The organism is Stenotrophomonas sp. AN71 (assembly GCF_050435725.1).
GTDB lineage: Bacteria > Pseudomonadota > Gammaproteobacteria > Xanthomonadales > Xanthomonadaceae > Stenotrophomonas.
In genome coordinates this window covers 1-42,949 of the sequence record NZ_JBNDKU010000018.1, presented here as the reverse complement: position 1 = coordinate 42,949, position 42,949 = coordinate 1, and the positions used below count along the sequence as shown (strand labels likewise).

The following is a 42,949-nucleotide window of genomic DNA, read 5'->3' as shown; positions in this document are numbered from 1 at the left end:
CGCTGCAATTGGACAGGGGGGGGGGGGGGTGGGCGGGGGGGGTGTCAGCCGCATGGATGCGGCTGCCAAGCCCCCAGGGACGGGTTCACGGCGTCCCCGCACTCCGACACCGCCCCGCCATCCCACGCCATGCCAGCTGTTGCTGTTGCTGTTGCTCCGGCCGTTGCTTCGGCAGGTGCAGGGCGTAGCCCTGCCAAAAAAACACACATAAAAAAACAGCAGGCCGAGGCCTGCTGTTTCGGTGTAATGGTGCGCCCGGAGAGATTCGAACTCCCGACCGCCTGGTTCGTAGCCAGGTACTCTATCCAACTGAGCTACGGGCGCCAATTACATAAACTTGTTGTGCTGATTGTGTATGGTGCGCCCGGAGAGATTCGAACTCCCGACCGCCTGGTTCGTAGCCAGGTACTCTATCCAACTGAGCTACGGGCGCGCGGTACACAATCAAATTTTAAAGCATTTCCAGCGGCGGATGCTGAAAACCTGTCGAGTGGTGCGCCCGGAGAGATTCGAACTCCCGACCGCCTGGTTCGTAGCCAGGTACTCTATCCAACTGAGCTACGGGCGCCCTGCGACAGGAGCGGAATTATGCGGATGTCGGCGCATACCGTCAACAGTTTTGTGAAAATTTTCACCCAACTGAATGAAAAAGCTGTCAGCCACGGCCTGCGGGGCCTTCAGCCAGGCGAAATGATCGGCGCGCGTGCCCAGTTCCTGCGCAGAAAGCACGCGCAGCTGTGCGGCCACATTCGGCAGTTTCGCCAGCAGCGTCTGCATCGATCCGGTCGGTGCCAGCCAGTCGTGTTCCATCACCACCGCTTGTGCGCTGCCATGCACGCGCGCCATCTGCGCGTCGAGGTCCTCGTCCATGCCGGCCGCGGCGTAGTGATTGTTCAGCCCCACGCGCGCCCAGTCGGCAATCAGTCCGCGCGCCTCCGTGCCACCGAAACCGAGGCGGCGACCATGCAGCACGCCCTGACGCTGCGCGATCCACGGCAGGAAGCGGTAGACCAGTGGCAGCAGCCAGCCACGCGGCGGCGGGAAGCCGCGCCAGAACGGTGATCCGCTGGCGGCCAGCCACAGCCGGTTGAAGCGCTGCGGGTTGCGGCCGGCATGCACGCAGGCCAGCTGCCCGCCCAGACTGTGGCCGCCGATGATCCAGGGCAGGGCGCCTGCTTCCTCGTCTGCCGTGGCCAGCACGGCCTGGCTGCCCGGCAGATCCTGTTCCAGTACTTCGCGATAGCCCCAGTCCTGCGTGCGCGACGGCCGCAGTGAACTGCTGCCGTTGCCGCGCCACTCATGCAGGTACACCGCGATCCCCTTCGCCGCCAGCGCCTGTGCCAACGGCAGGTAATGGCGTGCGGCCACGCCCAGTGCCGGCAACCACAGCAGGCGCGCGATGGGCTGTGCGGGCACGCAGGCGATCACTTCGTAGTGGTGGCCATCGTCGCACTGCACGGCAACGGTGCTGGGTGTCAGCGTCATGCGTGCGGTGCCGCGCCGAAATGGTCGAGCACCAGCACCTCGCTGCGGCCCGGCGCGTAGCCTTGCTGCAGCCCGCGTGCAACGTAGTCGATGCCGGCTTCGCAGGCGTTGGCCAGGCTCAGGCCGTTGCACAGCTGCGCGGCGATGGCCGAGGCCAGCGTGCAGCCGGTGCCGTGCGCATCCAGCGGCAGGCGGGCGTGGATGAATTCTTCGCTGCTGACGCCGTCGAAGTAACGGTCGATCACGCGAGTGCCCTCATGCAGATGTCCGCCCTTGAGCAGCACCGCGCCGGCACCGAGGTCGAGCAGGGCGGAGGCGGCCCGTTCTGCGTCTTCGCCGTCGCCGATGTTCCGGCCCACCAGCAGTTCCGCTTCAGGAGTGTTCGGGGTGATCAGCGTGGCCAGCGGGATCAAGCGCTCGCGCATCGCCTGCAGTGCGCTGTCTTCAAGCAGGCGTGCGCCACTGGTGGCAACCATCACCGGGTCCAGCACCACATGCGGCGGCCGATGGCGCTCCAGCGCGTCTGCGACAGCGTTGATGACCTCGGCGTTGGCCAGCATGCCAAGCTTCACGGCATGGATGTCGAAGTCGTCGAAGCAGGCCTCCAGCTGTGCACGCAGGAAGTCGATCGGTGGGACATGCACGGCGATGACGCCGCGGGTGTTCTGTGCGGTCAGCGCGGCGATCGCCGAAAGACCATGCACGCGATGCGCGGCGAAGGCTTTCAGGTCGGCCTGGATGCCTGCGCCACCACCGGAGTCGGAGCCGGCGATGGTGAGGGCGGAAACGGGAGTGGTCGGGCTCATCCTGCGATTGTGCCGTGGTCCCGCATGCGCGGGTAGATCCACGCCATGCGTGGATGCCTTTGATCCGTTAGACGGGGTCAGATCCCTCCTTCTGCGGAAAAGGGATCTGACCCCGGAGCACGACCCTCATCGCCGCCAACGTGCCCACAGCTGGTACACCACATAGCCCAGCCCGGTCAGACCGGTCAGCAGGGCGGGGGCGAGCAGGGCGTCGTACTGCCAGCGCACGAACAGCCAGGCGCCGATGACGCCGCCGGCGAGGAAGCCGCTGATGATCAGTCCGCTGAGGGTCAATCGCCGTACCTGCAGCGGCAATCCGCGCAGCAGGTGGCCCAGGCCGATGCCCAGGTCGGTGAACATGCCGCTGAGATGGGTGGTGCGCACCACCGCGCCGCTGAAGGTGGTGGCCATGGCGTTCTGCAGGCCGCAGGCCATCGCGGCGGCCAGCGCGCCCCAGATCTGCTGCTGTTCGAACAGCGGAATGGCCACCAGCAGCAGTGCCGACTCCAGCGCCAGCGCCACGCCGTAGCGACGCCCCAGTTGCAGGGTGCTGTCCTGGATCAGCAGGCCACTGAGCATTGCCCCCAGCGAGAAGGCGATCAGCAGCCCCCACAGATGGCCGACCGCGCGCCAGTCACCCTGCGCCAGCGCCATGCCCAGCTGGCTGGTGCTGCCGGTCATGTGGCTGACCGCCTGGTGCTCGAAGCCGAGGAACCCGACCACGTTCACCATGCCAGCCACGCAGGACAGCGCCACCGCGCCGATCCAGACCCAGGTGGGCAGACGGATTCCCATCGACGGGCCCCTCAGGGCCCGCCGAGGCCGCCGTTGAACTGCAGCTCGCTGAAGGTGTTGCTGGACGGATCGAACACCGCGCCCCAGAACTGCGCGCCGCCATCGCAGACGCGGATCGCTTCACGGGCCGGGTTGATGCCGCTGTCGTCGGGCAGGTGGAAGGCATTGATGTAGATCAGTCGCTTGCCGGCGCTTTCGATGCCGACGTACTGGCGGTCGAAGTCCAGCACCTTCGGTACCTGTGTTTCCAGCGACGACAGCTTCGCCTCCAGCTGGTCGACCTGCTGCCGGCTGGGTGCCCAGTAACCCGAGACCCGCCCGGCCTCGCGGCCGGGACTGGCGCGCGAGCAGGTGTCGAGCACCTGCGCGGCGATGATCGGACGGGTGACCACCCAGGACTGGCCCGTGCGTTCGGTGGTCGGCACGCTGGCCGGGCCACGCGTGGTGGTGCAGGCGCCGAGCACGACGGCGAGGGCAATCGCCGTCGTCGGCAGCAACAGGCGGGTGCGGCGGTTCACAACACCTCCGAAGCGTAATCGGCCAGGCGCGAGCGTTCGCCACGGCGCAGGGTGATGTGCGCGCTGTGCGGCCAGTTCTTGAAGCGATCCACCGCGTAGGTCAGGCCCGAGGTGGTCTCGGTCAGGTAGGGGGTGTCGATCTGCTCGACGTTGCCCAGGCAGACGATCTTGGTGCCGGGGCCGGCACGGGTGATCAGCGTTTTCATCTGCTTGGGCGTGAGGTTCTGCGCCTCGTCCAGGATCAGGTAGCGCGACAGGAAGGTGCGCCCGCGCATGAAGTTCATCGAGCGGATCTTGATGCGGCTGGCGAGCAGGTCGTTGGTGGCCTGGCGGCCCCAGGTGCCGCCTTCCTGGTTGTGCGTCAGCACTTCCAGGTTGTCGGTCAGCGCGCCCATCCACGGCGTCATCTTTTCCTCCTCGGTGCCGGGCAGGAAACCGATGTCCTCGCCGACGCTGACCGTGGCGCGGGTCATGATGATCTCGCGGTAGCGCTGCTGGTCCATCGTCTGTGCCAGGCCGGCGGCCAGCGCCAGCAGGGTCTTGCCGGTACCGGCGGTGCCGAGCAGGGTGACGAAGTCGATCTCCGGGTCCATCAGCGCGTTGAGTGCGAAGTTCTGCTCGCGGTTGCGCGCGCTGATGCCCCACACGGCATGGCTGCCATGGCGGAAGTCATCGACCAGCGACAGCACCACCTTGCCATCGCCGACCACGCGGCTGACCCGCAGCTCGACTTCGTCTTCGCCGGGCAGGTAGACGTACTGGTTCGGGTACCACTCCTCGCCGTCCAGCGCCCGGATTTCGTAATGGGTGCGGCCCTTGTCGCTCCAGCTGCGCAGGTCGTCGCCATGGCGCTTCCAGAAGTCTTCCGGCAGTTCGGTGGCGCCGGTGTAGAGCAGGCTGAAATCGTCCAGTGCGCGGTCATTCTCGTAGTCCTCGGACACGATGCCGGCGATGGCGGCCTTGATGCGCAGGTTGATGTCCTTGGAAACGAACACCACCGGCACCTCCGGCGTCTCTTCCTTCAGGGCCAGGATCGCGCCGAGGATGGCGTTGTCCGGGATCACCTGGCCGAAGCTCTTGCCGGCGTCGAAATGACTGGTCTGGAAGCGCAGCTTGCCGGCGCTGTGCTTGCCGCGCAGCTGCAGGCCCTGCGGCCGCTGCAGCGGAATGCCGTCGGCCAGGTTGTCCAGGCCCGAGGCCTGCACCAGCTCGTTGAGGAAGCGGCTCACCTGGCGGGCGTTGCGGCTCGCCTCGGAGGTGCCCTTCTTGCCGTTGTCCAGCTCCTCGATCACCTGCATGGGCAGGTAGACGTCGTGCTCTTCGAATTTGAACAGCGCGGTGGGATCGTGCATCAGCACGTTGGTATCCAGCACGTAGATGCGCTTGCCTCGGGTCATCGTCGATTCCTGGTTACGGACAGGGAAAAACCATCACGTCCTGCTGCAGGGCAGGGTGATGGCGGACACAGTGGGCAATGGGACTCACTTGGACTGGGAGGCCTTCAGCTCTTCGAGAACGGCATCGGCATGGCCGGCGACCTTGACCTTGCGCCAGGACTGCACGATGCGGCTGTCGGGGGAAATCAGGAAGGTGCTGCGTTCGATGCCACGGACCTGCTTGCCGTACATGTTCTTCATCCTGATCACGTCGAAGGCGCTGCACAGCGCCTCGTCGCCATCGCTGACCAGCGGGAACCTGAAGCCCTGCTTGGCGCAGAAGTTGTCGTGCGACTTCACCGAGTCGCGCGAGACGCCCAGCACGACGGCGCCCGCCTTCCTGAACTTCGGCAGCAGCGCGTTGAAGTCGATGCCTTCGGTGGTGCAGCCCGGGGTGCTGTCCTTGGGGTAGAAGTACAGCACCAGCCACTGGCCGGCGTAGTCGCCGAGGGTGGCCTGGTCGCCGCCGGACAGGGCCAGCGGCAGGGAGAGGGTGGTGCTGTCCAGGGTATCGCCGTTGTTCATGAGGTCCTTCTGTCGAGCCTGGGTTCTTTCTACGACAATTGCATGAAACGCCACGCGCCCGTGAGGGACGCGCGAAAAATCAGGAATTCATTCAGAACTTCATCGGGTCCATGATCGCGTCCAGATTCAGATGGTCGCAGAACTCAAGGAAGTCGTCGCGCAGCGCGGCGATGTGCATGTTGGCTGGCACGCCGATGGTGACCTGCGCACTGAACATCTCCGCGCCGGTCTGCATCGCGCGGTAGCGCGTGCTCTGCAGCGTCTCGATGGTGATGCCCTGGCGGTCGAAGAAGTCAGCCAGCTGGAACAGGATCCCCGGCTTGTCGGCGGCGATCACCTCGACGATGTAGGGCAGCAGGTTGGACTGTGCCTGCTTGGCCGCCGTGCGGTACCAGACCAGCTTCAAGCCTTCCTCGCGCTCCAGCCGGGTCAGCATCGCCTCCAGCTTGGCGACCGAGTCCCACGAGCCGGTGGCCAGGGCGGTGACCGAGACATCGCGGCCGACCGTGGCCAGGCGCGCGTCCACCAGATTGCAGCCGCTGTCGGCGATGCGGCGGGTGACGGACAGCAGGGGGGACTCCGGATGCGTCGTATAGGCGTTGATCAGGAGGTGGTTTTCGCTCGGCGCGGGGCGCGGGGTGGTGTCGGTCAAGGCGATTCCGGGTAATGCATGCGTGAGTCTGAATGCCCGCCAGAGGCGGGGATCCACCGGTGTCCAGCATACTTGCCCGTGCTTTCGCGCCGCAAGTAACATTCAGGTCGCCCCCGGCCTTTCGTGGCGGGCGTTTCCCTTCACAGCCAAGAGCAGCACGTCCTTGTCCCTTTCCGGCCTCATCACCGCGCTGGCGACCCCGTTCCGGGCCGACGGCGCCCTCGATCCCGATGGTTGGCAGCGCTTGCTGCACCTGCAACTGGAGGGTGGCGTCCATGGCGTTGTCGTGGCCGGCTCGACCGGCGAAGCGGCGACCCTGACCGATGCCGAGTACGACCAGCTGCTGGCCAGCGCGGTCGAGCGCATCGGCGGCCGCATCCCGGTCATGGCCGGCACCGGCCTGTCGGGTACCGCCAAAACCATCGAGCAGACCCGACGCGCTGCCGCGCTTGGCGCCAGCCACGCGCTGGTGGTCACCCCGCCTTACGTGCGACCCACCCAGGCCGGCCTGATCGCGCACTATCGTGCCGTCGCCGACCAGGGCGGGTTGCCGGTCGTGCTGTACAACGTGCCTGGCCGTACCGGCTGCGACATGCAGCCGGAGACCGTGGCCGAACTGGCCCTCCATCCCAACATCGTCGGCATCAAGGAGGCGGTGGGCGACACCGGCCGTGTGCAGGCGCTGCTGGCGCTGCGCAGCCCGCAGTTCGCTGTGCTGAGTGGCGATGACGGCACCGCCGCACGCTCGATCCAGGCCGGTGTCGACGGCCTGATCTCCGTCGGTTCCAACGTGCTGCCGGGCGCCTATCGCCGGATGTGCGAGCTGGCGGCCGCGCACGACCACGAAGCCACCGGGTCCTGGGATGCACGCCTGCACCCGTTCCACGATTTCTGCGGTGTCGAACCGAACCCGATTCCGGTCAAGGCGCTGCTGCGCCGTATCGGCATCGGCCATGACCTGCGACTGCCGCTGCTGCCGCTGTCGGCGGCGCATCATCCGGCCGCTGATCACCTTGCCGGCGATATCGCCGCCCTCGAAGCCCTTTCCAGCCACTGACCTTCCGTCTTGGTCTGACCCAGGAGATTCACATGCGTCAATCTGTTTCCGCCGTCCGCGTGCTGTCCTACACCCTGCTTGCCGTGGCCGTCGCCGCCGGCACCACCGGTTGCTTCAAGCGTGGCGTCAAGGGCGATTACGCTCTGGCCCCGGAAATGCGTCCGCTGGAAGTGCCGCCGGACCTGAACCTGCCCAACGCGACGGGTGACAACAAGGTGCCGACGCTGGCTTCGGCCACCAAGCCGGCAGCGCCGGCCGCCGCCGCCCCGGCGGTGGGCAACACCGGCTTCACCATTGCCGGTGGCAAGGATGAAGCCTTTGCCAAGGTCGGCACCGCGCTGGAAGGCGTGCAGGGCGTGACGATCGCCAGCCGCGCACAGCTGCTGGGCTCGTACGACGTGGCCTACGAAGGCAGCAACTTCCTGGTCCGGGTGGTGGCTGTGGATGCTGGCGCCTACATCTCCGCCGTCGATCCGCGTGGCCTGCCGGCCACTGCCGAAGCGCCGGTGAAGCTGATCGCCGCGCTGAAGGCGAAGCTGGCGCAGTAATCGCCGGTCGGGTGGGTGCGGGCCCTGGTCCGCGCCCGCTTTGGTAGAGGCCGATCTTGGTTGGCACCTACCGAAAATGGAAAAGGGCGCCCCGGGCGCCCTTTTCTGTTGCCGCAGCGCGCGCTTCTCAGCGCTCCAGCAGCTTCAGCTTGTCCGGCTTGCCGTCCCATTCGCCGGCGTCAGCTGGCGGGTCCTTGCGCACGGTCAGCACCGGCCACGCACGTGACAGCTCGGCATTGAGGGCGACGAAGCCTTCCTGGCCGGCGGGGACATCGTCCTCCGGGAAGATCGCATTGACCGGGCACTCCGGCTCGCAGAGGGTGCAGTCGATGCACTCATCCGGGTCGATCACCAGGAAGTTCGGGCCTTCGTGGAAGCAATCCACGGGGCACACTTCCACGCAATCGGTGTGTTTGCACTTGATGCAGTTTTCGGTGACGACAAAGGGCATGGGCTTGGGGGTGGATCGATTCCTGAACCCGACAATTCTAGAACAGGTTGGCCCCCGGTGTCGGCGCTGGGCGGAAAACGGGCACCTGGCAGGCGCGACCGTGGCCCCCATTGGCGGCGTGGCGGGCCTGTGCGACGCTGCCGGGCGCGCTGGCCCCCTCGGATGGCCGCGCTCCCTTCCCAGCAGGATCGTCCATGTCCCACGCCCAGCCCGGCACTGCCTCCCGCAGCGGTGAGAACACCGCGTTCATCGTCCTGATCAGCTGCGTGGCCACCCTCGGTGGATTCCTGTTCGGGTTTGACAGTGGTGTGATCAACGGCACGGTCGATGGTCTGCGTCAGGCCTTCAACTCCAGCGAGGCCGCACTGGGTTTCGAAGTAGCTTCGATGCTGCTGGGCTGCGCCATCGGCGCTTTCCTGGCCGGCTGGCTCGGCGATCGCCTGGGCCGTCGCGGCGTATTGATCGCCTCGGCGCTGATGTTCCTGGTCTCGGCGCTGGGTGCAGGCGCCGCCCACGCCTCCTGGCTGTTCATCGCGGCCCGCGTGCTGGGCGGCTTCGCGGTGGGCGCAGCCAGTGTGATGTCGCCGGCCTACATCGCTGAAGTCGCTTCGGCGCGCTACCGCGGCCGCCTGGCCACGGTGCAGCAGATGGCGATCATCTGCGGCCTGTTTGCCGCCTTCCTCAGCAACTACCTGCTGGCCCGGGCTGCCGGCGCCTCGACCGAACCGCTGTGGCTGGGCCACGAAGCCTGGCGCTGGATGTTCTGGATGCAGGCGCTGCCCTCGGCCCTGTTCCTGTTGTTGTTGCTGGTGATTCCGGAAAGTCCGCGTTTCCTGGTGCTGAAGGGGCGCCAGGCGCAGGCGAGGGCGGTGTTGTCGCGGCTGTACGGCGAGGGCGCGGCCGCGGCCAAGCAGGCCGAGATCGAAGCCAGCCTGGCCCAGGACCAGCACAAGCCGCGCTTCAGTGATCTGCTCAACAAGGCCACCGGCCGGCTGCGGCCGATCCTCTGGGTGGGCATCGGCCTGGCCATGTTCCAGCAGCTGGTCGGCATCAACGTGGTGTTCTATTACGGCGCGGTGCTGTGGCAGGCGGTGGGCTTCTCGGAGAGCGATGCGCTGCTGATCAATGTGCTGTCCGGTGCGCTGAGCATCGGCGCCTGCCTGTTGACGGTCGTGTTGATCGACCGCATCGGCCGCAGGCCGCTGTTGTGGATCGGCTCGGTCGGCATGTCGGTGGCGCTGGTGCTGATGGTGGTGGCCTTCGCCAGTGGCAGCCTGGCCGACGGTCGCCTGCAGCTGTCCGATGGCATGGGGCGGCTGGCGCTGGTGGCGGCCAACGCCTACGTGGTGTTCTTCAACATGTCCTGGGGACCGGTGATGTGGGTGATGCTGGGCGAGATGTTCCCCAACCAGATCCGGGGCCCGGCGCTGGCGGTGGCCGGTGCGGCGCAGTGGACCTCGAACTTCGCGATTACCGTGACCTTCCCGATGCTGCTGGCCGGCATCGGCCTGGCCGGTGCCTACGGCATCTATACAGTGGCGGCCATCCTCTCGATCTTCTTCGTGGTCCGCTACGTGCGCGAGACCAAGGGCAAGGAGTTGGAGCAGATGGAAGGCTGACGTTGCTCACCTTTTCAGCGCCTCCCTGTTCTGCGGGGAGGTGGCAGGCCCGCCGATCCAGGACACGCCGTAAACCCATCCATGGGGGCTCGATGGCGCCTTGCTCGTGTCCGCTGTCCTGCGCACACGGCAAGACCGGGGCTGGGCATCCTGCCCAGCCCGTCCGGCGCATGCGCCGAACCCATGGCGCCAACGGTCCCGGCTTGAGCTGCCCCGCCTTCGCGTCAGGCATTGCGGTTCCGGCGGATTTTCCGAAGCGCGTCGTCTGGGTGGCTGCGGCCGCCGTCGCGGGAAACTGTCAGGAGGGGGCGGGCCACCCTTGACTGGACCGTTGGCGCCAAGGATGGCGCCATCGAGCACCATGGATGGGCTTTTGCGTGTCCAGGCAAGGGTGGCCCGCCCCCTCCCGCGCAGGAACAGGGAGGCGCCAAAGCGACCAAGCCGATCGATGCTATTGCAAACCCCGGAAAACAAAAAAGCCCGCACGGGGCGGGCTTTTTCGGTTCCTGCGGTGGCGACTGGTGCTCCCTAGGGGACTCGAACCCCTGTTTTAGCCTTGAGAGGGCCACGTCCTAACCTCTAGACGAAGGGAGCATAACTGTGTCGCTGCCGGGGCAGGAGCGCTAGTATATGCACCTCGATGCCATTGGGCAATCCCGAAACTTCAACCGGAAGCGCCAACATCATTTCCTCTGCTACATCACCGATCAGCCTGCGCGTCATCCCGCGCGACCAGCACACCATCTCCCGCAAGGACATCAGCCCGAACGCCCTGCGCGTGCTTTATCGCCTGCGCGATGCCGGCTTCGGCGCCTACCTTGTCGGCGGCGCGGTGCGTGACCTGCTGGTCAATGGCCAACCCAAGGATTTCGACGTGGCCACCGACGCCACGCCCGAACAGGTCAAGCAGCTGTTCCGCAACTGCCGACTGATCGGTCGCCGATTCCGCCTGGCCCACGTTGTATTCGGCCGCGAGATCATCGAAGTCGCCACGTTCCGTGCCAACAGCGATGACGGCAGCGGCGACCGCGAGATGGAGAACGGCATGCTCGTGCGCGACAACGTGTACGGCTCCATCGAAGACGACGCCGTCCGCCGCGACTTCACCTGCAACGCCCTGTACTACGCCATCGAGGACTTCTCGGTGCGGGACTACACCGGCGGCTTCGAAGACGTGCAGGCGCGCCTGATGAAGCTGATCGGCGATCCCGAACAGCGTTATCGCGAAGACCCGGTGCGCATGCTGCGCGCGGTGCGGCTGGCGGCCAAGCTCGGCTTCCAGATCGAAGCGGGTACCGCCGCGCCGATCCCGCAGCTGGCGGGCCTGCTCAACGAGGCCGCGCCGGCGCGCCTGTTCGAGGAAGTGCTCAAGCTGTTCCTGTCCGGGCACGGCGTGGCCAGCTTCGAAGGCCTGGAGCGCTACGGTCTGCTCGACGTGCTGTTCCCGGAAAGCGCCAAGGCGCTGAAGGCCAACCGTACCGGTGCACTGCGCCGCATGTTGGTTGAGGGCCTGGCCAACACCGATGCCCGCGTGGCCAATGACGAGCCGGTCTCACCGGCGTTCCTGTTCGCGTTGCTGCTGTGGCCGGCGTTCTGCCGCGCCCAGGCCACGCTGCTGAAACAGGGGGTGGCACCGGAGGAGGCGCAGCGTCGTGCCGCCGACCGCGTCACCGTGCAGCAGCTGAGCACCATCGCACTGCCGCGCCGCTTCTCGCTGCCGATGCAGGAAATCTGGCTGCTGCAGTCGCGCTTCGGCTCGCGCCAGCGCAAGCGCGTGTTCCGCACCCTGACCCATCCGCGCTTCCGTGCCGCCTTCGACTTCCTCAGCCTGCGCCAGGTGGCCTCGGCCGAGCACGAAGCCGATGTCGCGTTCTGGCGCGAGGCACAGGCGCAGTCCGGTCGCGAGCTGGAGTCGTCGCTGGAGACGATGCACAGCGAAGACGGTGATGACGAAAGTGGGGCACCGCGCAAGCGCCGCCGCCGCCGTCGTCGTCCGGGCGCCCCGGCTGGTGCGGCTGGCGAGTAAGCGATGACCCTTGCCTGGATCGGCCTCGGCGCCAACCTCGGCGACGCGGCCGCCACCGTCGGCGCGGCGATGACCGCGCTGGACGGGCTGCCCGCAACGCGCCTGTGCCAGGCCTCGCGCCTGTACGCGACGCCGGCCTGGGGCAATGAAGACCAGCCGCCGTTCGTCAACGCGGTGGCCGCGGTCGAAACCCTGCTGTCGGCCGACGAGCTGCTGCAGGCGATGCTGGCACTGGAGCAGCGCTTCGGCCGCGTGCGTGATCCGGCACTGCACTGGGGCCCGCGTGCGCTCGACCTGGACCTGTTGCTGTATGGCGCGCAGGTGATCGACCAGCCCGGCCTGCAGGTGCCACATCCATACCTGCATGAGCGCGCCTTCGTGCTGGTGCCGTTGGCCGAAATCGCGCCGGAACTGACAATTCCTGGCCAGGGTCGCGTGCGGGATGCTGTAATGCGGGTGGATACCTGCGGGATCGCGCCGATCGGGTGATAATGCTGAGGTTATCTCCCCCGGTTATCAGCACATGAGCACCCACGCAGACAGCAAGCCCTGGACCGTTCCCGCCCTGGCCGAGGCCAAGCGCAATGGCCAGAAGCTGGTCATGTTGACCGCCTACGACGCTGGCTTTGCCCGCACTTTCGACGCAAACGGCGTTGACCTGATCCTGATCGGCGATTCGCTGGGCATGGTCGTGCAGGGCCATGAATCGACCCTGCCGGTGACCGTGGCCGACATGGTCTATCACACCCGCGCGGTGGCCCGCGTGCTGCAGCGTGCGTTGTTGGTGGCGGACCTGCCGTTCGGCGCCGATGCCACCCCGGAACGTGCGCTGGATGCCTCGCTGCAGCTGCTGCAGGCTGGCGCCGAGATGGTCAAGATCGAAGGGGCCGGTTTCAAGGTCGACATCATCCGTTACCTGGTGGAACGTGAGATTCCGGTCTGCTCGCACCTGGGCCTGACGCCGCAGTCGGTGCTGCGCCTGGGCGGATTCAAGGTCCAGGGCCGTGGCGATGCCGCGCGCCAGTTGATGGAGGATGCCAAGGCGGTGGCCGCCGCTGGCGCCACCCTGATCGTGCTGGAATGCCTGCCGAGTCCGGTTGCTGCCGATGTCACCGCTGCGGTGGATGTGCCGACCATCGGCATCGGTGCCGGCCCGCAGTGCGATGGCCAGGTGCTGGTGCTGCATGATTTCCTCGGTCTGGACAGCGGCCACCGGCGCCCGAAGTTCGTCAAGGACTTCCTGGCCGAAGGCGGTTCAGTGGCCGGTGCCACCCGCGCCTTCGCCGACGCCGTGCGCGACGGCAGCTTCCCCGACGAACAGCACGCCTACGCCCAATGATCCAGACCTTCAACGAGCTCGGCGCGCTGCGCGAGCAGATTGCCCAATGGAAGCGCGAGGGCCTGCGCGTGGCGCTGGTGCCGACCATGGGCAACCTGCATGGTGGTCACCATTCGCTGGTGACCCTGGCCCGCCAGTACGCCGACAAGGTGGTGGCGAGCATCTTCGTCAACCCGACCCAGTTCGGGCCGAATGAAGACTTCAGCCGCTACCCGCGCACGCCCGAGGCCGACGTGGCTGGGCTGGAGCAGGCCGGCTGCGATGCGGTGTGGCTGCCCAGCGTGGAGGCGATGTACCCGTTGGGCGTGGACAAGACCACGCGCATGCACGCACCGGGTGTCAGTGAGGTGCTGGAGGGTGCCAGCCGACCGGGTCACTTCGATGGCGTCTGCACGGTGGTGGCACGCCTGTTCCTGCAGGTGCAGCCGGACGTGGCCGTGTTCGGTCGCAAGGACTACCAGCAGCTGGCGGTGATCCGGCAGATGGTGGCCGAGCTTTCGTTCCCGATCCAGATTGTCGGTGCGGAGATCGTGCGCGAAGAGGATGGCCTGGCCAAGAGTTCGCGCAACCAGTACCTGAGTGCTGAACAGCGACCGCTTGCAACCACGATCCACCGCTCCCTGTTGGGCATGCGCGAGGGGTATGTGGCCGGCCAGCCGCGCGCGCAGATCGAGGCCGACGCCACCGCCGCGCTGCAGGCCGCCGGTTTCCAGGTGGACTACGCCGTGCTGCGTACCCCGGAGCTGGCCGAGCCGACCTTCGATGGCGGTGGCCGGGTGGCACTGATCGCTGCCCGCCTGGGTACGACACGCCTGATCGACAACCTGGAGTTCTGAGCCGCTTGCGGCTCCAGGGCGCCCGCAACGGGCGCCTCTCACCATCCCACGGAGGGGAGGCCGGAAATGAATACCCCCACGACTGGCGCCGGCCGCCTTGCCCAGGCATCGATCCTCGCCGTGCTGGCCGCCGGCATGCTGCCGGCCCAGTTGTTCGGCGGCCTGCTGTTCGCATTGGACCTCGGGCGTACGCCGGTGCCGGCACTGATCGGTGGCGGCTTGATGTTCGTGCTGGCGATCTGCAACGCCATCGCCGTGCTGCTGCCAATGGCCCTCATCCAGCAGTCTCAGCAGCGACTGCGCCGGATCGGTTTCGTGCTGCTGGGTTTCGGCCTGGGCGCGCTGGCGATGGCCACCTGCGCCTGGCCGGGGGAAACCCAAGGGCCTCTGCTGCAGCGCCTGCGCTATGTCGATACGTTCGATGTGATCAGTTACGGCATGACGGTGCTGGCCGCCGGTGGCTTCGGCGCGGTCGCCGGATGGGCCTTCCATGCGGCGTTCCGCCTGTCGCTGGACGGCACGTCAAGCACGGCCTCGCCGGCGCGGTCGGGCGAGGACGGCTGAACGGCCTTCAGCATCCTGCCGAAGGCCCCTGACGACGGCCGAGCGGGTGCTAGAATCCGCTCTTTCCTTTGCCGTTGCAGCGCCCCCATGCACCTGTCCCTGCTCAAGACCAAGATTCACCGCGCCACCGTCACCCATTCCGAGCTGAACTACGAAGGCTCGATCGCCATCGATGACAACCTGCTGGCTGCCACCGGCATCCGCGAGTTCGAGCAGGTGCACATCTGGGACGTGACCAACGGCGCGCGCTTCTCGACCTATGCCATCCGCGCCGAAGCCGGCAGCGGCGTTGTCTCGCTCAACGGTGGCGCCGCGCGCCACGTGCAGGTCGGTGACATCATCATCATCGCCGCGTTCGCCAGCATGACCGAGCAGGAAGCCGACAGCTTCAAGCCGAAGCTGGTGTACGTTGATGGCAGCAACCAGATCACCCACACCAACGACACGATCCCGACCCAGGCCGCATGACAACGAACAACGGATTCGACTCGCTGCATTCCCACGCCCAGCGCCTGAAGGGCGCAAGCATTCCCAGCCTGCTCGCCGCCGAACCTGGCCGCGTGCAGGACCTGGCGCTGCGGGTCGGTCCGTTGTATGTCAACTTCGCCCGGCAGAAATACGATGCCGCGGCGCTGCAGGCGTTGCTGGCGCTGGCCGCCGACCGTGATGTCGGCGGCGCCATCACCCGCCTGTTCCGGGGTGAGCAGGTCAACCTGACCGAAGGCCGCGCTGCGCTGCACACCGCGCTGCGTGGTGATGTGGTCGATGCGCCGGTGGCGGCCGAGGCCTATGCCACCGCGCGCGAAATCCGCCAGCGCATGGGCGTGCTGGTGCGCGCGCTGGAAGACAGCGGCGTGACCGATGTGGTCAGCGTCGGCATCGGTGGTTCCGATCTTGGCCCGCGCCTGGTCGCCGATGCGCTGCGCCCGGTCACCGGTGCGCGCCTGCGCGTGCATTTCGTGTCGAACGTGGACGGCGCCGCCATGCAGCGCACGCTGGCCACGCTGGATCCGGCCAGCACTGCCGGCATCCTGATCTCCAAGACCTTCGGCACCCAGGAAACGCTGCTCAATGGGCAGATCCTGCATGACTGGCTGGGCGGCAGCGATCGTCTGTACGCGGTCAGTGCCAATCCGGAACGTGCCGCCAAGGCTTTTGCCATCGCCGCCGAGCGCGTGCTGCCGATGTGGGACTGGGTGGGCGGGCGCTATTCGCTGTGGTCCGCGGTCGGTTTCCCGATCGCGCTGGCGATCGGTTTCGAGCGTTTCGAGCAGTTGCTTGAAGGTGCCGCGCAGATGGACGCGCATGCGCTGGATGCACCGCTGGAGCGCAACCTGCCGGTGCTGCACGCCTTGACCGACATCTGGAACCGCAATCTGCTCGGCTATGCCACGCATGCGGTGATGACCTACGACCAGCGTCTGGCACTGCTGCCGGCCTACCTGCAGCAGCTGGTGATGGAGAGCCTGGGCAAGCGCGTGCAGCGCGATGGCCAGCCAGTCACCACCGATACCGTGCCGGTGTGGTGGGGCGGGGCGGGCACCGACGTGCAGCACAGTTTCTTCCAGGCGCTGCACCAGGGCACCAGCATCATTCCGGCCGATTTCATCGGCTGCGTGCGCAACGATGATCCGTATACGGTCAACCACCAGGCATTGCTGGCCAACCTGCTGGCGCAGACCGAGGCGCTGGCCAACGGCCAGCGCAGCGATGACCCGCACCGCGACTACCCGGGTGGTCGCCCGAGCACGCTGATCCTGCTCGATGCGCTGACGCCGCAGGCACTGGGTGCGTTGATCGCGATGTACGAGCATGCTGTGTACGTGCAGTCGGTGGTCTGGAACATCAACGCCTTCGACCAGTTCGGTGTCGAGCTGGGCAAGCAGCTGGCCAGCGGTCTGCTGCCGGCGCTGCAGGGCGAGGACGTGGCGATTGCCGATCCGATGACCCGCGAGATCCTGGCGCAGCTGAAGCGCTGAGGCCCTGGTAGTGCCGGCCGCTGGCCGGCATTCCGGCGATGCACCCACGGTTCATGAGGTTGCCGGCCAGCGGCCGGCACCACCGCTGAACGGCATGGCGTCTCACCGGCTCGGATCGCGTTCCGGGCTTGGGCGCTTGGCCAGCTTGCGCTGCAGCGAGCGCCGGTGCATGCCGAGCAGGCGCGCGGCGGCCGAGACGTTGCCGCCGGTTTCATGCATCGCCTGCTGGATGTGTTCCCACTGCAGGCGACTGATCGGCGTCATCGCGTCGGGCACTTCCATTTCGCCCTCATCGGCCGGGCCGTCGTCTTCCTCGCCCAGTGCACGCAGGATCATCGGCACCGTAGCCGGTTTCGGCAGGTAGTCATCCGCACCCAGCTTGATCGCCTCCACTGCGGTGGCGATGCTGGCATAGCCGGTCACCAGCAGGATCCGCATGTCCGCGCGCAATGCACGCAGCGGCTGGATCAGTGCCAGTCCAGAGTCGCTGCCCAGCTTCAGGTCGATCAGTGCGAACGCGGGTGGCTGCTGACGTGCCAGTGCCAGCGCGCTGGCGGCATCCTGGGCGGTCTGTGTTTCCAGCCCCTTGCGGGCCAGGCTGCGTTGCAGGGTGCGCAGGTACAGCTCGTCGTCGTCGACCAGCAGGCCGAGGGGGGAGGGGTGAAGGCTCATGGGGTGTCCTCGCGTGGGGCCAGCGGCAGGCGGAAGCCGACGCGGCTGCCGGCCCCTTGGGCCGGGCGCATCCACATCTCGCCGTCGAGGCGTTCGATGGTGGCATGGGACAGGGCCAGGCCGACGCCCATGCCCTCGCTCTTGCTGCTGCCGAACAGCTTGCCCGGCAGCACCGCGGCGCGCGCGTTGAATCCGTGCCCGTAGTCGCGGACTTCGCCGATCAGAGTGTCGCCCTCGATGCGCAGGTCCAGGTCCACGCGCGGCCGGCCGGCCTGTTCGCCGGCATCGGCGGCATTGTTCAGCAGGACCATCAGCAGGTGGCCCACGCCCGGATCCAGCGGCAGCCGCAGCGGCGCATCGTCGTTGCGATGCAGATCGATGGTCGGCCGCACCAGACGCCATTGCTCGAGCACCTGCTGTGCACTGGAGTGGCTGCGTCCGGGCGCATCGGTCGAAGCGGGTGCGGCCAGCGCCAGCACCCGCTCACGACACTGCACCAGCAGTTCCCGCAGGGTTTCCATGTCTTCGCGCACTTCGGGTTCTTCGCTGCGCTCGGCCACGTCGTCGGCAAGCAGGGTCATGGTTGCCAGTGGTGTGTTCAGTTCATGCGCCACCGACGCGGCATGCGTGGCCAGGGCGACGATGCCCTCATTGCGGGCGAAGCGCTCGCGCAGTGCCGACAGTTCCAGCTCGCGCTGGCGCAGGGCCAGTGCCAGCCGGGTGGAGAAGGTCAGCACGACTGCGGCGGAAATCAGGAAGTTGGCGACCACGCCCCAGCGGTTGAGGTCCTGTGCGCGGAAATAGCCGTCCGGCAGTGGCTGGCCGAACAGGCCGCTGGCCGCGTAGCCGAGCAGGCAGGCCAGGGCGACCGCCAGCGCCCAGCGCAGGGGCAGGGCGAACGCGGCCAGCGCGATCAGGATCAGGAACAGCGAACTGAACGGGTTGGCCATACCGCCGCTCCAGCCCACCATCCAGGTCAGGATGATCACATCCACCAGGATGTGCCCGAAGGCGGTCAATGGCACGGTATCGGCCGCTTCCGGGCGCAGCTGGGTGTAGATGTTGAACAGTGCCAGCACGGCCACGCCGGCCCACAAGGGCAGCTGCGGCAACGGCAGGCCCAGCACCCAGGTGGCCACCAGGATGGTCGCGGCCTGGCCGCCTACGGCAAGCCAGCGCAGGCTGCACAGGGTACGGAGAAACGGGGCGTCGGGACCGGTCATTCACGCTCATCGTATGCGTTCGCGCGCGGGCGTGCCTGCGACAATCGGCCGCAGACGTGCCGCCGGCTGAATGCGAGTCACCCGGAATGCGGGGCCGGGCGCTAGAATGCGCCCATGCACGACGCCGTTACCCGCCCGACTCCGCCCTCCGATGCCACCGCCTGGTCCCGCCGCCAGACCCATGCCGTGCAGATCGGCGGGGTCACCGTAGGCGGAGGCAAGCCGGTGGTGGTGCAGTCGATGACCAATACCGATACCTCCGACGTGGCCTCCAGCGTGAAGCAGGTGGCCGAATTGTGGCGGGCCGGTTCGGAAATGGTGCGGCTGACCGTCAACACCGTTGAAGCCGCCGCAGCGATCCCGCGCATTGTCGACAAGCTGGCGATGATGGGCATCGACGTGCCGCTGATCGGTGACTTCCACTACAACGGCCACCAGCTGCTGACCGCCGAACCGGCGTGCGCCGAAGCGCTGGCCAAGTACCGCATCAATCCGGGCAACGTCGGCTTCGGCAAGAAGAAGGACCTGCAGTTCGCCCAGCTGATCGAGTTCGCCATCCGCTACAACAAGCCGGTACGCATCGGTGCCAACTGGGGCTCGCTGGACCAGGCCCTGGCGGCGAAGCTGATGGATGAGAACAACCACCGTGAACAGCCCTGGGACGCAGGCCGCGTGCTGCGCGAAGCGCTGATCCGCTCGGCGCTGGATTCGGCCGAGCAGGCGGTGGAAATCGGCCTGCCGCGAGATCGCATCGTGCTGTCGGCCAAGGTCAGTGGTGTGCAGGAACTGATCGCGGTGTACCGCGACCTGGCCCAGCGCTCCGATTTCGCCCTGCACCTGGGCCTGACCGAGGCCGGTATCGGCAGCAAGGGCATCGTGGCTTCGGCGGCGGCGCTGAGCGTGCTGCTGCAGGAAGGCATCGGTGACACCATCCGCATCTCGCTGACCCCCGAACCGGGCCAGTCGCGAACGCAGGAGGTGATCGTCGCCCAGGAACTGCTGCAGACCACCGGCCAACGTGCGTTCACGCCACTGGTCACGGCCTGCCCGGGCTGCGGCCGTACCACCTCCGAGTTCTTCCAGGAACTGGCCAAGGTGGTACAGAACCACGTGCGCGAGAAGATGCCGTTGTGGAAGATCCACCATCCGGGCGCGGAGAACATGACCCTGGCGGTGATGGGCTGCATCGTGAACGGTCCGGGTGAATCGCGGCATGCCAACATCGGCATCTCGCTGCCGGGCACCGGCGAAACGCCGGCGGCTCCGGTGTTCGTCGATGGCGAGAAGAAGGTGACCCTGCGCGGCGACAACATCGCCCAGGAGTTCGTCGCACTGATCGACGATTACGTCGAACACAACTATGTCCGAAGCGCCGGATAAGCCCGCGATCCTCGCTGCGCCGGAGTCTGCTTCCGGTTTCCGCCACTGGATGGCGCGCAATGCCTGGCGGCTGGTCCTGCTGTTCGGTGGCGTGCTGCTGCCGCTGGCCGGCTTCGTCGCCCTCGCCGACGAAGTGCACGAGTTTGAATCGTTCCATTTCGACGCGCCCCTGCTGTGGCAGATGCATGGCCTGCATTCGCCGTGGCTGGACCGCTGTTTCGTGCTCATCTCCAAGCTGGGCTACGAGTGGTTCCTGATTCCGGCCGACGTGCTGATCATCGGCGTCCTGCTGGGTTACCGGCGCTGGCGCGAGGCCACCTTCGTGGCGGTCAGCTTCGTGGGTTCGGCGCTGCTGAACATGGGCAGCAAGCATTTCTTCCAGCGCCAGCGTCCCAGCCTGTGGGAGTCGATCGCGCCGGAATCGACATTCAGCTTCCCCAGCGGCCATGCGATGGGCTCGATGACCCTGGCGGTGACCCTGGTGCTGTTGGCCTGGAACACCCGCTGGCGCTGGCCGGTGCTGCTGCTGGCCCCCGCGTTCAGCCTGCTGGTCAGCGTTTCGCGGGTCTACCTGGGGGTGCATTACCCCTCCGACATCCTGGCCGGATGGTGTGCCGCGCTGGTTTGGGTGGTAGGGTGCTACCTGGTCATGTTCAGTCGCCGGCATCCTTGGCGACGTCACGATTCGCCGCCAGCGAGGGCCAGCGAAGCATCAGCACAGGGGGATTGACGTGGATGGCCCTTCCGGGGCGTCTACGTAATAGATGAGTTGTTTCGTTGCAGCAGGTTCTGCAAGACAGGGGGCAAGCACAACGCGCGGTACTGTGATGCGCAAGGCAGAACGCCTGGCCCGCATCGCGAACGCGCTTGCAGGGGTATCGGCGCCCTGCCTAGCTTGACCTGCAATGGCCGCATTCGAAGAGGTTCGTGAATGACGATTCGAGTCTACCTGGTGGATGACCACGCGCTGGTCCGCACCGGGATGAAGATGATCTTGTCGGGGGAAACCGACATCGAGGTGGTGGGCGAAGCGGAGACCGGCGAAGACGCGCTGCGCGAAGTCCGCCAGCTGCTGCCGGACGTAGTGCTGTGCGACCTGCATCTGCCCGGTGTCAGCGGCATGGAAGTGACCGAGCGCATCGTCCGCAGCCACCGCAACATCCGGGTGGTGATCGTGTCGGTGCTGGAGGATGGCCCGCTGCCGAAGCGGCTGCTGGAAGCGGGTGCCGCTGGCTACATCGGCAAGGGCTGCGATGCGCAGGAGCTGCTGCGTGCGGTGCGCGACGTCGCCGTTGGCCGTCGCTACCTGGGCACCAGCATCGCGCAGAACCTGGCGCTGTCGACGGTGGAAGGCAATGGCTCGCCGTTCGACAGTCTGTCCCCGCGTGAACTGGAAGTGGCGCTGCTGTTGACCCAGGGCCTGCGCCAGGAAGACATCGCGCGGCGCCTGAGCCTGAGTGCGAAGACGGTGAACACGCACAAAGCGCGGTTGTTCGAGAAGATGGGTATCCACGACAACATCGCGCTGGCGCGCATGGCCAGCCAGTACGGGCTGGTGGATCCGGCGCGGCCGCTGTAAGGATTTCGGCCAACGGCTGAGCCCCTCGCGGTGGTAGTGCGGTTGGATTCTGGGGCATGGCCGGGCGGATGGGTTGTACAGGGGGCGCTGCAAGTACGTCCCTGTAAGCTCGGTCGCCGCATCCATGCGGCTCACGCCCCTGCACAACCCATCCGCCCGGCCACGGACAGTTTCCGTGCGCCGCCACCGCGGAATGAAGATTGAAGAGCGGGAGCGGGTCGCGCGCTTTGCGCGCTCGTAGCCTGGGGTCGGATCCCTTTCCCGGCGGGAAAGGGCTCTGACCCCATAGCGCTTCAGTGGCCGCGTACGCGCTTGACGATCTTCGCGGCCTGGGCGGCGCTTTCGCGCACCTTGTCCCACTGGCCGGCGTCGATCCAGTTGCCCGGCACCATCCACGAACCACCGATGCAGACCACGTTCTTCTGCTCGAGGTACTCGGCGGCGGTGTTTTCGGTGATGCCACCAGTCGGGCACAGCTTGAGATCGGCGATCGGACCGGCCACGCCCTTGATCATCGCCAGTCCGCCCACGGCGGTGGCCGGGAACAGCTTGCACACACGGAAACCGCGCGCATGCAGCGACAGCAGCTCGGTCGGCGTCGCCGCACCCGGCACCACCGGCAGCGGCGCGGCGGCCAATGCGTCGGCCAGTACCGGCGGCGTACCTGGCGTCACCAGGAAGTCCGCACCCGCATCGATCGATTGCTGCATCTGCTCCACGGTCAGCACCGTCCCGGCACCCACCACCACGTCCGGCAGCTCACGCTTGAGCATTGCCAGCGCTTCCATCGCCACCGGTGTGCGCAGCGTCAGCTCGATCGCCGGCAAACCACCTTCCAGCAGCGCCGCACTGACCGCGCGCGCCTGGTCCAGCGTATGAATCGTCACCACCGGCAGGATGCCCGCCGCATGCAACAGCTCCGCCGCCTTCACCTGATGTTGTTCGATACCCATAGCTCTGCTTCTGCCTTTGCTTTCGAATTTGATTTTCAGTGATCACTTCGCGGCGTATCGGCGCCGGAAACTGTGATGCGGAGGAGGGCAGGCCGTCGCCAGGACCGTTCGCGCCATGGATGGCGCGACCGAGCCTACAGGGACGTATTTACGGCGTGTCCTGGCGACGGCCTGCCCTCCGCCGCCACCAGCAAACTCACCGCCGCAACAAACCCGCAACGCTCTTCAATCCTCAGGCGTCCTTCGCCTCATGTGGTGCCGCTGCAGCCGCCGCATCGTGCCCAAGCTCATACTCCGCGTCGTAATCCCACGGCCCACCATCGGCCGCCGCCGGCCCGCACGAAATCGAAATCGCGCCCTGGTCGGCCGGACCCACCACGCGCCGGTTGATCGCGAACAGATTGCGGCCCAGGTCGTGCGCTGCCGGCGCGGTGTTCGGTGCCAACGGACGTGCCGCCCATTCGGCCGCATCCACCAGCACTTCCAGCGTGCCGGCCTCGCCATCGAGGCGGATCATGTCGCCTTCGCGGACCTTGGCCAGCGGGCCACCGCGCGCCGCTTCCGGCGTTACGTGGATGGCGGCCGGAATCTTGCCCGAGGCGCCGGACAGTCGGCCATCAGTGACCAGCGCCACACGCCGGCCCTGGTTCTGCAGCAGGCCCAACAGTGGTGCCAATGAATGCAGTTCCGGCATGCCGTTCGCACGCGGGCCCTGGTAGCGCACCACGGCCACGAAATCCTGCGGCAACAGGCCGCCCGCATGCAGCTTGTTCAAGACCTGCGGTGCATCGACCACCACCGCAGGTGCTTCGATCGTGCGGTACTGCGGCTTCACTGCCGACAGCTTGATCAGCGACTTGCCGAGGTTGCCGCGCAGCAGGCGCAGGCCCCCCTGGTGTTCGAACGGATTGTCGACACCACGCACCACCTCGTCGTCGGCGCTGCGTTCCAGGCCCGGCAGGTAGACCAGCTGGCCGTCGCGCAGCTGCGGTTCGCGTGCATAGTCGGCCATGCCGCCGCGCGCCACGCTGACCAGGTCGCCGTGCATCAGGCCCGCCTTGATCAGTTCCCCGAACACGAATGCCGGTCCGCCCGCCGCCGCAAAGCGGTTCACGTCGGCGTCGCCGTTCGGATAGACACGGGCCAACAACGGAATCAGCTGCGACAGCTCGTCGAAGTCGTCCCAGGTCAACACGATGCCGGCTGCACGGGCCACCGCGATCCAGTGGATGGTGTGGTTGGTCGAACCGCCGGTGGCCATCAGCGCGATGACGGCGTTGATGATCGCGCGCTCATCGATGATCCGGCCCAGCGGGCGGAAATCATCGCCCAGCGCGGTGATGTCCAGCGCACGTTCGGTGGCTTCGCGGGTCAGTGCATCGCGCAGCGGCGTGCCCGGATTGACGAACGAAGCGCCCGGCAGCTGCACGCCCATCGCTTCCAGCAGTACCTGGTTGGAGTTGGCGGTGCCGTAGAACGTGCAGGTGCCGGCGCCGTGGTATGACGCGGATTCGGCTTCCAGCAGTTCTTCGCGGGTGGCTTCACCGGCAGCGTAACGCTCGCGCACTTCGGCTTTCTGCTTGTTCGGGATGCCCGGGGTCATCGGGCCGGCCGGCACGAACACCGCCGGCAGGTGACCGAAGGCCAGCGCACCGATCAGCAGGCCCGGCACGATCTTGTCGCACACGCCGAGGTAGACGGTGGTGTCGAACATGTCGTGGCTGAGGCCGATCGCGGTCGCCTGAGCGATCACATCGCGCGAGAACAGCGACAGTTCCATGCCGCCGCGTCCCTGGGTGACGCCGTCGCACATGGCCGGTACCGCGCCAGCCACCTGTGCGGTGGCGCCGAGTTCGCGTGCGACCTCGCGGATCTGTTCCGGATAGGTCTCGAACGGCTGGTGCGCCGACAGCATGTCATTGTAGGCGGTGATGATGCCCAGGTTCGGCGTCACGCCGCCGCGCAGGCGGCTCTTGTCGGTGCCGCCGCAGGCGGCGAAACCATGGGCGAGGTTGCCGCAGCTCAGGCGGCTGCGGAACGGGCCGTCACGCAGTGAGGCGTCGATCGCGGCCAGGTAGGCGGCGCGCGAGGCGACGCTGCGGCGGATGACGCGCTCAGTGATGGCGTGCAGTTGCGGATGGAGGCTCATTGGCTACCGGCGTTCGAGGTGGCGAGAGGCAAGCGGCGGCATGCCGCCGCCGACATCAATCAGCCCAGTGGACGCGCAGGCGCGCGCCGTCCAGGTTGATCGCGTTGAGGATCGGATACTGCTGGGCGTCGTTGCTGTCCAGCGCCTGGCGCAACACCTGCAGCTTCTGCTTGCCACGCAGCAGCAGCAGACGCTGGCGACACTGGCGCAGGCCGTGCGGAGTGAGGGTGATGCGCAGCGGCCACTGATTGGCACCCGGGCATCCTGTGGCATCCAGCGCCGCGTAGGGTAGGGTGCTTTCCAGTGTGCGGGGCAGGTCCTTCGAGCCCGGGAACAGCGACGCGGTATGGCCGTCGTTGCCCATGCCCAGCGCCACCAGGCTCGGCGGCTGGCTGTGCTGGGCCTGCAGGTTGGCGGAGTAGACACATTCGGGCAACGGCTTGCCGATCCGCACCAGCGGATCGAAATGAGCTCCTTCGGCGCGCTTGAGCAGGTGCTCGCGCACCAGCCAGGCGTTGCTGTCGCGATCCTGCGGCGACAGCCAGCGCTCGTCCGCAAGGCTGACTTCGACCCGGTCCCAATGCACGTCCAGTTCGGCCAGTGCCTGGTACACCGGCGCCGGCGTGGTGCCGCCGGACAGCAGGATGCGGGCGCGGCCCACCTCATTGATGTCGTGGTTGAGGGTCTGCGCCATCTCGGCGGCTACCGTCTCGATCCAGTCATCGGCATCGCCATGGTGGATGAAGTCGATGCGGTCGTCGTGGAAAGCGGGGGTCATGCGGCAACTCCTGGTGCGTCACGTTCGGCGTCGGTGGCATAGGCGGCGGCGCCCAGCAATCCGGCATGGGGATGCATCACCGCCAACGAGGGCACGCGCGCCATGATCGAAGAGAAGCGGCCCTTGTGCTCGAAGCGCTGGCGGAAACCGGAGTGCTGCAGCGAATCAAGCATCTTCGGGGTCAGGCCGCCGGTCAGGAACACGCCGTCCCAGGCGCCCTGGGTCAGCACCAGGTCACCGGCGATGGCGCCGAACACGGCGCAGAACACGTCCACGGTGCGCATTGCCTGCGGATCACCGTGCAGGGCACGCGCGGTCACGTCCACCGGCTGCAGTTGGCCGGGGTCGATACCGGCCATCTCGCACACGGCGCGATGGATGTTGACCAGGCCGGGGCCACAGATCAGCCGCTCGTTGGAGACGCGTCCGAATTGCTCGGACAGGATCTCCAGGATGCGGATCTCCTCCGGCGTTCCCGGCGGGAAGCTGACATGGCCGCCTTCGGTTTCCAGCGGGTAGCAGCGGCCGTGGCGCAGGATCAGGCCACCGACACCCAGGCCGGTACCCGGGCCGATCACCGCGTAGTTGCGCGGCTGGCCCGGCTTGCCCGGTACCCAGGCGGCGCCACCCACCTGGATCACGTCATCCGGTTGCAGCAGTGAAATCGCCATCGCCTGCGCGGCGAAATCGTTGATCAGGTGTAGTTCGTCGAAGCCGAGCATCGCGGCGGTGCGGCTGCGCGAGATCACCCACGGATGGTTGGTGATGCGCGCTTCGTCACCGTCGACACGACCGGCAACAGCGAACACGCCACGGCTCGCTGTGGCGCCGATCTGTTCGAGGTGGTGGCGTGCGGCGTCGCCCAGTGACGGGAACTCCGCCACCGCGTACTCGCGGATGCTGTCCTTCAGCAGCGGGGTGTCCAGCGAGGTGTCGGCCAGGGCGAAGCGGGCGTTGGTGCCGCCGATGTCGGCGACCAGCACCGGCTGCGAGCTGGCACTCATGCCGAGGCTCCGCTGTCGGGCGCGTCCACGCCCTGCGGCAGGAATCCGGTTGCGTTGCCCGGGCCCCACTGGCCGGCCGGGTAGGGTTCCAGCGGCAGCTTGGCCTCCTTCCAGGCATCGGCCACGCTGTCGATCCAGGCCCACGCGGCGCGCACTTCGTCGTCGCGCACGAACAGCGTGTGGTTGCCATTGAAGGCATCCAGGAACAGGCGTTCGTAAGCGATGCGGCGGTGCAGGCCGGTTGGCACCGACAGTTCCAGTTCCAGCGGATGCAGTTCCAGTGCGCCCCATTCCGGGCCGGCCAGGCTGCTCATCAGGCCCAGCTCGATGTTCTCCTGCGGCTGCAGCTGGAACACCAGGCGGTTCGGTGCAGCCTGCGCGCGCTGCGGGCGCTCGAACAGCCAGTGGGTGACCGGCTTGAGCGTGACCACCACGCGGGTAGTGCGCTCGGGCAGGCGCTTGCCGGTGACCAGGTGGAACGGCACGCCGCTCCAGCGCCAGTTGTCGATGTGCGCGGTGACACCGGCGAAGGTTTCCACGTCGCTGCCTTCCGGTGGCTGGTAGGCCTGGGCCGGCTGGCCGTTGATGGTGCCGGCCGTGTAGCGGCCACGGATGCTGTCACGCGCGGCGTGCTTCGCATCGAGCGGGCGTAGCGCGCGCAGTACCTTGACCTTCTCGTCGCGGATGCGGTCGGCTTCCAGCGAGGCTGGCGGTTCCATCGCCACCATGCACAGCAGCTGCAGGATATGGCTCTGCACCATGTCGCGCAGCGCGCCGGAACGGGCGTAGTACGCGTCGCGGCCGTCCACGCCTTCGCTCTCGGCGACCAGGATATGCACCGATTCGATGTAGTTGCGGTTCCACACCGCTTCCAGCAGCGTGTTGCCGAAGCGCAGCGCGATCAGGTTCTGCACAGCCGCCTTGCCCAGGTAGTGGTCGAGGCGGAACACGCGGTCCTCGTCGATCCACTGGCCGATGGTGGAGATGATCTCCTCGGCACTTTCGCTGTCGCTGCCGATCGGTTTCTCCAGCATCAGGCGCGCCGGTGCGGCCAGTGCGCCGCCCTTGGCCAGGCCTTCGCAGGTGGAGATGTACAGGCCCGGCGGGATGGCCAGGTAGCTGACGCACTTGCGGTGCACCAGGTCGGAGACCGCGGCGGCCACCGAATCGACATCGCGCAGGTCGACCGAACGGTAGTCGATGCGGCGCAACAGGCCGGCGATGTCTTCCTGCGTGGCCATCGGCATGGCCTGCTGCAGGCGCGGGCGCAGGATGTCATGGAAGGCTTCGGTGTCATGCCCGGACAGGGCCAGCGCGCGGATGCGGAAGTCCTCCGGCAGCAGGCCGTCGCCAAGCAGGCGAAGCAGCGAAGGGAACAGGTAGCGCTGGGCCAGATCACCTGTGGCACCGAACAGGAAGAGGGTGTCGTGCATCGCTCGAGTTTCAGATCCGGGTGACATCGTTGTCAATCGCTTCATGGCTGGGTTCGGGGGACATCCGCGCAACTGCCTGTCCGAGGTTCGTCGGGGGCGTTCTCCGGGGCACCGGAAGACCGTTCCATTCGAAACCACTACCTCGGCGGAAGCTTCGTTCAACCGCCGACGCAGATCGGTGCGCACCGATCATCGGATAGTGCCACGTGAAAACGTTTACATGGCAGAATGGGCAACTGTATTCGATTGCAGTGCTCGCCGCCATGCGGCAGGCGCGCAATCATCACTGCCATCGGGAGGGCCGAGGCAGTCCCAAAAGACAGCCCGGCTTCGGGCGGACCGGATAGGTGATATGGCAAAAGTGCAGTTGCAGGGTGTGCGCAAGGTCTATGACAACGGCCAGGTCGCGGTGAAGGACGCCAGCTTCGAGGTCGCCGATGGCGAGCTGATGGTGCTGGTCGGGCCGTCCGGCTGTGGCAAGTCGACCCTGCTGCGGATGGTGGCCGGCCTGGAAGAGATCAGCGGCGGCACGCTGACCATCGGCGATCGCGTGGTCAACGATGTGGCGCCGAAGGATCGCGACATCGCGATGGTGTTCCAGAGCTACGCGTTGTACCCGCACATGACCGTGGCCGAGAACCTGGCCTTCGGCCTGAAGCTGCGCGGCCATGACAAAGCCACCATCGACAGGCGCATCGCCGAAGCGGCACAGACGCTGGGCCTGACCGAGATGATGGACAAGCTGCCCAAGGCGATGTCCGGCGGCCAGCGCCAGCGCGTGGCGCTGGGCCGTGCGCTGGTGCGCGAGCCGGCGGTATTCCTGCTCGACGAACCGCTGTCAAACCTCGATGCCAAGCTGCGTCACAGCGTGCGCACCGAGATCGCACAGCTGCACCGCAAGCTCGGCACCACGATGATCTATGTGACCCATGACCAGGTCGAAGCGATGACCCTGGGCCAGCGCATCGTGGTGCTCAAGGACGGCATCATCCAGCAGATCGATACGCCGATGGCGCTGTACGACCGCCCGGCCAACCTGTTCGTGGCAGGTTTCCTCGGCAGTCCGGCGATGAATGTGCTGAGTGGCGTGCTGCAGGGGGATGCCGGCGGCGTGACCGTAGTCGACGGTGAGTGGCGAGCGCCGCTGGGCCAGGCCACGATCGATCCGGCCTGGCTGCAGAAGCCGATCGCGGTCGGTGTGCGTCCGGAGCACCTGCAGCCGGCGGGTGGTGATGACACGCATGCATTCACTGCGCGCATCGAGGGCATCGAGCCGGTCGGCAACGAGATCTTCGTCAACCTCAGCAGTGGCCAGCATGCGTTGACCATGCGCGTAGCGCCGCAGTCGCTGCCGGCCGTCGGTGAGGACATCCGTGTGGCGATCCACCCGCAGGGTCTGCACTTCTTCAACGCCGAGAGCGGCGAGCGCCTGTAACCGGTAGTGCCGGCCGCTGGCCGGCATTCCATGGGTGCGTGGTTGCCGGCCAGCGGCCGGCGCTACCCATCCGGTGCGGACCAACGGTCCGCACCCACCACCGCGCGGTTCAGTAGATCCACGCCATGCGTGGATGAAGGGCCGCCAGGTTCAGCGCGCCAGCCCATCCAGTAGCGGCATGCGCTGCGCCACGGCGTCGCCCACCTGCAGATCGGCATCGCTGGCGTCCAGCGGCAGCACCGCCAATGCCAGGTCGCCGGCCACGCTGGCGATCGTGCCGAGTGCCGCGCCATCCTGCTGCACGCCATCGCCGGCCTGTGCTGGCGCTGCGGTATGCAGCAACTGCACCGCGCGCTTGGCCTTGCCAAGGAAATGGGTGCGGGCGACGATTTCCTGTCCCGGGTAGCAGCCCTTCTTCACGCTGTAGCCATTCAGGCGATCCAGCCCCAGCTGCTGGGGGGTCCACACTTCGCGCTGGCTTTCGTCCAGGCGCGGCAGCCCGAAGCGGAGGTCGGCCTGGCGCCAGGCCAGCGCGAAGGCAGCCTCGTCGGCTTCGCTTCCGGCGGCGAAGGCTTCGGCGCTGCCAATGCGCAGGGTGCGCGGCAGGGCATCGCTGCCCAGGTCCAGCTCCCAGCCATCACCCGCGGTGTGCGCAATCGCGGCGCCGCTGGCGGCCTCAGGCGCAGTGAAGGCCCCGGCCACGGCCAGATCGTCGCGCAGCAACACCTTCACCTTTCGGCGGAAAACGAAGCGCTGCAGTTGCGACGCAATCGCATCGGCATCGCCGTCAGCCAGCACCAGCATCACATGGTCATCAGCCAGCCGGAGCAGCTGGAACACAGCCAGGGTGCGGCCCTTGGCGCTCAACCAGGCACTCCATTGCCAGTGCCGCAGGGGCAGGGCGGTGACGTCGCTGCTGAACTGGGCATGGGCAAACACCGCCGCATCCGCGCCCTGCAGGCTGAGCAGATGATGGCCGGGCAGGCGCGGATATCCGACGAAAGCAGGGGGCAGGTTGTCAGGCACGTGAACGAGGTCTAAAATTTGTGCGTTGCGAGACCGAACATGATAGGCCAAACAACCCCCACTCCCGACGACGAATCTGAAGCCCCGCTGGTCCCCGCGGCACCCGTGCCCGTGGAACAGGAAAAAGCAGAGGAATTCGGCGGCCGCGGCGGACTAGATCCGGTGCGGTACGGCGATTGGGAGAAAAACGGACGCTGCATCGATTTCTGATCAGCATTGAGCCAACGCGGCCGCGTGCCGCCCAGCCGAGACAACGAGCCCAGCGAATGGCGACCAGACAACGCCCACTTTCCCCGCACCTTCAGGTGTATCGCTGGCAGATTCAGATGGCCACCTCGATCCTGCATCGAGCCACTGGCGTCTTTCTGTCTGTTGGTGCCCTCATCATCGCCGGAGGCCTGTTGGCCCTGATGATGGGGCCCGAGTCCTGGAACTGCTTCACCGGCCATGCCGGGGCCTGGTATGGCCGCGTGTTCCTGTTCGCGTGGACATGGTCGTTCGCCTACCACCTGTGCAATGGCATCCGCCACATCGTGCAGGACTTCGCCATCGGCTTCCGTATCGCCACCTTCATCCGCAGCAGCTGGATGTCGGTCATCGGCAGCCTGGTGATCACTCTGGCCGTGTGGGCCTACGTGCTGTTCGGAGGTGCCGCGTGAGCAAGTTCCGTACCCCGCTGAAGGGCGTGCGCGGTCTCGGCTCGGCCAAGACCGGCACTGAGCACTTCGTGCACCAGCGCCTGACGGCCGCCGCCCTGGTGGTGCTGGGCATCTGGTTCCTGGTGTTCGTGCTGGGCCTGCTGGGCTCGGATTACGCGACCGCCACGGCCGCCATCGCCAAACCGTGGAATGCCGTGCCGCTGATCGGCCTGCTGATCGCCATGTTCTGGCACGCCCAGCTCGGCCTGCAGGTCGTGCTGGAAGACTACATCCACGAATCGCTGCTGGCCCTGGTGCTGCAGACCGCGGTGAAGTTCGTCGCCGTGCTCGGCATGATCGTCAGTGTGTTTGCGGTGGGCCGCATCGCCCTCGGCGTTGCCTGAGCCCAGGCACCTACACAGGAATCCAGATTAGATGTCCGCTTACAAGATCACCGAACACAAGTACGACATGGTCGTGGTCGGCGCCGGCGGTGCCGGCCTGCGCGCCACGTTCGGCCTGGCCGCCAAGGGCCTGCAGACCGTGTGCCTGACCAAGGTCTTCCCGACCCGTTCGCACACCGTTGCCGCCCAGGGCGGTATCTCGGCCGCACTCGCCAACATGGGCGAAGACGACTGGCGCTACCACTTCTTCGACACCATCAAGGGGTCGGACTGGCTGGGTGACCAGGACGCCATCGAATACATGTGCCGTGAGGCCATCCCGGCCATCATCGAGCTCGAGCACTACGGCGTGCCGTTCTCGCGTACCGCCGAGGGCAAGATCTACCAGCGCCCGTTCGGTGGCATGACCACCAAGTACGGCGAAGGCCCGGCGGCGCAGCGTACCTGCGCGGCGGCCGACCGTACCGGTCACGCGATGCTGCACACCCTGTACCAGCAGTCGCTGAAGCACGATGCACGCTTCATGATCGAGTACTTCGCGCTCGACCTGATCTTCGACGAGGAAGGCGCCTGCCGTGGCGTGCTGGCGCTGGACATGTCCGACGGCACCCTGCACCTGTTCCGCGCCCAGGGCGTGGTGCTGGCCACCGGCGGCTACGGCCGCGCCTACTTCAGCGCCACCTCGGCGCACACCTGCACCGGCGACGGTGGCGGCCTGGCCATGCGTGCCGGCCTTGCCATGCAGGACATGGAGTTCGTGCAGTTCCACCCGACCGGCATCTACGGCGCCGGCTGCCTGATCACCGAGGGTGTCCGCGGTGAAGGCGGCATCCTGCGCAACAGCAGCGGCGAGCGCTTCATGGAGCGCTACGCACCGCATTACAAGGATCTGGCCTCGCGCGACGTGGTCAGCCGTTCGATGACCATCGAGATCCGCGAAGGCCGCGGCGTCGGCGAGCACAAGGACCACATCCTGCTCGACCTGACCCACCTGGGCCCGGGCGTGATCGACGACAAGCTGCCGGGCATCGCCGAGAGCGCCCGCATCTTCGCCGGCGTCGACGTGCACAAGCAGCCGATCCCGGTCATCCCGACCGTGCACTACAACATGGGCGGCATCCCGACCAACTACCACGGTGAAGTGGTGCAGCGGGTCGGCGACAACGACAACGCGGTCGTGCCGGGCCTGTACGCCATCGGCGAAGCGGCCTGTGTGTCCGTGCACGGCGCCAACCGCCTGGGCTCGAACTCGCTGCTGGACCTGGTGGTGTTCGGTCGTGCGGTGGCCAACCGCTGCGCCGAGACCATCAAGCCGGGCGCGGCGCACAAGCCGCTGGCGGCCGATGCCTGCGACAAGGCGCTGGGCCTGCTGGACAAGCTGCGCCACGCCAACGGCGATACCCCGACCTCGGTCATCCGCGATCGCATGCAGCGCACCATGCAGGCTGACGCGGCGGTCTTCCGCACCAGCCAGACACTGAAGGAAGGCTGCGAGAAGATGGACACGATCTTTGACTCGTTCCAGGACGTGAAGGTCTCCGACCGTTCGCTGGTCTGGAACTCGGACCTGATCGAGACCTACGAGCTGAACAACCTGCTGCTCAATGCGGTGGCGACGATCAATTCGGCCGAACAGCGCAAGGAAAGCCGCGGCGCGCATGCGCATGAGGACTATCCGGACCGCGACGACGTCAACTGGCAGAAGCACACCCTGGTCAGCGTCGACGAGAAGGGCAAGTGCAGCTTCGACTACCGTCCGGTGCACATGTACACGTTGACCGACGACGTGTCCGTAGTGCCGCCGAAGCCGCGCGTGTACTGATCCGACCCCGCCTACCATGCAATCCGCGCCCACGGGCGCGGGCCGCCTGAGCCAACGAGAGCAGCCATGGCCGAGTTTTCACTCCCCAAGAATTCCAAGATCACGAAGGGCAAGCACTTCCCCGTCAAGAACGGCGGCAAGAACGTGCGCACCTTCAAGATCTACCGCTGGAGTCCGGACGACGACAGCAACCCGCGCACCGATACCTATGAAGTCGATCTGGACGCCTGTGGCCCGATGGTCCTGGACGCCCTGATCAAGATCAAGAACGAGATCGACCCGACCCTGACCTTCCGCCGCTCGTGCCGCGAAGGTATCTGTGGTTCGTGCGCGATGAACATCGACGGCACCAATACCCTGGCCTGCACCCGAGCCATCTCGGACTGCGGCAAGAAGGAAGTGCCGATCTACCCGCTGCCGCACATGAACGTGGTCAAGGATCTGGTTCCGGATCTGACCCACTTCTATGCGCAGTACGCCTCGATCAAGCCGTGGATCCGCACCCAGACCCCGGCACCGCCGGACCGTGAGCGCCTGCAGTCGCCGGAAGACCGCAAGAAGCTCGACGGCCTGTATGAGTGCATCCTGTGCGCCTGCTGTTCGACCAGCTGCCCGAGCTACTGGTGGAACGGCGAGCGTTACCTGGGCCCGGCGATCCTGCTGCAGGCCTACCGCTGGATCATCGACTCGCGCGATGAGGACACCGGTGCGCGCCTGGACGATCTGGAAGATCCGTTCAAGCTGTACCGTTGCCACACCATCATGAACTGCGCGCGGACCTGCCCGAAGGGCCTGAACCCGGCGCTGGCGATCGCCGAGATCAAGAAGCTGATGATGGAACGCCGCGCCTGATACGGCGTCGGGTAGCTGCATGACCCCAGTAGAGCCACGCCATGCGTGGCTTTGCTGTATCTGGAGAAACACAATGGAAGAAGACGTTCTGCTGAAGAAGCTGCGCTGGCGTTGCCGGCGTGGCATGCGTGAGCTGGACCAGCTGTTCGGGCGCTACCTCGACCACGAATGGAGCACTGCCCCGACCGAAGAGCGCGAGGTTTTCCTGTTCCTGCTCGACTGCGAGGACGATAAGTTGTGGCGCTGGTTCATGGGTTATGAGACCTGTCCGCATGCGAACGCGATCCCTCTCATGCAGAAGATCCTCGCCCTCAAGCCTTGAGTGGCGCCCGTCCCGACTGCAGGCTGGCGCGCAGTTGGCGGTGCTGCTGGCGGCGCCCTGGCTGTTGCGCGCTTCGGACCTGCCGCCGCAGCTGTTGATGCCCGTCGTGCTGTTGGCCTGGGCCGTGGGCGTGGCCGAGCTGGTCTGGCGGCTGCGCCGGCCGCGCGTGCCGGTGCTCCTGCGGCCGCCACCGGCGCCGCTGCAGGTGGCGGGGCAGGACATCGACGCCCCTCGTCTGGTGGCGCGAGGGCCGTGGCAGCTGTTGCAGTGGCGTGAGGACGGGCGCCGTCGGCGCCTGCTGTTCTGGCCCGACGTGCTCGATCCCGGCCAGCGACGTGAACTGCGACTGGCCGTTGCCGCACGCAGCGTTTCCCGTAGGCCCCGGTCGATGGCACCATAAGCTGAATTGACCGGCGTGCCTGCATGTTCAAACCCATTCCCGTGGCCATTGGCCTGCGCTACCTGCGCGCCAAGCGCCGCAACGGCTTCATCTCCTTCATTTCGATGGCATCGATCCTGGGCATCGCGCTCGGCGTCACGGTGCTGATCACCACCCTGGCAGTGATGAGCGGTTTCCAGAAGGAAATCCGCAGCCGCCTGCTGCAGATGACCGCGCATACGACCATCAGCCGCGACGGCGAACCGATGCCGGACTGGATGCGCGTGGTCGACGTGGCCAACAAGGACCCGCGTGTGGCCGGCGCCGCGCCGTACATCGAGATCCAGTCGATGATCAGCGGCCCACGCGTGCAGGGCGCGATCGTGCAGGGCATCGACCCGGCGCTGGAGCCGAAGGTATCGGTGATCGACCAGAAGGTCACCAAGGGCAGCTACGACAGCCTCAAGCCGGGCAGCTTCAACCTCCTGCTGGGCAAGGAACTGGCGCTCTGGCTGGGCGTGGACGTCGGTGACCAGGTGCTGGTCACCTTCGCCGAAGTGCAGGGCACGCCCGCGGGCGCGGTGCCACGGATGAAGCGCTTTACCGTCAGCGGCATCTTCGAGGCGGGCTACAACGAGGTCGACCGTGGCGTCGGCTTTGCCAACATGCAGGACCTTGAGCGGGTGCTGCGCAGTGACGGCGCCACCGGCGTGCGCCTGAAACTGCACGACATGGACCGTTCGCTGGAAGTGGGCGTGGACCTGGCGCAGACCCTGGGGGGCGCCTACCGCGTAAGCGACTGGACCCAGCAGAACGCCAACCTGTACCACTCGTTGCGCATGGAGAAGGTGGTGATGGGCATCCTGCTGTCGCTGATCATCGCGATGGGTGCGTTCAACCTGGTGTCCTCGCAGGTGATGCTGGTGACCGACAAGCAGGCCGACATCGCGATCCTGCGCACGTTGGGCCTGACCCCGGGTGGAGTGATGCAGGTGTTCATGGTGCAGGGTTCGCTGATCGGCATCTTCGGCACCTTGGCCGGCCTGATCGGCGGCATCACCCTGACCCTCAACCTGGAGCGCATCCTCGGCGCCATCGAGAGCGTCTTCAACGTCAAGCTGATGCCGGAGGACGTGTATTACATCACCGGCCTGCCGACTGACATGCAGACCGGTGATGTGGTGGCGATCACGGTGGTCGCGCTGCTGATGAGCTTCCTTGCCACCCTGTATCCCGCCTGGCGGGCAGCACGCACCCAGCCGGCGGAGGCCCTGCGCTATGAATAAGGTCTTCAACCGGGGCGATGAAGTGATCCGCGCCGAGGCGCTGGGCAAGACCTACGCCGAAGGACGCATGCAGACCCCGGTGTTCGATGGCCTGGGCCTGACCGTCACCGCTGGCGAGACGGTGGCGATCATCGGTGCCTCCGGCGCTGGCAAGAGCACGCTGCTGCACCTGCTGGGTGGGCTGGATACTCCGACTGCGGGCGAGGTCTACGTGACCGGGCAGCGCATGTCTGCACTGTCGGACACCGCGCGCGGCCTGCTGCGCAACCAGGCGCTGGGCTTTGTCTATCAATTCCACCACTTGCTGCCGGAATTCACCGCGCTGGAAAACGTGATGATGCCGGTGCTGCTGGCCGGTACCGCCGTGGCCGAGGCGAACAGTCGTGCCACCGCGTTGCTGGAAGCGGTCGGCCTGGGCCATCGACTGGACCACAAGCCGGGCGAGCTGTCCGGTGGTGAGCGCCAGCGCGCGGCCGTGGCGCGTGCGCTGGTCAACCACCCGGCCTGCGTGCTCGGCGACGAGCCCACCGGCAACCTGGATGACCGCACCGCCGGCACCGTGTTCGACCTGATGCTGGAGCTCAACCGCGCCCGGCATACCAGCCTGGTGCTGGTGACCCATGACCGCAGCCTGGCGCGCCGCCTGGACCGCGTGCTGGAGCTGCGCGAAGGGCGCCTGCACGCCCTGGCCCACGCCGACGTCTGAGCGGGCGGCCAGGCGCCAACCGAGGTTGGCGGCTACCGGGAACTGGTGTTCTGGACCTGCCTTGGTAGATGCCGACCCTGGTCGGCCACGGAAGCCGCCGACCAACGGCTGAATGGGGGTTCGGTTCATCGCGCCGACCGCACGTCGGCAGGCGCATGATCCCCTCCAGTTCCCCGAGGAGATCGCCATGAAGACCCCGTTGCTGATGGCCGGACTCTGCCTGGCCCTTGTGGCCTGCGCGACCACCGGCCGGCTAAGCAGTACCGAGCGGCTGGACCTGTACCGCGCCCATGCCGGTGCGCCGCAGAACGACATGCAGTTCTTCGGCAGCCTCAATGGCTGGACCGAGCTGGGTGACAGCGCGCTGGCAGTCTGGACCCGCCCCAGCGAGGCCTACCTGCTGGAACTGAGTGGCCCGTGTCCCGACTTGTCCTATGCCACTGCCATCGGCCTGACCAGCAGCATGGGCCGGGTATCGTCGCGCTTCGACAAGGTGCTGGTGCGCGATCCGACCGGCGGCCCGCGCATGCCGTGCTTCATCAACAGCATCCGCAAGCTGGACGTGAAGGCGCTGCGGACCTCGGAGCAGGAGCTGCGCCAGGCGCAGGTGCAGGAGCGCGAGGCGGAAACCGCCCCGGCCAAATGATCAAAAAGGGGACGGAGGGGATTAAGTCGTTTGTGCATAAGCGACTTAATCCCCTCCGTCCCCTTTTTGCGTGTCAGGCTTCGGGGGTAAAGCCAGCTGGCTTTTCCGCGTCCTTCTCGAACAGGAACTTGACCAGTTCGCCCTCGAGGAAAGCGCGGTGTTCCGGCGTGCGCGGCGACAGGCGGTTCTCGTTGATCAGCATGGTCTGGTGCGCCAGCCAGGCCGCCCAGGCCTGCTTGCCGATGTGGTTGAAGATGCGCTGGCCCAGCTCGCCAGGGTAGGGCACGAAGTCCAGGCCTTCGGCATCGCGTTGTTCGTACTGGCAGAAGACGGTTCGGGGCATGGTACTCACTCGTGGTTGCGGGGTTTCTTGGAGGTGCGCTTCGGCGCCTTGATCGTGGCGCCATCGAGCAGCTTGCGGATCGGGGCCGGCAGGCCCAGCGCGGGAAGCTCGTCGTTGGCTACCCAGCGCAGCGTGGGTTCTTCCACACGCAGCCCGTGCACCTGCCGCGACAGCACCTGCAGATGCAGCTTGTAGTGGCTGAAGGTGTGCTGCAGCACCGGCAGTTCCTCGGCGTCTTCCAGCGACCCTTCGACGTGCGCGTCGAACCAGTCCTGCAGTTCACTGCCGGCCTCGGCCTGCGGCAGGGTCCACAGCTGCGCCCAGATGCCGGTGTCCGGTCGTTTCTGCAGCAGCACGCGCTGCTGGGCATCGCGCAGCAGCAGGGCAACTGCTTCACGCTCCGGCAGGGTCTTGCTGGGCTTGGGCGTGGGTAGCTCAGCGGTGCGGCCTTCACGGCGGGCCACGCAGTCGTCCTGCAGCGGGCAGATCACGCAGGCCGGCTTGGCGCGACTGCACACCGTCGCGCCCAGGTCCATCTGCGCCTGGGTGTAATCGGCCATGCGCCCGGCGGGCACCTGCGCCACGTGCGCCTCGGCGATCGTCCACAGCTGCCTTTCGATGGCCGGCAGGCCGGGGAAGCCCTCGATGCCGTGATAGCGGCTGAGCACGCGCTTGACGTTGCCATCGAGGATCGCGAACGGGTCGTTCCAGGCCTGGCTGAGGATCGCGCCGGCAGTGCTGCGGCCGATGCCGGGCAGGGCGTGCAGCGCATCGAAATCGCGCGGCAGTTCACCGCCATGCAATTCCACGCAGCGCTTGGCGGCCGCATGCAGGTTGCGGGCGCGGGCGTAGTAGCCCAGCCCGGCCCACTGTGCCATGACCGCGTCGTTGCTGGCGGCGGCGAGATCGGGCAGGGTCGGGAAGTGCTGCAGGAACCGCTGGAAATACGGGATGACCGTGGTCACCTGGGTCTGCTGCAGCATGATCTCCGACAGCCAGACCCGGTATGGGCTGCGTGGGTGCTGCCAGGGCAGATCATGGCGGCCGTGGTCGTCGAACCAGTGCAGCAGGCGGGCGACGAAGCCTTCTTGCTGGGCGGTGTCGGCGCTGGCGTGCGGCTGGCGGGGCATCGGTATTCCGGAGGAGGGCAGCCACCCATGGGGTGGCTCTACTTCGCCCTGGTAGAGCCACCCCATGGGGGGCTGCACCAGATTGCGGTGGCTGCACGGTGTATCAGGCACCCAGCGCTTCGGGCAGCAGGGCGTCGACGAAGGCTTCCGGATCGAACACGCGCAGGTCTTCCGGGCGCTCGCCGATGCCGGCGAAGCGGATCGGAATGCCGAACTCACGGGCCAGCGCGAACACCACGCCGCCCTTGGCGGTGCCGTCCAGCTTGGTCACCACCAGGCCGGTCACATTCACCGCGGCATTGAACTGGCGCAGCTGCGACAGCGCGTTCTGGCCGGTGGTGCCATCGATCACCATCAACACTTCATGCGGTGCACTGGGGTCGATCTTGCCGAGCACGCGACGGATCTTGCCCAGCTCGTTCATCAGGCCGGACTGGGTGTGCAGGCGGCCGGCGGTGTCGGCGATCAGCACCGAAGTGCCACGGGCCTTGCCGGCCTGCAGCGCGTCGAAGGCTACCGAGGCGGCATCGGCGTTCTGGCCCTGGGCGACCACGGCCACGCCATTGCGCTCACCCCAGGCCTGCAGCTGGGCCACGGCGGCGGCACGGAAGGTATCGCCGGCGGCCAGCATCAGGCTGTGGCCGTCGTCCTTGAAGCGCTTGGCCAGCTTGCCGATGGTGGTGGTCTTGCCGACGCCGTTGACGCCGACGGTCAGCACCACGAAGGGCTTGGCAGTGCGGTCGATCACCAGCGGCTTGGCTACTGGCTGCAGGATCGCGATCAGGTCCGCGCGCAGCGCCGCCAGCAGCGCGTTGGCGTCGGCGAACTCGCGTGACTTCATGCGCTTGCGCAGGCCTTCCACCAGATCGGTGGTGGCACCGACGCCGACGTCAGCGGTGATCAGGGCGGTCTCCAGCTCGTCCAGCAGGTCGTCATCGAGCTTGGGATTGCGCGAGAACAGTCCGCCGAAGCTGCGGGCGATGACGCTGTTGCGCAGGCGTTCGCGCCAGCCGGGCTTGCCGGCTGCAGCCGGAACGGCGTCGACCGAGGCGGTGGCAGGCAGATCGTCGGTGACCGGTGCGTGCGCAGGCTGGGGTGCGGGTGCCGGTTCGATGGCCGGGGCTGCGACCGGGGCTGCGACCGGGGCGATGTCGATCTGCGGAATCGGTTGCGCGGCGCTCGGGATCGGCATCACTGGGGCCGGGACCACAGGAGCCGGTTCAACAGGAGCCGGTTCAACAGCGACCGGGGCGACCACTGCCGGGGGCGGCTCGACAGGCGCAGGCGCGACTACCGGTGCAGGCTCCTTGTCCTCGACCGGCGCGGCGGACGGGAACGCCGCCGCCAGCTCTTCAGCCGAGTAGTGCTGGGTCTTGGGTGCCTCGGCTGCGGGGGCATCCTGGGGCTTCTTGCGGCGGAAAAAACTGAGCATTGGCAAAAGGCGCTGAAATCAGAAGGATATGCTACCACTCGGGCCTGTCGGGCCGATGTGGACTCAAGGTCGCGGCCTGCCGGCCGTTAACCGGTCCGGAGGGCTGCGCCGTGCGGCCCGGAGACCGCCATGAACAACGTGATGGGAATCGCCCTCGGCGGCATGCGTGCGGCCCAGCAGGGCGTGCAGGTGGCCGCGCACAACGTGGCCGACCTGGCGACCCCTGATGCCCAGCGCCTCCAGCTGCAGCGCGGAGCTACGGAGCAGGGTGGAGTGGAGACCGCCGTCACCACAACCGATCCCGATCCGGCCGCACCGCTGGGCGACCTGCTGGCGGCGAAGGCCGAGGTGGTGGCCTTCGCTGCCAATGCCACGGTGATCCGTCGCCAGGACCAGATGCTGGGCTCGCTGCTGGATCGCGAGGTCTGATCGGCCCGCCTCAGCAGGCGCCAACCTTGGTTGGCACGCTTTGGGGGCGCCAACCAAGGTTGGCCTCTACCAGAGCATCGCCGGGTAGCGCCGGGCCATGCCCGGCGACCACCGCATCAATCAGGCCGACAGTTCCAGCAGCAGCTTGTTCAGGCGCGCCACGTAGGCGCCCGGGTCCTTCAGGCTGTCACCGGCGGCCAGCGCGGCCTGGTCGAACAGCACCCGGCCGAGGTCGTCGAAGCGCGCGCCATCGGCTTCGGCATCGAGCTTGGCGATCAGCGGATGGCCCGGGTTGATCTCCAGTACCGGCTTGCTGTCCGGCACCTTCTGACCGCTGGCCTCCAGGATCTGGCGCATCTGCAGACCGAGGTCCTGTTCGCCGATGGCCAGCACCGCCGGCGAATCGGTCAGGCGGTGCGACACGCGTACCTCAGCCACGTCATCGCCGAGCACCGTCTTCAGGCGTTCGACCAGGCCCTGCTTGTCCTTCGCCGCCGCTTCCTGTTCCTGCTTGTCGGCTTCGCTTTCCAGCGCGCCCAGGTCGAGGTCGCCACGGGCGATGTCGACGAAGCCCTTGCCGTCGAAGTCGGTCAGGTAACCCATCAGCCATTCGTCGATGCGGTCGGTCAGCAGCAGCACTTCCACGCCCTTCTTGCGGAACACTTCCAGGTGCGGGCTGTTGCGCACCTGGCTGTAGCTCTCGCCGGTCAGGTAGTAGATCTTGTCCTGGCCCTCGGCCATGCGGCCGATGTAGTCGGCCAGCGATACGGTCTGTGCATCGCCGTCGCCGCGGGTGGAGGCGAAGCGCAGCAGGCCGGCGACCTTCTCGCGGTTGTTGTAGTCCTCGGCCGGGCCTTCCTTCAGCACCTGGCCGAATTCCTTCCAGAACGTGGCGTACTGCTCGGGCTTGTCGTTGGACAGTTTCTCCAGCATGTCCAGCGAACGCTTGGTCAGCGCGGCCTTCATCGAATCGATGACCGGGCCGGATTGCAGGATCTCGCGCGAGACGTTCAGCGACAGGTCGTTGGAATCGACCACGCCCTTGATGAAGCGCAGGTACAGCGGCAGGAATTGCTCGGCCTGGTCCATCACGAACACGCGCTGCACATACAGCTTCAGGCCCTTGGGCGCATCACGGTGATACAGGTCGAAAGGTGCGCGGCCGGGCACGTACAGCAGCGAGGTGTACTCCAGCTTGCCCTCGACCTTGTTGTGGCTCCACGCCAGCGGGTCACTGTGGTCGTGCGCCACGTGCTTGTAGAACTCGGTGTACTCGGCGTCGCTGATCTCGGTGCGCGGGCGGGTCCACAGCGCGCTGGCGCGGTTGACGGTCTCCCATTCGATGGCCGCACCTTCTTCGCCACCTTCCTTCGGCATCTGGATCGGCAGGCCGATATGGTCGGAGTACTTCTTGAGGATGCTGCGCAGGCGCCAGCCGTCAGCGAAGTCGTGCTCGCCATCCTTCAGGTGCAGCACGATGCGGGTGCCGCGCTCGGCCTTGTCGATCGTGGCGACGTCGAAATCGCCCTCGCCACGCGAACTCCAACGCACGCCTTCGCCTGCGGCCACGCCGGCGCGGCGCGAGGTCACTTCCACTTCGTCGGCGACGATGAAGGCGCTGTAGAAGCCGACGCCGAACTGGCCGATCAGCTGCGAGTCCTTCTTCTGGTCGCCGGACAGCTGGCGCAGGAAGTCGCCGGTACCGGACTTGGCGATGGTGCCCAGGTGGGCAATCGCTTCGGCGCGACTCATGCCGATGCCGTTGTCTTCGATGGTGATGGTATGGGCGGCGGGGTCGAAGCTGACGCGCACGCGCAGCTCGCTGTCGCCTTCCAGCAGGGCCGGCTGGGTCAGGGCCTCGAAGCGCAGCTTGTCTGCGGCATCGGCGGCATTGGAGACCAGCTCACGCAGGAAGATCTCCTTGTTGGAGTACAGCGAGTGGATCATCAGCTGCAGCAGCTGCTTGACTTCGGTCTGGAAGCCAAGGGTTTCGGTCTGGATCGTCTCGGACATCGGGTAGGGCTCCATATGCAATGCCGCGCCAGCGCGTGCGGCCTCGCCAAGGGGTATGGCTGATTGTCCCGAAATCAAGGGGTTGGTCGGCCGGGCTGCGCCCGGCACCCGCAGAGGCCGAAGCAACAGCAACAGCAACCGCAACCGCAACAGCGGGCATTCCGTGGGATGGCGGAGCGGGGGGGGGGGGGGGGGGGGGCCCGGCACCCCCCCCGGGGGGGGGGGGGGGGCCCGACCAGGCGGCCACGGGGCCGCGCACCCCCACCCCCCCCCCCAAGT

At 66.9% G+C, this 42,949-nt stretch carries 45 protein-coding genes and 4 tRNA genes; 25 read left to right on the top strand and 24 right to left on the bottom strand.

Translation table 11 applies throughout. From position 1 onward, the window contains the following. Nucleotides 1–247: 247 nt before the first annotated feature. The 10 genes from ABH900_RS19800 to ABH900_RS19755 form a co-directional block, all read right to left on the bottom strand. A tRNA-Arg gene (locus tag ABH900_RS19800) sits at nucleotides 248–324 on the bottom strand. A 32-nt stretch (nucleotides 325–356) separates the two neighbouring features. Then, nucleotides 357–433: transfer RNA gene (locus ABH900_RS19795), tRNA-Arg, on the bottom strand. A 58-nt stretch (nucleotides 434–491) separates the two neighbouring features. Further along, a tRNA-Arg gene (locus ABH900_RS19790) sits at nucleotides 492–568 on the bottom strand. Then, complete coding sequence (locus tag ABH900_RS19785) at nucleotides 559–1,485, bottom strand: alpha/beta hydrolase family protein (RefSeq protein ID WP_429624918.1); 927 nt, start codon at nucleotides 1,483–1,485, stop codon at nucleotides 559–561. Before ABH900_RS19785 ends, ABH900_RS19790 begins: the two co-directional genes overlap by 10 nt. Then, nucleotides 1,482–2,291, bottom strand: a complete 810-nt coding sequence (gene thiD / locus ABH900_RS19780; protein ID WP_429624917.1) for a bifunctional hydroxymethylpyrimidine kinase/phosphomethylpyrimidine kinase — start codon at nucleotides 2,289–2,291, stop codon at nucleotides 1,482–1,484. Before thiD ends, ABH900_RS19785 begins: the two co-directional genes overlap by 4 nt. Nucleotides 2,292–2,417: 126 nt before the next feature. Beyond that, nucleotides 2,418–3,086: a YoaK family protein gene (locus ABH900_RS19775; protein ID WP_429624915.1), complete on the bottom strand. Its 669-nt coding sequence runs from the start codon at nucleotides 3,084–3,086 to the stop codon at nucleotides 2,418–2,420. A gap of 11 nt (nucleotides 3,087–3,097) precedes the next feature. Further along, the gene (locus ABH900_RS19770; RefSeq protein WP_429624914.1) at nucleotides 3,098–3,604 is read right to left on the bottom strand and encodes a hypothetical protein; all 507 of its coding nucleotides are present in this window, start codon (nucleotides 3,602–3,604) and stop codon (nucleotides 3,098–3,100) included. Next, complete coding sequence (locus tag ABH900_RS19765) at nucleotides 3,601–5,001, bottom strand: PhoH family protein (RefSeq protein WP_429624912.1); 1,401 nt, start codon at nucleotides 4,999–5,001, stop codon at nucleotides 3,601–3,603. Before ABH900_RS19765 ends, ABH900_RS19770 begins: the two co-directional genes overlap by 4 nt. Before the next feature lie 84 nt (nucleotides 5,002–5,085). Then, nucleotides 5,086–5,565 carry a peroxiredoxin gene (locus ABH900_RS19760; protein ID WP_429624911.1) on the bottom strand — a complete coding sequence of 160 codons (480 nt, stop codon included), beginning with the start codon at nucleotides 5,563–5,565 and terminating at the stop codon, nucleotides 5,086–5,088. Between the two features lie 91 nt (nucleotides 5,566–5,656). Next, the gene (locus ABH900_RS19755) at nucleotides 5,657–6,217 is read right to left on the bottom strand and encodes a glycine cleavage system protein R (protein WP_197580250.1); all 561 of its coding nucleotides are present in this window, start codon (nucleotides 6,215–6,217) and stop codon (nucleotides 5,657–5,659) included. A 163-nt stretch (nucleotides 6,218–6,380) separates the two neighbouring features. Between ABH900_RS19755 and dapA the strand changes: the two genes are divergently transcribed. Further along, nucleotides 6,381–7,274 (top strand): 4-hydroxy-tetrahydrodipicolinate synthase, encoded by an 894-nt coding sequence (gene dapA / locus ABH900_RS19750; protein ID WP_429624909.1) that lies wholly within the window; start codon nucleotides 6,381–6,383, stop codon nucleotides 7,272–7,274. Between the two features lie 32 nt (nucleotides 7,275–7,306). Further along, nucleotides 7,307–7,822, top strand: coding sequence for a hypothetical protein (locus ABH900_RS19745; RefSeq protein WP_429624908.1), 516 nt, complete (start codon nucleotides 7,307–7,309; stop codon nucleotides 7,820–7,822). 127 nt (nucleotides 7,823–7,949) lie between these two features. Here ABH900_RS19745 and fdxA read toward each other — a convergent pair whose 3' ends face one another. Continuing rightward, nucleotides 7,950–8,273, bottom strand: coding sequence for a ferredoxin FdxA (gene fdxA / locus ABH900_RS19740; RefSeq protein ID WP_429624907.1), 324 nt, complete (start codon nucleotides 8,271–8,273; stop codon nucleotides 7,950–7,952). Nucleotides 8,274–8,467: 194 nt separating this feature from the next. On the opposite strand from fdxA, the gene ABH900_RS19735 reads away from it, so the two are divergent. Beyond that, nucleotides 8,468–9,892, top strand: coding sequence for a sugar porter family MFS transporter (locus ABH900_RS19735; protein ID WP_429624905.1), 1,425 nt, complete (start codon nucleotides 8,468–8,470; stop codon nucleotides 9,890–9,892). 519 nt (nucleotides 9,893–10,411) lie between these two features. Here the strand turns inward: ABH900_RS19735 and ABH900_RS19730 are convergent. Continuing rightward, nucleotides 10,412–10,486: transfer RNA gene (locus ABH900_RS19730), tRNA-Glu, on the bottom strand. A 52-nt stretch (nucleotides 10,487–10,538) separates the two neighbouring features. Here ABH900_RS19730 and pcnB point away from each other — a divergent pair. The 7 genes from pcnB to pgi all read left to right on the top strand — a co-directional run bounded on the left by pcnB (nucleotide 10,539) and on the right by pgi (nucleotide 16,636). Further along, nucleotides 10,539–11,918, top strand: coding sequence for a polynucleotide adenylyltransferase PcnB (gene pcnB / locus ABH900_RS19725; RefSeq protein WP_429624903.1), 1,380 nt, complete (start codon nucleotides 10,539–10,541; stop codon nucleotides 11,916–11,918). 3 nt (nucleotides 11,919–11,921) lie between these two features. Next, a complete protein-coding gene (folK, locus tag ABH900_RS19720) occupies nucleotides 11,922–12,407 on the top strand; it encodes a 2-amino-4-hydroxy-6-hydroxymethyldihydropteridine diphosphokinase (RefSeq protein WP_429624901.1) in 486 nt (161 codons plus the stop codon). A gap of 34 nt (nucleotides 12,408–12,441) precedes the next feature. After that, on the top strand, nucleotides 12,442–13,257 hold the full coding sequence (gene panB / locus ABH900_RS19715) for a 3-methyl-2-oxobutanoate hydroxymethyltransferase (RefSeq protein ID WP_429624899.1): 816 nt from the start codon (nucleotides 12,442–12,444) through the stop codon (nucleotides 13,255–13,257). Next, nucleotides 13,254–14,093 carry a pantoate--beta-alanine ligase gene (panC, locus tag ABH900_RS19710; protein WP_429624897.1) on the top strand — a complete coding sequence of 280 codons (840 nt, stop codon included), beginning with the start codon at nucleotides 13,254–13,256 and terminating at the stop codon, nucleotides 14,091–14,093. Before panB ends, panC begins: the two co-directional genes overlap by 4 nt. A 66-nt stretch (nucleotides 14,094–14,159) precedes the next feature. Continuing rightward, the gene (locus ABH900_RS19705) at nucleotides 14,160–14,657 is read left to right on the top strand and encodes a hypothetical protein (protein ID WP_429624895.1); all 498 of its coding nucleotides are present in this window, start codon (nucleotides 14,160–14,162) and stop codon (nucleotides 14,655–14,657) included. A gap of 87 nt (nucleotides 14,658–14,744) precedes the next feature. After that, nucleotides 14,745–15,125, top strand: a complete 381-nt coding sequence (gene panD, locus ABH900_RS19700; protein ID WP_008268179.1) for an aspartate 1-decarboxylase — start codon at nucleotides 14,745–14,747, stop codon at nucleotides 15,123–15,125. After that, the gene (pgi, locus tag ABH900_RS19695) at nucleotides 15,122–16,636 is read left to right on the top strand and encodes a glucose-6-phosphate isomerase (protein WP_429624893.1); all 1,515 of its coding nucleotides are present in this window, start codon (nucleotides 15,122–15,124) and stop codon (nucleotides 16,634–16,636) included. The genes panD and pgi overlap by 4 nt, the downstream gene beginning before the upstream one ends. 102 nt (nucleotides 16,637–16,738) lie before the next feature. Here pgi and ABH900_RS19690 read toward each other — a convergent pair whose 3' ends face one another. Both ABH900_RS19690 and ABH900_RS19685 read right to left on the bottom strand, forming a co-directional pair. Beyond that, nucleotides 16,739–17,308 (bottom strand): response regulator transcription factor, encoded by a 570-nt coding sequence (locus tag ABH900_RS19690; protein WP_429624892.1) that lies wholly within the window; start codon nucleotides 17,306–17,308, stop codon nucleotides 16,739–16,741. Further along, entirely contained in the window at nucleotides 17,305–18,531 is a 1,227-nt protein-coding gene (locus ABH900_RS19685) for an ATP-binding protein (protein WP_429624890.1), read from the bottom strand. The genes ABH900_RS19690 and ABH900_RS19685 overlap by 4 nt, the downstream gene beginning before the upstream one ends. A 114-nt stretch (nucleotides 18,532–18,645) precedes the next feature. Here ABH900_RS19685 and ispG point away from each other — a divergent pair, with 114 nt between their 5' ends. From ispG to ABH900_RS19670, 3 genes are all read left to right on the top strand, one after another. After that, on the top strand, nucleotides 18,646–19,911 hold the full coding sequence (ispG, locus tag ABH900_RS19680; RefSeq protein ID WP_429624888.1) for a flavodoxin-dependent (E)-4-hydroxy-3-methylbut-2-enyl-diphosphate synthase: 1,266 nt from the start codon (nucleotides 18,646–18,648) through the stop codon (nucleotides 19,909–19,911). After that, complete coding sequence (locus tag ABH900_RS19675; protein WP_429624886.1) at nucleotides 19,892–20,641, top strand: phosphatase PAP2 family protein; 750 nt, start codon at nucleotides 19,892–19,894, stop codon at nucleotides 20,639–20,641. The genes ispG and ABH900_RS19675 overlap by 20 nt, the downstream gene beginning before the upstream one ends. Before the next feature lie 201 nt (nucleotides 20,642–20,842). Beyond that, complete coding sequence (locus tag ABH900_RS19670; RefSeq protein WP_429624884.1) at nucleotides 20,843–21,490, top strand: response regulator; 648 nt, start codon at nucleotides 20,843–20,845, stop codon at nucleotides 21,488–21,490. A 293-nt stretch (nucleotides 21,491–21,783) separates the two neighbouring features. Here ABH900_RS19670 and eda read toward each other — a convergent pair whose 3' ends face one another. From eda to zwf, 5 genes are all read right to left on the bottom strand, one after another. After that, entirely contained in the window at nucleotides 21,784–22,443 is a 660-nt protein-coding gene (eda, locus tag ABH900_RS19665; RefSeq protein WP_429624882.1) for a bifunctional 4-hydroxy-2-oxoglutarate aldolase/2-dehydro-3-deoxy-phosphogluconate aldolase, read from the bottom strand. 232 nt (nucleotides 22,444–22,675) lie between these two features. Next, nucleotides 22,676–24,592, bottom strand: a complete 1,917-nt coding sequence (edd, locus tag ABH900_RS19660) for a phosphogluconate dehydratase (protein ID WP_429624881.1) — start codon at nucleotides 24,590–24,592, stop codon at nucleotides 22,676–22,678. A gap of 55 nt (nucleotides 24,593–24,647) precedes the next feature. Further along, the gene (pgl, locus tag ABH900_RS19655) at nucleotides 24,648–25,370 is read right to left on the bottom strand and encodes a 6-phosphogluconolactonase (protein ID WP_429624879.1); all 723 of its coding nucleotides are present in this window, start codon (nucleotides 25,368–25,370) and stop codon (nucleotides 24,648–24,650) included. After that, nucleotides 25,367–26,374 (bottom strand): glucokinase, encoded by a 1,008-nt coding sequence (gene glk / locus ABH900_RS19650; RefSeq protein WP_429624877.1) that lies wholly within the window; start codon nucleotides 26,372–26,374, stop codon nucleotides 25,367–25,369. Before glk ends, pgl begins: the two co-directional genes overlap by 4 nt. Further along, nucleotides 26,371–27,807: a glucose-6-phosphate dehydrogenase gene (gene zwf, locus ABH900_RS19645; protein WP_429624876.1), complete on the bottom strand. Its 1,437-nt coding sequence runs from the start codon at nucleotides 27,805–27,807 to the stop codon at nucleotides 26,371–26,373. Before zwf ends, glk begins: the two co-directional genes overlap by 4 nt. 352 nt (nucleotides 27,808–28,159) lie before the next feature. Here zwf and ABH900_RS19640 point away from each other — a divergent pair, with 352 nt between their 5' ends. Continuing rightward, on the top strand, nucleotides 28,160–29,242 hold the full coding sequence (locus ABH900_RS19640) for an ABC transporter ATP-binding protein (RefSeq protein ID WP_429624874.1): 1,083 nt from the start codon (nucleotides 28,160–28,162) through the stop codon (nucleotides 29,240–29,242). A gap of 150 nt (nucleotides 29,243–29,392) precedes the next feature. Here ABH900_RS19640 and ABH900_RS19635 read toward each other — a convergent pair whose 3' ends face one another. Next, nucleotides 29,393–30,268, bottom strand: a complete 876-nt coding sequence (locus ABH900_RS19635; protein WP_429624873.1) for a YgfZ/GcvT domain-containing protein — start codon at nucleotides 30,266–30,268, stop codon at nucleotides 29,393–29,395. A 39-nt stretch (nucleotides 30,269–30,307) separates the two neighbouring features. On the opposite strand from ABH900_RS19635, the gene ABH900_RS19630 reads away from it, so the two are divergent. The 10 genes from ABH900_RS19630 to ABH900_RS19585 all read left to right on the top strand — a co-directional run bounded on the left by ABH900_RS19630 (nucleotide 30,308) and on the right by ABH900_RS19585 (nucleotide 37,323). Next, on the top strand, nucleotides 30,308–30,478 hold the full coding sequence (locus ABH900_RS19630; RefSeq protein WP_005409075.1) for a DUF1674 domain-containing protein: 171 nt from the start codon (nucleotides 30,308–30,310) through the stop codon (nucleotides 30,476–30,478). A 56-nt stretch (nucleotides 30,479–30,534) separates the two neighbouring features. Continuing rightward, nucleotides 30,535–30,927, top strand: a complete 393-nt coding sequence (gene sdhC / locus ABH900_RS19625; protein WP_429624871.1) for a succinate dehydrogenase, cytochrome b556 subunit — start codon at nucleotides 30,535–30,537, stop codon at nucleotides 30,925–30,927. Further along, a complete protein-coding gene (gene sdhD / locus ABH900_RS19620; protein WP_429624870.1) occupies nucleotides 30,924–31,310 on the top strand; it encodes a succinate dehydrogenase, hydrophobic membrane anchor protein in 387 nt (128 codons plus the stop codon). The genes sdhC and sdhD overlap by 4 nt, the downstream gene beginning before the upstream one ends. A 31-nt stretch (nucleotides 31,311–31,341) precedes the next feature. Beyond that, nucleotides 31,342–33,132 (top strand): succinate dehydrogenase flavoprotein subunit, encoded by a 1,791-nt coding sequence (sdhA, locus tag ABH900_RS19615; RefSeq protein ID WP_429624868.1) that lies wholly within the window; start codon nucleotides 31,342–31,344, stop codon nucleotides 33,130–33,132. A gap of 66 nt (nucleotides 33,133–33,198) precedes the next feature. Continuing rightward, a complete protein-coding gene (locus ABH900_RS19610; RefSeq protein WP_005409079.1) occupies nucleotides 33,199–33,984 on the top strand; it encodes a succinate dehydrogenase iron-sulfur subunit in 786 nt (261 codons plus the stop codon). 73 nt (nucleotides 33,985–34,057) lie between these two features. Then, nucleotides 34,058–34,306, top strand: coding sequence for a succinate dehydrogenase assembly factor 2 (locus ABH900_RS19605; protein ID WP_429624866.1), 249 nt, complete (start codon nucleotides 34,058–34,060; stop codon nucleotides 34,304–34,306). Beyond that, nucleotides 34,257–34,706 carry a hypothetical protein gene (locus ABH900_RS19600; protein WP_429624864.1) on the top strand — a complete coding sequence of 150 codons (450 nt, stop codon included), beginning with the start codon at nucleotides 34,257–34,259 and terminating at the stop codon, nucleotides 34,704–34,706. Before ABH900_RS19605 ends, ABH900_RS19600 begins: the two co-directional genes overlap by 50 nt. Nucleotides 34,707–34,729: 23 nt before the next feature. Further along, the gene (locus ABH900_RS19595; RefSeq protein ID WP_429624862.1) at nucleotides 34,730–35,971 is read left to right on the top strand and encodes a lipoprotein-releasing ABC transporter permease subunit; all 1,242 of its coding nucleotides are present in this window, start codon (nucleotides 34,730–34,732) and stop codon (nucleotides 35,969–35,971) included. After that, nucleotides 35,964–36,677 (top strand): lipoprotein-releasing ABC transporter ATP-binding protein LolD, encoded by a 714-nt coding sequence (lolD, locus tag ABH900_RS19590; protein ID WP_429624861.1) that lies wholly within the window; start codon nucleotides 35,964–35,966, stop codon nucleotides 36,675–36,677. Before ABH900_RS19595 ends, lolD begins: the two co-directional genes overlap by 8 nt. Before the next feature lie 187 nt (nucleotides 36,678–36,864). Beyond that, nucleotides 36,865–37,323 carry a DUF6491 family protein gene (locus tag ABH900_RS19585; protein ID WP_429624859.1) on the top strand — a complete coding sequence of 153 codons (459 nt, stop codon included), beginning with the start codon at nucleotides 36,865–36,867 and terminating at the stop codon, nucleotides 37,321–37,323. Between the two features lie 73 nt (nucleotides 37,324–37,396). Here the strand turns inward: ABH900_RS19585 and ABH900_RS19580 are convergent, their stop codons facing one another. From ABH900_RS19580 to ftsY, 3 genes are all read right to left on the bottom strand, one after another. Beyond that, the gene (locus tag ABH900_RS19580) at nucleotides 37,397–37,666 is read right to left on the bottom strand and encodes an oxidative damage protection protein (RefSeq protein WP_295559009.1); all 270 of its coding nucleotides are present in this window, start codon (nucleotides 37,664–37,666) and stop codon (nucleotides 37,397–37,399) included. A 5-nt stretch (nucleotides 37,667–37,671) separates the two neighbouring features. Then, the gene (gene mutY / locus ABH900_RS19575) at nucleotides 37,672–38,796 is read right to left on the bottom strand and encodes an A/G-specific adenine glycosylase (RefSeq protein WP_429624857.1); all 1,125 of its coding nucleotides are present in this window, start codon (nucleotides 38,794–38,796) and stop codon (nucleotides 37,672–37,674) included. 103 nt (nucleotides 38,797–38,899) lie between these two features. Continuing rightward, entirely contained in the window at nucleotides 38,900–40,228 is a 1,329-nt protein-coding gene (gene ftsY / locus ABH900_RS19570) for a signal recognition particle-docking protein FtsY (RefSeq protein ID WP_429624856.1), read from the bottom strand. Between the two features lie 129 nt (nucleotides 40,229–40,357). Between ftsY and ABH900_RS19565 the strand changes: the two genes are divergently transcribed. Next, nucleotides 40,358–40,657, top strand: coding sequence for a hypothetical protein (locus tag ABH900_RS19565; protein ID WP_429624854.1), 300 nt, complete (start codon nucleotides 40,358–40,360; stop codon nucleotides 40,655–40,657). 120 nt (nucleotides 40,658–40,777) lie between these two features. Here the strand turns inward: ABH900_RS19565 and htpG are convergent, their stop codons facing one another. Beyond that, entirely contained in the window at nucleotides 40,778–42,670 is a 1,893-nt protein-coding gene (gene htpG / locus ABH900_RS19560) for a molecular chaperone HtpG (protein WP_429624852.1), read from the bottom strand. Nucleotides 42,671–42,949: the final 279 nt, after the last annotated feature.

Coding starts and splice junctions, on each gene's coding strand:
- ABH900_RS19785 (WP_429624918.1), bottom strand. CDS start 1,485: ATGACGCTGACACCCAGCACCGTTGCCGTGCAGTGCGACGATGGCCAC.
- thiD (WP_429624917.1), bottom strand. CDS start 2,291: ATGAGCCCGACCACTCCCGTTTCCGCCCTCACCATCGCCGGCTCCGAC.
- ABH900_RS19775 (WP_429624915.1), bottom strand. CDS start 3,086: ATGGGAATCCGTCTGCCCACCTGGGTCTGGATCGGCGCGGTGGCGCTG.
- ABH900_RS19765 (WP_429624912.1), bottom strand. CDS start 5,001: ATGACCCGAGGCAAGCGCATCTACGTGCTGGATACCAACGTGCTGATG.
- ABH900_RS19760 (WP_429624911.1), bottom strand. CDS start 5,565: ATGAACAACGGCGATACCCTGGACAGCACCACCCTCTCCCTGCCGCTG.
- ABH900_RS19745 (WP_429624908.1), top strand. CDS start 7,307: ATGCGTCAATCTGTTTCCGCCGTCCGCGTGCTGTCCTACACCCTGCTT.
- fdxA (WP_429624907.1), bottom strand. CDS start 8,273: ATGCCCTTTGTCGTCACCGAAAACTGCATCAAGTGCAAACACACCGAT.
- ABH900_RS19735 (WP_429624905.1), top strand. CDS start 8,468: ATGTCCCACGCCCAGCCCGGCACTGCCTCCCGCAGCGGTGAGAACACC.
- folK (WP_429624901.1), top strand. CDS start 11,922: ATGACCCTTGCCTGGATCGGCCTCGGCGCCAACCTCGGCGACGCGGCC.
- panB (WP_429624899.1), top strand. CDS start 12,442: ATGAGCACCCACGCAGACAGCAAGCCCTGGACCGTTCCCGCCCTGGCC.
- panC (WP_429624897.1), top strand. CDS start 13,254: ATGATCCAGACCTTCAACGAGCTCGGCGCGCTGCGCGAGCAGATTGCC.
- ABH900_RS19705 (WP_429624895.1), top strand. CDS start 14,160: ATGAATACCCCCACGACTGGCGCCGGCCGCCTTGCCCAGGCATCGATC.
- panD (WP_008268179.1), top strand. CDS start 14,745: ATGCACCTGTCCCTGCTCAAGACCAAGATTCACCGCGCCACCGTCACC.
- pgi (WP_429624893.1), top strand. CDS start 15,122: ATGACAACGAACAACGGATTCGACTCGCTGCATTCCCACGCCCAGCGC.
- ABH900_RS19690 (WP_429624892.1), bottom strand. CDS start 17,308: ATGAGCCTTCACCCCTCCCCCCTCGGCCTGCTGGTCGACGACGACGAG.
- ABH900_RS19685 (WP_429624890.1), bottom strand. CDS start 18,531: ATGACCGGTCCCGACGCCCCGTTTCTCCGTACCCTGTGCAGCCTGCGC.
- ispG (WP_429624888.1), top strand. CDS start 18,646: ATGCACGACGCCGTTACCCGCCCGACTCCGCCCTCCGATGCCACCGCC.
- ABH900_RS19675 (WP_429624886.1), top strand. CDS start 19,892: ATGTCCGAAGCGCCGGATAAGCCCGCGATCCTCGCTGCGCCGGAGTCT.
- ABH900_RS19670 (WP_429624884.1), top strand. CDS start 20,843: ATGACGATTCGAGTCTACCTGGTGGATGACCACGCGCTGGTCCGCACC.
- eda (WP_429624882.1), bottom strand. CDS start 22,443: ATGGGTATCGAACAACATCAGGTGAAGGCGGCGGAGCTGTTGCATGCG.
- edd (WP_429624881.1), bottom strand. CDS start 24,592: ATGAGCCTCCATCCGCAACTGCACGCCATCACTGAGCGCGTCATCCGC.
- pgl (WP_429624879.1), bottom strand. CDS start 25,370: ATGACCCCCGCTTTCCACGACGACCGCATCGACTTCATCCACCATGGC.
- glk (WP_429624877.1), bottom strand. CDS start 26,374: ATGAGTGCCAGCTCGCAGCCGGTGCTGGTCGCCGACATCGGCGGCACC.
- zwf (WP_429624876.1), bottom strand. CDS start 27,807: ATGCACGACACCCTCTTCCTGTTCGGTGCCACAGGTGATCTGGCCCAG.
- ABH900_RS19640 (WP_429624874.1), top strand. CDS start 28,160: ATGGCAAAAGTGCAGTTGCAGGGTGTGCGCAAGGTCTATGACAACGGC.
- ABH900_RS19630 (WP_005409075.1), top strand. CDS start 30,308: ATGATAGGCCAAACAACCCCCACTCCCGACGACGAATCTGAAGCCCCG.
- sdhC (WP_429624871.1), top strand. CDS start 30,535: ATGGCGACCAGACAACGCCCACTTTCCCCGCACCTTCAGGTGTATCGC.
- sdhA (WP_429624868.1), top strand. CDS start 31,342: ATGTCCGCTTACAAGATCACCGAACACAAGTACGACATGGTCGTGGTC.
- ABH900_RS19610 (WP_005409079.1), top strand. CDS start 33,199: ATGGCCGAGTTTTCACTCCCCAAGAATTCCAAGATCACGAAGGGCAAG.
- ABH900_RS19605 (WP_429624866.1), top strand. CDS start 34,058: ATGGAAGAAGACGTTCTGCTGAAGAAGCTGCGCTGGCGTTGCCGGCGT.
- ABH900_RS19600 (WP_429624864.1), top strand. CDS start 34,257: ATGCGAACGCGATCCCTCTCATGCAGAAGATCCTCGCCCTCAAGCCTT.
- ABH900_RS19595 (WP_429624862.1), top strand. CDS start 34,730: ATGTTCAAACCCATTCCCGTGGCCATTGGCCTGCGCTACCTGCGCGCC.
- lolD (WP_429624861.1), top strand. CDS start 35,964: ATGAATAAGGTCTTCAACCGGGGCGATGAAGTGATCCGCGCCGAGGCG.
- ABH900_RS19585 (WP_429624859.1), top strand. CDS start 36,865: ATGAAGACCCCGTTGCTGATGGCCGGACTCTGCCTGGCCCTTGTGGCC.
- ABH900_RS19580 (WP_295559009.1), bottom strand. CDS start 37,666: ATGCCCCGAACCGTCTTCTGCCAGTACGAACAACGCGATGCCGAAGGC.
- mutY (WP_429624857.1), bottom strand. CDS start 38,796: ATGCCCCGCCAGCCGCACGCCAGCGCCGACACCGCCCAGCAAGAAGGC.
- ftsY (WP_429624856.1), bottom strand. CDS start 40,228: ATGCTCAGTTTTTTCCGCCGCAAGAAGCCCCAGGATGCCCCCGCAGCC.
- ABH900_RS19565 (WP_429624854.1), top strand. CDS start 40,358: ATGAACAACGTGATGGGAATCGCCCTCGGCGGCATGCGTGCGGCCCAG.
- htpG (WP_429624852.1), bottom strand. CDS start 42,670: ATGTCCGAGACGATCCAGACCGAAACCCTTGGCTTCCAGACCGAAGTC.